Origin of the sequence: uncultured Bradyrhizobium sp., from assembly GCF_964252615.1 — a bacterium.
In the GTDB taxonomy this organism is placed as follows: domain Bacteria; phylum Pseudomonadota; class Alphaproteobacteria; order Rhizobiales; family Xanthobacteraceae; genus Bradyrhizobium.
On record NZ_CAXUNQ010000022.1, the window covers coordinates 1 to 57671 of the forward strand.

At 63.6% G+C, this 57671-nt stretch carries 50 protein-coding genes (1 of these 50 running past the window's edge); 12 read left to right on the plus strand and 38 right to left on the minus strand.

The window, feature by feature from the left end; genetic code table 11:
- Positions 1-265: 265 nt before the first annotated feature.
- A complete protein-coding gene (locus tag ACFE72_RS13245) occupies positions 266-1717 on the minus strand; it encodes an L-lactate permease (protein ID WP_375413558.1) in 1452 nt (483 codons plus the stop codon).
- A 239-nt stretch (positions 1718-1956) separates the two neighbouring features.
- Complete coding sequence (locus tag ACFE72_RS13250) at positions 1957-3318, minus strand: serine protease (RefSeq protein WP_375413559.1); 1362 nt, start codon at positions 3316-3318, stop codon at positions 1957-1959.
- 264 nt (positions 3319-3582) lie between these two features.
- Here ACFE72_RS13250 and ACFE72_RS13255 point away from each other — a divergent pair, with 264 nt between their 5' ends.
- The gene (locus tag ACFE72_RS13255) at positions 3583-4383 is read left to right on the plus strand and encodes a ThiF family adenylyltransferase (protein ID WP_375413560.1); all 801 of its coding nucleotides are present in this window, start codon (positions 3583-3585) and stop codon (positions 4381-4383) included.
- Positions 4384-4497: 114 nt separating this feature from the next.
- On the opposite strand, the gene ACFE72_RS13260 is transcribed toward ACFE72_RS13255, so the two are convergent.
- On the minus strand, positions 4498-5499 hold the full coding sequence (locus ACFE72_RS13260; protein ID WP_375413561.1) for a 2-hydroxyacid dehydrogenase: 1002 nt from the start codon (positions 5497-5499) through the stop codon (positions 4498-4500).
- 258 nt (positions 5500-5757) lie between these two features.
- On the opposite strand from ACFE72_RS13260, the gene ACFE72_RS13265 reads away from it, so the two are divergent.
- Positions 5758-6285 (plus strand): SH3 domain-containing protein, encoded by a 528-nt coding sequence (locus tag ACFE72_RS13265; protein ID WP_375413562.1) that lies wholly within the window; start codon positions 5758-5760, stop codon positions 6283-6285.
- Positions 6286-6573: 288 nt separating this feature from the next.
- Here the strand turns inward: ACFE72_RS13265 and irrA are convergent, their stop codons facing one another.
- On the minus strand, positions 6574-7065 hold the full coding sequence (gene irrA / locus ACFE72_RS13270) for an iron response transcriptional regulator IrrA (RefSeq protein WP_375413563.1): 492 nt from the start codon (positions 7063-7065) through the stop codon (positions 6574-6576).
- Positions 7066-7399: 334 nt separating this feature from the next.
- Between irrA and fabA the strand changes: the two genes are divergently transcribed.
- From fabA to fabI, 3 genes are all read left to right on the plus strand, one after another.
- Entirely contained in the window at positions 7400-7957 is a 558-nt protein-coding gene (gene fabA, locus ACFE72_RS13275) for a 3-hydroxyacyl-[acyl-carrier-protein] dehydratase FabA (protein ID WP_375413564.1), read from the plus strand.
- Positions 7958-8036: 79 nt separating this feature from the next.
- Positions 8037-9260 (plus strand): beta-ketoacyl-ACP synthase I, encoded by a 1224-nt coding sequence (fabB, locus tag ACFE72_RS13280; RefSeq protein ID WP_375413565.1) that lies wholly within the window; start codon positions 8037-8039, stop codon positions 9258-9260.
- Positions 9261-9374: 114 nt separating this feature from the next.
- Positions 9375-10175, plus strand: a complete 801-nt coding sequence (fabI, locus tag ACFE72_RS13285) for an enoyl-ACP reductase FabI (RefSeq protein ID WP_375413611.1) — start codon at positions 9375-9377, stop codon at positions 10173-10175.
- A gap of 97 nt (positions 10176-10272) precedes the next feature.
- Here the strand turns inward: fabI and ACFE72_RS13290 are convergent, their stop codons facing one another.
- From ACFE72_RS13290 to rimP, 11 genes are all read right to left on the minus strand, one after another.
- Positions 10273-10869 carry a glutathione S-transferase family protein gene (locus ACFE72_RS13290; protein ID WP_375413566.1) on the minus strand — a complete coding sequence of 199 codons (597 nt, stop codon included), beginning with the start codon at positions 10867-10869 and terminating at the stop codon, positions 10273-10275.
- A 107-nt stretch (positions 10870-10976) separates the two neighbouring features.
- Positions 10977-13142 (minus strand): catalase/peroxidase HPI, encoded by a 2166-nt coding sequence (gene katG / locus ACFE72_RS13295; protein ID WP_375413567.1) that lies wholly within the window; start codon positions 13140-13142, stop codon positions 10977-10979.
- A gap of 456 nt (positions 13143-13598) precedes the next feature.
- Entirely contained in the window at positions 13599-14336 is a 738-nt protein-coding gene (locus ACFE72_RS13300; RefSeq protein ID WP_375413568.1) for a superoxide dismutase, read from the minus strand.
- 542 nt (positions 14337-14878) lie between these two features.
- The gene (gene pnp, locus ACFE72_RS13305) at positions 14879-17032 is read right to left on the minus strand and encodes a polyribonucleotide nucleotidyltransferase (protein ID WP_375413569.1); all 2154 of its coding nucleotides are present in this window, start codon (positions 17030-17032) and stop codon (positions 14879-14881) included.
- A gap of 323 nt (positions 17033-17355) precedes the next feature.
- On the minus strand, positions 17356-17625 hold the full coding sequence (gene rpsO, locus ACFE72_RS13310) for a 30S ribosomal protein S15 (RefSeq protein WP_304744400.1): 270 nt from the start codon (positions 17623-17625) through the stop codon (positions 17356-17358).
- A 2-nt stretch (positions 17626-17627) separates the two neighbouring features.
- The gene (gene truB / locus ACFE72_RS13315; RefSeq protein ID WP_375413570.1) at positions 17628-18734 is read right to left on the minus strand and encodes a tRNA pseudouridine(55) synthase TruB; all 1107 of its coding nucleotides are present in this window, start codon (positions 18732-18734) and stop codon (positions 17628-17630) included.
- 5 nt (positions 18735-18739) lie between these two features.
- Positions 18740-19153: a 30S ribosome-binding factor RbfA gene (gene rbfA / locus ACFE72_RS13320; RefSeq protein WP_375413571.1), complete on the minus strand. Its 414-nt coding sequence runs from the start codon at positions 19151-19153 to the stop codon at positions 18740-18742.
- A 153-nt stretch (positions 19154-19306) separates the two neighbouring features.
- On the minus strand, positions 19307-21916 hold the full coding sequence (gene infB, locus ACFE72_RS13325; RefSeq protein WP_375413572.1) for a translation initiation factor IF-2: 2610 nt from the start codon (positions 21914-21916) through the stop codon (positions 19307-19309).
- Between the two features lie 54 nt (positions 21917-21970).
- On the minus strand, positions 21971-22669 hold the full coding sequence (locus tag ACFE72_RS13330) for an RNA-binding protein (RefSeq protein ID WP_375413573.1): 699 nt from the start codon (positions 22667-22669) through the stop codon (positions 21971-21973).
- Positions 22670-22834: 165 nt separating this feature from the next.
- Positions 22835-24451 (minus strand): transcription termination factor NusA, encoded by a 1617-nt coding sequence (gene nusA / locus ACFE72_RS13335; protein ID WP_375413574.1) that lies wholly within the window; start codon positions 24449-24451, stop codon positions 22835-22837.
- Between the two features lie 3 nt (positions 24452-24454).
- Positions 24455-25219 (minus strand): ribosome maturation factor RimP, encoded by a 765-nt coding sequence (gene rimP, locus ACFE72_RS13340; protein ID WP_375413575.1) that lies wholly within the window; start codon positions 25217-25219, stop codon positions 24455-24457.
- 536 nt (positions 25220-25755) lie between these two features.
- On the opposite strand from rimP, the gene ACFE72_RS13345 reads away from it, so the two are divergent.
- Both ACFE72_RS13345 and ACFE72_RS13350 read left to right on the plus strand, forming a co-directional pair.
- A complete protein-coding gene (locus ACFE72_RS13345) occupies positions 25756-26889 on the plus strand; it encodes a M20 family metallopeptidase (protein ID WP_375413576.1) in 1134 nt (377 codons plus the stop codon).
- Positions 26886-27626: a tRNA (guanine(46)-N(7))-methyltransferase TrmB gene (locus ACFE72_RS13350; protein ID WP_375413577.1), complete on the plus strand. Its 741-nt coding sequence runs from the start codon at positions 26886-26888 to the stop codon at positions 27624-27626. Before ACFE72_RS13345 ends, ACFE72_RS13350 begins: the two co-directional genes overlap by 4 nt.
- A gap of 109 nt (positions 27627-27735) precedes the next feature.
- Here the strand turns inward: ACFE72_RS13350 and ACFE72_RS13355 are convergent, their stop codons facing one another.
- The 14 genes from ACFE72_RS13355 to murJ form a co-directional block, all read right to left on the minus strand.
- Positions 27736-28146 carry a helix-turn-helix domain-containing protein gene (locus ACFE72_RS13355; protein ID WP_375413578.1) on the minus strand — a complete coding sequence of 137 codons (411 nt, stop codon included), beginning with the start codon at positions 28144-28146 and terminating at the stop codon, positions 27736-27738.
- Positions 28147-28549: 403 nt separating this feature from the next.
- A complete protein-coding gene (gene lnt, locus ACFE72_RS13360) occupies positions 28550-30163 on the minus strand; it encodes an apolipoprotein N-acyltransferase (RefSeq protein WP_375413579.1) in 1614 nt (537 codons plus the stop codon).
- Positions 30160-31272 carry a hemolysin family protein gene (locus ACFE72_RS13365; protein WP_375413580.1) on the minus strand — a complete coding sequence of 371 codons (1113 nt, stop codon included), beginning with the start codon at positions 31270-31272 and terminating at the stop codon, positions 30160-30162. The genes lnt and ACFE72_RS13365 overlap by 4 nt, the downstream gene beginning before the upstream one ends.
- Before the next feature lie 2 nt (positions 31273-31274).
- Entirely contained in the window at positions 31275-31784 is a 510-nt protein-coding gene (gene ybeY / locus ACFE72_RS13370) for an rRNA maturation RNase YbeY (RefSeq protein ID WP_375413581.1), read from the minus strand.
- 71 nt (positions 31785-31855) lie between these two features.
- Complete coding sequence (locus ACFE72_RS13375; protein ID WP_375413582.1) at positions 31856-32911, minus strand: PhoH family protein; 1056 nt, start codon at positions 32909-32911, stop codon at positions 31856-31858.
- A 4-nt stretch (positions 32912-32915) separates the two neighbouring features.
- Positions 32916-34331: a tRNA (N6-isopentenyl adenosine(37)-C2)-methylthiotransferase MiaB gene (miaB, locus tag ACFE72_RS13380; protein ID WP_375413583.1), complete on the minus strand. Its 1416-nt coding sequence runs from the start codon at positions 34329-34331 to the stop codon at positions 32916-32918.
- 191 nt (positions 34332-34522) lie between these two features.
- Positions 34523-35191 (minus strand): HAD family hydrolase, encoded by a 669-nt coding sequence (locus ACFE72_RS13385; RefSeq protein WP_375413584.1) that lies wholly within the window; start codon positions 35189-35191, stop codon positions 34523-34525.
- Positions 35188-35637 carry a Fur family transcriptional regulator gene (locus ACFE72_RS13390; RefSeq protein WP_375413585.1) on the minus strand — a complete coding sequence of 150 codons (450 nt, stop codon included), beginning with the start codon at positions 35635-35637 and terminating at the stop codon, positions 35188-35190. Before ACFE72_RS13390 ends, ACFE72_RS13385 begins: the two co-directional genes overlap by 4 nt.
- A gap of 42 nt (positions 35638-35679) precedes the next feature.
- A complete protein-coding gene (gene rimI, locus ACFE72_RS13395; protein WP_375413586.1) occupies positions 35680-36165 on the minus strand; it encodes a ribosomal protein S18-alanine N-acetyltransferase in 486 nt (161 codons plus the stop codon).
- Positions 36162-36857: a tRNA (adenosine(37)-N6)-threonylcarbamoyltransferase complex dimerization subunit type 1 TsaB gene (gene tsaB, locus ACFE72_RS13400; protein ID WP_375413587.1), complete on the minus strand. Its 696-nt coding sequence runs from the start codon at positions 36855-36857 to the stop codon at positions 36162-36164. The genes rimI and tsaB overlap by 4 nt, the downstream gene beginning before the upstream one ends.
- Positions 36858-36994: 137 nt before the next feature.
- On the minus strand, positions 36995-37564 hold the full coding sequence (locus ACFE72_RS13405) for a NifU family protein (protein WP_375413588.1): 570 nt from the start codon (positions 37562-37564) through the stop codon (positions 36995-36997).
- A 247-nt stretch (positions 37565-37811) separates the two neighbouring features.
- Positions 37812-38306 (minus strand): universal stress protein, encoded by a 495-nt coding sequence (locus tag ACFE72_RS13410; RefSeq protein ID WP_375413589.1) that lies wholly within the window; start codon positions 38304-38306, stop codon positions 37812-37814.
- Between the two features lie 79 nt (positions 38307-38385).
- A complete protein-coding gene (gene trpS, locus ACFE72_RS13415; RefSeq protein WP_375413590.1) occupies positions 38386-39438 on the minus strand; it encodes a tryptophan--tRNA ligase in 1053 nt (350 codons plus the stop codon).
- Between the two features lie 25 nt (positions 39439-39463).
- Positions 39464-41044, minus strand: coding sequence for a murein biosynthesis integral membrane protein MurJ (gene murJ / locus ACFE72_RS13420; protein WP_375413591.1), 1581 nt, complete (start codon positions 41042-41044; stop codon positions 39464-39466).
- A gap of 124 nt (positions 41045-41168) precedes the next feature.
- On the opposite strand from murJ, the gene ACFE72_RS13425 reads away from it, so the two are divergent.
- Positions 41169-42170: an adenosine kinase gene (locus tag ACFE72_RS13425; protein ID WP_375413592.1), complete on the plus strand. Its 1002-nt coding sequence runs from the start codon at positions 41169-41171 to the stop codon at positions 42168-42170.
- 262 nt (positions 42171-42432) lie between these two features.
- Positions 42433-43929, plus strand: coding sequence for an NAD-dependent succinate-semialdehyde dehydrogenase (locus ACFE72_RS13430; protein ID WP_375413593.1), 1497 nt, complete (start codon positions 42433-42435; stop codon positions 43927-43929).
- Between the two features lie 100 nt (positions 43930-44029).
- Here ACFE72_RS13430 and ACFE72_RS13435 read toward each other — a convergent pair whose 3' ends face one another.
- The 9 genes from ACFE72_RS13435 to gyrB form a co-directional block, all read right to left on the minus strand.
- The gene (locus ACFE72_RS13435; RefSeq protein WP_375413594.1) at positions 44030-44827 is read right to left on the minus strand and encodes a crotonase/enoyl-CoA hydratase family protein; all 798 of its coding nucleotides are present in this window, start codon (positions 44825-44827) and stop codon (positions 44030-44032) included.
- A 189-nt stretch (positions 44828-45016) separates the two neighbouring features.
- Positions 45017-45928, minus strand: coding sequence for a phosphoribosylaminoimidazolesuccinocarboxamide synthase (locus ACFE72_RS13440; protein WP_375413595.1), 912 nt, complete (start codon positions 45926-45928; stop codon positions 45017-45019).
- A 126-nt stretch (positions 45929-46054) separates the two neighbouring features.
- Positions 46055-46972 carry a pirin family protein gene (locus ACFE72_RS13445; RefSeq protein ID WP_375413596.1) on the minus strand — a complete coding sequence of 306 codons (918 nt, stop codon included), beginning with the start codon at positions 46970-46972 and terminating at the stop codon, positions 46055-46057.
- Between the two features lie 302 nt (positions 46973-47274).
- On the minus strand, positions 47275-47799 hold the full coding sequence (locus tag ACFE72_RS13450) for a hypothetical protein (RefSeq protein WP_375413597.1): 525 nt from the start codon (positions 47797-47799) through the stop codon (positions 47275-47277).
- A gap of 162 nt (positions 47800-47961) precedes the next feature.
- Positions 47962-49332, minus strand: coding sequence for an MmgE/PrpD family protein (locus tag ACFE72_RS13455; protein WP_375413598.1), 1371 nt, complete (start codon positions 49330-49332; stop codon positions 47962-47964).
- 150 nt (positions 49333-49482) lie between these two features.
- Positions 49483-49974 carry a hypothetical protein gene (locus ACFE72_RS13460; protein ID WP_375413612.1) on the minus strand — a complete coding sequence of 164 codons (492 nt, stop codon included), beginning with the start codon at positions 49972-49974 and terminating at the stop codon, positions 49483-49485.
- A 23-nt stretch (positions 49975-49997) separates the two neighbouring features.
- The gene (locus ACFE72_RS13465) at positions 49998-51464 is read right to left on the minus strand and encodes an MATE family efflux transporter (protein ID WP_375413599.1); all 1467 of its coding nucleotides are present in this window, start codon (positions 51462-51464) and stop codon (positions 49998-50000) included.
- A 40-nt stretch (positions 51465-51504) separates the two neighbouring features.
- The gene (locus ACFE72_RS13470) at positions 51505-52260 is read right to left on the minus strand and encodes a DUF429 domain-containing protein (RefSeq protein WP_375413600.1); all 756 of its coding nucleotides are present in this window, start codon (positions 52258-52260) and stop codon (positions 51505-51507) included.
- The gene (gene gyrB / locus ACFE72_RS13475; protein ID WP_375413601.1) at positions 52257-54695 is read right to left on the minus strand and encodes a DNA topoisomerase (ATP-hydrolyzing) subunit B; all 2439 of its coding nucleotides are present in this window, start codon (positions 54693-54695) and stop codon (positions 52257-52259) included. The genes ACFE72_RS13470 and gyrB overlap by 4 nt, the downstream gene beginning before the upstream one ends.
- A gap of 298 nt (positions 54696-54993) precedes the next feature.
- Here gyrB and ACFE72_RS13480 point away from each other — a divergent pair, with 298 nt between their 5' ends.
- The 3 genes in view from ACFE72_RS13480 to ACFE72_RS13490 are tightly spaced (at most 8 nt apart) and all read left to right on the plus strand, a layout consistent with a single transcriptional unit that may run on beyond the window.
- On the plus strand, positions 54994-56136 hold the full coding sequence (locus ACFE72_RS13480) for a hypothetical protein (protein WP_375413602.1): 1143 nt from the start codon (positions 54994-54996) through the stop codon (positions 56134-56136).
- Positions 56133-57056, plus strand: coding sequence for a hypothetical protein (locus ACFE72_RS13485; RefSeq protein WP_375413603.1), 924 nt, complete (start codon positions 56133-56135; stop codon positions 57054-57056). The genes ACFE72_RS13480 and ACFE72_RS13485 overlap by 4 nt, the downstream gene beginning before the upstream one ends.
- Positions 57057-57064: 8 nt before the next feature.
- Positions 57065-57671 carry the 5' end (the start) of a hypothetical protein gene (locus tag ACFE72_RS13490; RefSeq protein WP_375413604.1) on the plus strand. Its footprint extends 1928 nt past the window's final position, so only the first 607 of its 2535 coding nucleotides appear in the window; the start codon lies at positions 57065-57067; its stop codon lies beyond the right edge, outside the window.

Here is a 57671-nt window from a genome sequence, read left to right on the forward strand (position 1 = left end):
GGACTATACTTTCAATGAACCGGACAGCCGTGGCACAAGGCCGGGCATGACGGCGAGATGTGTGCATCCAGTAGGGACGAAGCCCGGCCATGACGAAAGTGAATCACTTTCAATCCGACAGCTAAAGCAGGGAAATATTGGGCTGCTTTTCGGCCAGGCTCCGAGGTCTCGCCGGTACCGGCGAGCCTCGAAGGATAGCCACCAGCGCGTATGCGGCCCTCTTTCGAGGCGCACAAGCGCGCGCACGTCAGGATGACGTAAACGCCTAATGCCGAACGAGGAGCAGCGCGGTTGCCGCGGTGAGAATGACAAGCGGCACCAGTCCGAGGGGCCAGGCGCGCAAATAGACGGTGCGATCGAGCTTCGGGTCTCCGACCAGTGCGCAACCGACCGCCACCCGAACCGGCGAAAGCATGGTCAAGGCCGCGGAGGTCGTGTTTTGAATCGCGCCCAACCACGGCAGGCTCAAAGCGGCTTCCTTGGCGAGGGCGATCTGGGCCGGCATCAGCAGGCCGTTGGAAGCGTTGCTGCTTCCGGTCAGAAAGCCGAACAATCCCGCAAACAAGGGTGTCGCCAATACCGCGAAAGGTCCGAGTATCGAGCGCAGGCCTCTGGCGAGGCCATCGGCCATGCCGGACATCGCCATCACCTGCGCCATTGCGAGGAAAAAACCGATGGTCAGGATCGGTTTGCGGCCCCGCGTCCACGCCCGCTGCAGGGAAGGTGCAGCCAGCGCCGGCCGTCCGGTCACCAGCGTCGTGGCAAGGCCGACGACCAGCAGCCAGGAACCGGGATGCAGGAGCGGAAACCATGTCGGACCTTCGGCAAAAGGACGTATGGCGACGGCATGGGCCAGAAACGCGTTGACCGGTGCTATCGCGCGCGTCGCGATCAGGCCTGCAATGAGCGCGCCATAAGGCAGCCCGACGCGAACAGCGGCGCGCCATTGATCGCCGTCCGGCTTGCCGTCGATCAGAAATCTCGCGACGATGAGCGGCCCGAGCGCGGCCAAGGCCGCGACTTCCGGGCCGAACATCGCGTTGCATGCGATCAGCAAGCCGGCCGCGGCGATCGTGCATGCGGTCTCGCCGGCGAAATCCATCAGCGTGCCCGGCACTCCCGCACGCGCCGCAATGCGCCAGAACAGGCCGAGCCAGGCCACCAGCAGCGGCGCCGTGAGCAGCGCGCTATGGAGGCCCAGATCGATCGGGCCAATCCCGGAGAGTTGCGACCCGACGATGGTGCCGTTCGCCATTGCTCCCCAGGACACCATTATTTGACTGAAAAGGCCGAGCAGCACGGCATCGACCGGCGCGAGCCCGATGCCTTGCAGGATCGGCGCGACGGTGACCTGACCGATCCCGAAACCGGTCGCTCCCTCGGCAAAGGGACCCACGAGAAAACACGTCGTATAAAGCTGCTTTCGTCGCCGTGCCGCAGCAATCTGCAGCGGCTTGCCTGCGGGCGCATCGCCCGAGATCACTTCGCGGAAGAACAGACCTCCGAGAATGACGGCCCCCACGAGGAACGCGAGCCATCCGCCCCGTGCAACCGCGGCAACCGCGTCCGATCCGTCAAAACGGTTCGGAGCCGCGACCAGCGACACCGCAACCGCCGTTGCCAAGCCAACGCAGCCCGCCGCGGTGGACGAGGCGCGTCCCGACGCGATCAGCATGGCCACCGCGACGAATGGCAGCGACCAGAGAAGATAGTCCAAGTCCGGCTCGCTTTCCCTTTTTCCGGCTGGATACCAGAAGCGCGCGGATTTACGCCACTGCTATTCCGGCTTTTCCCGGGGCCAGGAGTCGTTGCGCCGGCGCCGAATACCGGGTGTGCATATCGCGGACCACCACGATCCCGGAAAACGCCCGGTTCAATTAACGCGTATATCCGTGCCTATCTGCGCGGGCTCGGCTGGACGGCGCTCGCGAGTGCGCGCAGGCGTTTCGGAAAAACCTATTTCCGCACGCAGATCACCCGCACCACCGCAGCCTTGGCGTCCGCCGATCCGCCGGCCGCGCCGACGCCGTTGGCTTTCAGGAATCCGCGCACCGCGTCCGCCTGCACCAATGTCGCCTGCGGCGGCGGCGTGGCGGTTGCAGGCCCCGCGACCAGCACCGGCCTCAGCAGCGCCACTCCTGCGAACACGCCGTCGGCGTCAAGCGCCGCGGCACCGGAAAAGCCCAGGCCAGGGGCCGGCGTCAGCGCCTGCTCGCTGCTCCCTGTTTGCGCGATCTGCGCCTTGACGCTGCTTGCCGCCGCGCCGCCCGCCTGACTTTGCGGATCGGCGATGCCGGTCAGTTCGATGCTCGATTTCGCGGCGCCGGGATTTAGCGCCAGCGGTTTCAATCCGCGCACGCCGTAAATGCGCAGCAGCGCGAGGTCGCGGCCCTTGTCTTCGGCGGCGCGATCGGCGTTGCCGTATCGCGCGACCACGATCGACAGGCAGCCGTCGACCACCTGGCGGTCGGTCACGATCGCCCCGTCGTCGCTGACGACGATGCCGGTACCGTATTCGACGGTCTTGCGCGGCGGCGGTCCGGCCTGCGCGCCGCTGGGGAACGGATTGAACGCGCTCGACATCGCAACCACCACCGGCTCCATGGTGCCTTCGGTGGCTTGATCGTACAGGATGGTGAGGATGCGCACCTCATCGCCCTTGATCTGGCCGCGCAGGTAGAATTTCTTCAGGCCCTGCATGCCCGACAGCACGAAGAAATCCGGCTTGACCACGCTGTAGTCGATTTTACGCCCAGCGGGTTCCTTCTTCTCTTGCTCGGCGAGTTTCGCCGTGGTCGGGCTTGCTTCCTTGCGCCGCGCCATCTGAATCTGGATGGTGCCGGTGGTGGAAGTCCACTTTATGCCGTTGGCGTCGCCGGATTGCTGCGGCACCAGTTTTGCCGGCACGCCAAGCCGTACGCCGGTGCCGGGATCGAACACGATCTTCCAGCCGACAGCGTCCTGGCGTTTCTTCGCGGCCTCCGCCAGCGCGCCGCGCTCCTGCGGATTGAGCACGCCGGTCGGCTTGCCGCCGCGGTCCTTCTGAAATGCCTTGATGCCGGTCACCATGCGGTCGCCGACCTCGCCATTGATTGCGCCATTGTACTGTCCGACCCAGGCAAGGTCCGACTGGATCGCCTGACGCTCCGCCTGTGCCATGGCGCCCGCGGTGTCGGCGGGGGTCTGCACGGCCGGACGGACCGGAACAGTCGCGACCGGTTTCGGCCGGACGGCTGTTGCGGCCGGCGGCGTCATCTGGGCCTGGGCGGAAACCGCCGAGGCGACGATGACAATGGTTGCAGCGGTCACCGATCTCATGACAATTCCCGGGTTGACGCACACGCAATTAAGCACACCTGCTTGGTCGTCACCAACACGGCGGGGGTTCATGGACAGACGGTTGTGCCCCGCACGCAAGCGCGTGTGCCGCTCTTCGCGGCGTGACGCGCGGCAGAGCCGGGGCCGTGTCGAACCCTGCGCTTGGGTCTGGTCCGGGCGCTGCGGGGCGGCAGGAAGAAGGCCGCGCCGCGTCCGGGGACACCAAGCGTGGCGAATGTGGATCAATCAAGCTAGGACCTCTCCATGCTGAGCCCGGACGAACTTGAGCGTTACGCCCGCCACATCGTGCTGCGCGAGGTCGGCGGGCCCGGCCAGGCGGCGCTCAAGGCGGCGTCGGTGGTGGTGGTCGGCGCCGGCGGGCTCGGCGCGCCGGCGCTGATGTATCTCGCCGCCGCCGGGGTCGGCACGCTCGGCGTGGTTGATGATGATGTGGTGTCGCTGTCCAACCTGCAGCGCCAGATCATTCACTTTACGCCGGACATCGGCCGGCCCAAAGTCGACAGCGCCGCAGAGAAGATTCACGCGCTCAATCCCTACGTAAAATTCGTTGCACATGCCACCCGGCTCGCTGCGTCGAATACGATGGCGCTGCTATCGGGCTATGACCTGGTGCTCGACGGCTCGGATAATTTCGAGACGCGGTATCTCGTCTCGGACGCCTGCTTTCTTGCCAAGAAGCCGCTGATCACGGCGGCGCTCGGCATGTTCGACGGATCGCTCACCACGGTCCGGGCGCATGAGAAAAATGCTGCCGGAGAGTTCAATCCGACCTATCGATGTTTGTTTCCGGAAGCCCCGCCGCCCGGCACGGTGCCGGCCTGCGCCGAGGCCGGCGTCATGGGCGCGCTCGCCGGCGTGCTTGGATCGATGATGGCGCTGGAAGCGATCCGCGAAATCGTCGGCTTTGGCGACGGGCTGGTCGGGCGGCTGCTGATGGTGGACGCCCGCGCCATGCGGTTCGAGACATTGCGCTATCGCTGGGACAAGGACAATCCGCTCAACGGCGAAAGGCCGACGATTGTGGATTTGGTCGGGGCGAGGTGAGGATGGTGCGTTCCGCGGAGGCTGCGCAGCGCCGTAACGAAGCACCGCCTTTGTGATGGTTCCGCCCTGGCGAGCGGCATGAAGAATGCCGCGCCGCGTCCGGACACGGCGCCGCTACAACATGCTCGGCAGCACGCGGTCCGGCGGCTTGTGGTTGTCGAGGAAGGTCCGGATGTTGATGATCACCTTCTCGCCCATCTCGACGCGGCCCTCGATGGTGGCCGAGCCCATGTGCGGCAGCAGCGTTACCTTGCCGGCCTTGGCGAGCCGCACCAGCTTCGGGCTGACCGCGGGCTCGTTCTCGAATACGTCGAGGCCGGCGCCGCCGATGTCGCCGGCTTCGATCAGCTTGACCAGGGTGTCTTCGTCGATCACCTCGCCGCGCGCGGTATTGACGATGTAGGCGTCCTTTCGCACCAGCTTCAGCCGCCGCGCCGAGAGCAGATGGTAGGTGGCGGGCGTATGCGGACAGTTCACCGAGATGATGTCCATCCGCGCCAGCATCTGGTCGAGGCTTTCCCAATAGGTCGCGCCGAGTTCGTCGGCGATGCGCGGCGGCACCGGACGGCGGTTGTGATAGTGGATCTGCAGCCCGAAGGCGCGGGCGCGGCGCGCTACCGCCTGTCCGATACGGCCCATGCCGATGATGCCGAGCCGTTTGCCGCCGATCCTGTGGCCAAGCATCCAGGTCGGCGACCAGCCCGGCCAGTCCTTGCCCTCGGTGAGGATCGAGGCGCCTTCGATCATCCGGCGCGGCACGGCCAGGATCAGCGCCATGGTCATGTCGGCGGTGTCTTCGGTGAGTACCTTCGGCGTGTTGGTGACGGTGATGTGGAGCGCATGCGCCGCCGCCACGTCGATATTATCGACGCCATTGCCGAAATTGGCGATCAGCTTCAGCTTCACGTCGCCCTGTTTGAGAATGTCTTCGGTGATCTCGTCGGTGACGGTCGGCACCAGGATGTCGGCGGACCGGACAGCTTCCGCGAGCTGCTCCTGCGTCATCGGCGTATCGTCGAGATTAAGCCGCGCGTCGAACAGTTCGCGCATACGCGTCTCGATGGAGTCCGGCAGCTTGCGGGTGACCACGACCAAAGGCTTTTTCTTGACCGACATATCCTGCTCTCATGAGGCTTCAACTTAAACGTCAGGCTTTGGCTTAACCGTTCAGTCCTCATTAACTTAGGTGTTCGAAACTGCCGCTGCGGCGCGGTCCCGATGTTCCTTGGGGTTCCCTTGAGCTTTGGCGTTCAGTCTCTCTAGCAGAAGGCCGGGCCAAGACAACCCGGGAGGACAACCCGGGGGCGCGGAGGGACGGCGATTCCGGCTTTCCTTTAATGAATTTCAGATGGGTTCTCGGCGGGAGACGAGTGAATGGCATTCCGGCAAATCTTCAAGACCGCGGTGCTTGCGGGCGTGGCGCTGGGCGCGTCGGTCTCGACCGGATTTTCGGCAAAGGACGCGGCGGTTTCATCCAGCGGCCTACCGGTGCCGCGCTATGTCAGCCTGAAATCCGATCACGTCAACGTCCGCGCCGGTCCGACCAAGGACAACGACGTGGCCTGGGTCTACACCCGTTCCGGCCTGCCGGTCGAAATCACCGCCGAATTCGAGAACTGGCGCCGGGTGCGCGATTCCGAGGGCGCCGAGGGCTGGGTGTATCACTCGCTGCTGTCGGGCCGCCGCACCGCCGTCATCACCATGAAGACCAAGGAAGAGCTCGCCTCGCTCTATGAGCGTCCGGACACGACCGGCAAAATCGCGGCCCGCCTGCAAGCCGGCGTGGTGGCCCAGGTCAAAAAGTGCGCGACCGGCTGGTGCCGTGTCATCGGCAATGGGTTTGACGGCTGGATCGAGCAGCAGCGGCTGTGGGGCGTCTATGCCGACGAGAAGGTGGAGTGATCGCTATCGCTCGGCTGAGCACCCAATATCCGTCATGGCCGGGCTTGACCCTACTGGATTCACACATCTCGACCGTCATGCCCGGCCTTGTGCCGGGCATCCACGTCTTTCTTTCTGATGTGGGGCAAAGACGTGGATGGCCGGGACGAGCCCGGCCATGACGTAGACCGCGCTGCCCGGCCTTGTGCCGGGCATCCACGTCTTTCTTTCTGATGTGGAGCAAAAACATGGATGCCCGGGGCAGGCCCGGGCATGACGGCTTACAGCGATGGACGGCGGCAGAAAATCTCAGCGTTTCTTGCGCAGGCGCACGACCATGTCGATGCGGCTGATCTCGTAGCCTTCGGGGACGTCGGGCACCTTCTGCAGCATCAGATGCGGATCGGGAATGTCGACCAGCTCGTGGTTGCTCTCGAGATAGAAGTGATGATGCGCCGACACGTTGGTGTCGAAATAGGTCTTGGTGCCGTCGACGCTGACCTGGCGCAGCAGGCCTGCATCGGTCAACTGGTTGAGCGTGTTGTAGACGGTGGCGAGCGAAACCGGGACCTTGGCATGGGTGGCTTCCTCATAGAGCATTTCGGCGGTCAGATGGCGCGCGCCTTTTCCGAACAGCAGCCAGCCCAGCGCCATCCGCTGCCGGGTCGGGCGGAGGCCCGCCGCCTGCAGCATCTCGTTGACGTCATGCCACGGGCAGCCGGTCAGCGCCGGCTGGCGCCCCAGAGCCACCAGTGCAGCGCCGTCGGCATCGGCGTCTGAAATCGCAGCGTTTTTACTCATATCCACTTGGGCTACCCCGCGCTGTCACGCTGAATTATAGAAACTAAACCGGTTACATGCAAGTTTTTCGCAACTAGAACGCCTCCAGAGAGTGGTAAACCTGCTGGAAGCCGGTTCCAACTACATGTTTAGATAGTCAGGGGTGGATTGCCGCGGATGGAGGGACGCGCTTTGCCCGTTCGCGGGCATATGATAGAGACCGCGCGAAGCCGTTTGGGCGATGAGGCAAAGCGGGTGCCGATTTGCCGCAACCGGGTGCTATCAGGCGGTGTCAGCCTTCAATCAGGATCATGGCGTTTCTTCGCCGGAAACGGTCCATTCGCGCGAGGTCACAGTGACGGATGTAAAACAGGGCATCGCCACGCACGTCCGGCAGAGCAGCTACGACTATGAGGAACTGCTGGCAGCGGGGCGCGGCGAGATATTCGGCATGGGAAACGCCCAGTTGCCGCTGCCGCCGATGCTGATGTTCGACCGCATCAGCGAGATTACGGCTACCGGCGGCGAGTATGGCCGTGGCGTCATGCGCGCCGAATTGGACGTCAATCCGGACCTGTGGTTTTTCGGCTGCCATTTTAAGGGCGATCCGGTGATGCCAGGCTGCCTCGGCCTCGACGCACTGTGGCAGATGATCGGTTTTTTTCTGGTCTGGAGCGGCGCCGAGGGGCCGGGCCGCGCACTGGGCCTCGGCGAATTGAAGCTCGCCGGCCAGGTGCTGCCGAATGTCCGCAAGGTTGTGTACAATATCGATATCAAGCGCGTGATGCGGTCGAAGCTGGTGCTCGGCATTGCCGACGGGTGGCTTTCCGCCGACGGCGAGATTATCTATCGCGCGAAGGATTTGAAGGTCGGCCTGTTCAAGCCGAGTGCCGCAGTGCAGCCGGAAAACTGAAGTTACGTGGCGGATCGACAGCGCGGGTCCGGTTTGACGGCCGGTTCGAATACAACCAAATGACAAAGGCGAGGCGATCATGAGGCGGGTTGTCATCACGGGGATGGGGATCGTCTCATCCATCGGAAACAACACCCAGGAAGTGCTTGCGAGCCTCTATGAGGCGAAGTCCGGCATTACCCGCGCAGAGAAATATGCCGAGCTGGGTTTTCGCTCCCAGGTGCAGGGACGGCCGACGCTCGATCCGGTCAACATCATCGATCGCCGCGCCATGCGATTCCTCGCCGAAGGAACGGCGTGGAATCATGTCGCGATGGAACAGGCGATTCTCGATGCCGGGCTCGAGCCGTCGGATATTTCCAATGAGCGCACCGGCATCATCATGGGCTCCGGCGGGCCTTCCGCCAAGGTCATCGTCGAATCAGCCGACACCACCCGCACCAAAGGACCGAAACGCGTCGGCCCGTTCGCGGTGCCGAAGTCGATGTCGTCGATGGCCTCCGCGACGCTCGCCACCTGGTTCAAGATCAAGGGCGTCAATTATTCGATCTCCTCGGCGTGCGCGACCTCCAACCATTGCATCGGCAACGCCTACGAGACCATCCAGGTCGGCAAGCAGGACGTCATTTTCGCCGGCGGCTGCGAAGAGCTGCACTGGGCATTGTCGGTGCTGTTCGATGCCATGGGCGCCATGTCGTCGAAATATAACGATACTCCGGCCACCGCGTCGCGCGCCTATGATGTCAGCCGCGACGGCTTTGTGATCGCCGGCGGCGCCGGGGTGGTGGTGCTCGAAGAACTCGAACATGCCAAGGCGCGCGGCGCGCGCATCTACGGCGAAATCGTCGGCTACGGCGCCACCTCCGACGGCTACGACATGGTGGCGCCCTCCGGCGAGGGCGCCGAGCGCTGCATGCGGATGGCGCTGGCCAACGTCAAGACCAAGGTGGATTACATCAACCCGCATGCGACCTCGACGCCGGCGGGCGATCCGCCGGAAATCGAGGCGCTTCGCAAGGTGTTCGGCAACGAAGACAAGTGCCCGCCGATCTCGGCGACCAAATCGCTGACCGGACATTCGCTCGGCGCCACCGGCGTGCAGGAAGCGATCTATTCGCTGTTGATGATGAACAACGGCTTCATCTGCGAAAGCGCCAACATTACCGAACTCGATCCGGCATTCGCCGACATGCCGATCGTGCGCAAGCGGATCGACAATGCCAAGGTCGGTACCGTGCTGTCCAATTCGTTCGGCTTCGGCGGTACCAACGCCACGCTGGTGTTCAAGCGGATGGATGCGTGAGACTGCGCCACACCATTCACCATCCTTGCGAAGGTGGATGGATACGCGTGCCAAGCCCGCGCCGGACGCGATGTGCGGATCCAGCAGGCCATGACCAACAAGAGCGCCGCTGAGATGAACGAGCTGATGCAGGGCAAGCGCGGTCTGGTGATGGGAATCGCCAACGATCATTCGATTGCCTGGGGGATCGCCAGGGCGCTCGCCGCGCAGGGCGCCGAACTGGCCTTCACCTATCAGGGCGACGCGCTGGGAAAGCGGGTCAAGCCGCTGGCGGAATCGCTCGGCGTCGACACGGTGCTGCCATGCGACGTGGAAAGTCCCGCCAGCGTCGATGACGTTTTCGCGGCGCTGCGCGCCAAATGGGGCGAACTCGACTTTCTGGTGCACGCCATCGCCTTCTCCGACAGGAATGAGCTGAAAGGGCGCTACGCCGACACCACGCGCGAGAATTTCTTGCGCACCATGCTGATCTCGTGTTTTTCGTTCACCGAACTCGCCCGGCGCGCCGCGGAGCTGATGCCGGCGTCCGGCGGCGCGATGCTGACGCTGACCTATGGCGGCTCGACCCGGGTGATGCCGAATTATAACGTGATGGGCGTCGCGAAGGCGGCACTGGAGGCCTCGGTACGCTACCTCGCCGCGGATTTCGGCGCGCGCGCCATTCGCGTCAACGCGATTTCGGCGGGGCCGGTGCGCACCCTGGCCGGCTCCGGGGTTGCCGGCGCGCGGCAGATGTTCGCATTCCAGCAGCGCCACGCGCCGCTGAAGCGCACCGTCACCATCGAGGAAGTCGGAGGTGCGGCGTTGTACCTGCTGTCCAATCTTTCCACCGGCGTCACCGGCGACATTCACTTCGTCGATTCCGGCTACAACATCCTGTCGATGCCGCACCCGGATGAGTTGAAGGCGGAGTGATTGTCATTGCCGGGCTCGACCCTGCAATCCGTCCGCTTCCAACGACCCTTGCGAAGATGGATGGATGCGTGGGCCGAGCCCGCGCATGATGCTTGTTTCACCCGGCCGCAATGGCGCTGGCGCGCTGGAAGGCCGGGCGCGCCGAACACGCCCCGATGTAGCGGTCGAACGACGGCCGCGACGGCACCATCTTGAACAGCTTTACCGCGAAATTGAGCCCGGATCCGATCGCGACGTCCGCGGCGGAGAATGTCTCGCCGAGGATCCACGGGCCTTTTTCGAGCGCCCTGTCGAGCACGTCAAACACCCGCTGCGCCTCGCCCCAGCCGGCGGCTACCGAAGGCATCTCCACCTTGGTCGCGACCTGCACCATCGCCGGTTCGATGCAGCTTGGCGCGAAGAACAGCCAGTACAGATACTTTGCACGCCTGGCGTCGCCTAGCGGCGGCGCCAGATTTGCCTGCGGGTAGCGCTCGGCGACGTAAGCGCAGATCGCCGCGGCTTCGGCGAGCGTCGCATCGCCGTCCTTTAGCGCCGGCACCTTGTCCATCGGATTGATGGCGAGGTATTCCGGCGTCTTCTGCGCGCCGGCGGAAATGTCGGTCAGCACCCGTTCATAGGGCTGTCCGGTTTCTTCCATCAGCCAGAGCGCGGAGAACGAGCGCGTGCGCGGCGCCCAGTACAGTTTCATCATCGATCAGTCCTTGCTTCGACGCGGTGCTGCTCGATCAAAAGGGGCGATCTTCACGAGCGCCCCTTTCAATCCTGGTTCATATACCGAAGCCAATACGCCTGCGGGACTCAGGCGAGGTCGAAGCGATCGAGATTCATCACCTTGACCCAGGCCGCCACGAAGTCCTGCACGAACTTCTGTTGCGAGTCCGCGCAGGCGTAGACCTCCGCCAGCGCGCGAAGCTGCGAGTGCGAACCGAAGATCAGGTCCACCCGCGTGCCGGTCCACTTGACCGCTTTCGTCTTCCGGTCGCGCCCCTCGTACACGCCGTCGGAGCCGGCGGGCTGCCACTCCGTGCGCATGTCGAGCAGGTTGACGAAGAAGTCGTTGGTCAGCTTTCCAGGCCGGTCGGTGAAGGCGCCATGCTTGGCGCCGCCGGCATTGGCGCCGAGCACGCGCAGGCCGCCGATGAGCACGGTCATTTCCGGTCCCGTCAGCCGCAGCAGTTGCGCGCGATCCACCAGCGCCTCCTCCGGCGCCATGAACTGCGGCTTGCTGCTGGCGTAGTTGCGGAAGCCGTCGGCGCGAGGCTCGAGCGGCGCGAACGACGCCGCGTCGGTCTGTTCCTGCGATGCGTCCATGCGGCCCGGCGTGAACGGCACCTTCACGTCGATCCCGGCATCTTTTGCAGCCTTCTCGACTGCGGCACAACCGCCGAGCACGATCAGATCGGCAAGCGACACTTTCTTGCCGAACTCCTTCTGGATCGTTTCGAGGTTCGACAGCACGGCCGCGAGCCGTCTCGGATCGTTGACCTCCCAGTCCTTCTGAGGCGCAAGCCGGATGCGCGCGCCGTTGGCGCCGCCGCGCTTGTCGGAGCCGCGGAACGTCGACGCCGATGCCCAGGCCGTCGAGACCAGTTGCGACACCGACAGGCCCGACTCCAGGATCTTCGCCTTCAGCGCGGCGATGTCCTGCTCGCTGACGAGTTCATGGTCGATCGCGGGGATCGGATCCTGCCAGATCAGCGTTTCCTTCGGCACCAGCGGGCCGAGGTAACGCACGACCGGACCCATGTCGCGGTGGGTCAGCTTGAACCAGGCGCGTGCAAACGCGTCGGCGAACTGATCCGGATGCTCGTAGAAGCGCCGCGAAATCTTCTCATAGGCCGGGTCGAACCGCAGCGCGAGGTCGGTGGTCAGCATGGTCGGTACACGCTTCTTCGACGGATCATGCGCGTCGGGGATGTCGGCAACGGCGCCTTTCGCCCGCCACTGTTTCGCGCCGGCCGGGCTCTTGTCGAGCTCCCATTCGAATTTGAACAGGTTGTCGAAGAAGTGGTTGCTCCACTTCGTCGGCGTCTGCGACCAGATGACTTCCGGGCCGCCGGTGATGGCGTCGGCGCCGTAGCCGGTGCCGTGCCCGCTCTTCCAGCCAAGGCCCTGATCCTCGATCGCGCCGCCTTCCGGCTCCGGGCCGATCAGCGACGGATCTCCGGCGCCGTGGGTCTTGCCGAAGGTATGGCCGCCGGCGATCAGGGCTACGGTCTCCTCGTCGTTCATCGCCATCCGGAAAAAGGTTTCGCGGATGTCCTTGGCCGCCGCGACCGGGTCGGGATTGCCGTTCGGGCCTTCCGGGTTGACGTAAATCAGGCCCATCTGCACCGCGCCGAGCGATTCATGAAGCTGGCGCTCGCCGCTGTAGCGCTCGTCGCCCAGCCAGCTTCCCTCGGGACCCCAGTACAACTCTTCCGGCTCCCAGGTATCGGCGCGGCCGCCGGCGAAGCCGAAGGTCTTGAAGCCCATGTCTTCCAGCGCAACGTTGCCGACGAGAACGAACAGGTCGGCCCAGGAAATCTTTTTGCCGTATTTCTGCTTGATCGGCCACAGCAGGCGGCGCGCCTTGTCGAGGTTGGCGTTGTCAGGCCAGGAGTTGAGCGGCGCGAAGCGCTGCTGCCCGGCACCGGCGCCGCCGCGGCCGTCGGTGGTGCGATAGGTGCCCGCGCTGTGCCATGCGAGGCGGATGAACAGGCCGCCGTAATGCCCGAAGTCGGCCGGCCACCAGGCTTGCGAATCCCTCATCAACGCGTGCAGGTCCTTGATCACGGCGTTCAAATCGAGGCTCTTGAACTCCTTGGCGTAGTCGAAGGCTTTGCCCATCGGATCGGCGGAAGGATGGGCCGAATGCAGCACGCCGATGTCGAGACGCTCCGGCCACCAGTCGCGATTGCCGTGTCCGCGCGTACCGCCTGTGAACGGGCACTTGCCGGCGTTGTCGTCAGTCTTTGCGTCCATGTTACTCTCCGATCGTTCGCTGATTTATCGGGTGTTTCCCAACCGAGCTATTCAGATTTTTTGGAACGTGGTGGCATTGATGCTCAAATCGCGTTCTCCGGCGCGGACCGTCGAGGAGCGAATGATCATCAGGTTGTTTGGCGTCCCTCTAAGTTGAATGTTGGGCAGAGTGGGCCGACCCTGGAATAATATAACGGAGATCGAGTTGAATTGTCTCGCGTTGTTGAGCCTACTTGTTTGAGTAGGATCACAGGATTGCTGTCAGCAGCCGAGGCGGCGATCCCGAGGTCATGTGCCCCGGAAGCACCGCCATGAAGCGCGTTACCGCGCGCCTGCGATGCGCAGGTCGCGGCGGATGCGCTGCAGGGCCGGGCTCATAGCCGGCAATAATTCAGCGCGGTCCCGGCTTTGCGGAGCCGAATGAAGACACGATGCGCCGCGCTCGGAACACGGCGCCTATATGCCGAGCGTCCCGGATTTTGCGGCGGCATAGCGCTCGGCGATCTTGCTCCAGTTCACCGTGTTCCACCACGCCTTCAAGTAATCGGCGCGGCGGTTCTGGTAGTTCAGATAATAGGCGTGTTCCCAGACGTCATTGCCGAGCAGCGCACGCTTGCCGTCCATGATCGGACTGTCCTGGTTGGGGCGGGTTTCGATGGCGAGCTTGCCGTCCTTGGCGACGGTGACGAACACCCAGCCCGAGCCGAACTGGCGTCCGCCTGCGGCATTGAAATCGGTCTGGAATTTTTCCAGGCCGCCGAGATCGCGGTCGATCGCGGCCAGCACCTCGCCTTCCGGCTTACCGCCGTTCGGTCCCATGATTTCCCAGAACATGGTGTGGTTGGCATGGCCGCCGAGATTGTTGCGGACCGCGAATTTGATGTCGTCATTCAGCGCGTTGAGATTGCCGAGCACGTCCGGCACGGCGCTGGTTGCCAGCTGCGGGTTGGCCTTGGCTATGGCGTTGAGGTTGGCGACATAGGCGGCGTGATGCCGGTCATGGTGGATTTCCATGGTCTTGGCGTCGATGTGCGGCTCCAGCGCGCTGAAGGGATAGTTCAGGGGCGGAAGCCCGAATGGTCCCGCCGGCGCGGCGGCGGGCGCTGGAGCCTGGGCGAAAACGCGCGGCGCGGCCGCGGTGGCGATGATAGCTGCGGCCGCTCCGAACAGATGGCGGCGGGACAATGATGACATCGTGGTTCTCCGTTGGATGGAACAAGCGCGTCCTCGATGCGAACGCGTCGACAAACTACGCGCGCGCGGGAGTGCCGGTTTCCATTGTGGCCATAGTGCCGCTGCGGCGCAATCGCGCATCCTTCGAGCGCCGTCATCCCGAGAGCCTGACAGAAAAACAGTCTATATTTTCCTGTTCTCGCCGTCGGATTGAAATGGTTCACTTTCGTCATGGCCGGGCTCGTCCCGCCCATCCACGGCTTTCTTGCATCAGCGCCTATAAGACGTGGATGCCCGGCACAAGGCCGGGCATGACGACCCGATGGCGACACCTGACGTCATCGGATGCTTTTCGGTCAGGCTCTCAGGATGACGACGGGAGGTGGCGAAACGTCACTGCGAAGAGCCCTTGCGACGCAGCGATCCGGCCGTTCCGGCGCTCGCGAGGATTGCATCGCGGAGCTTCTTATCGAGCCGGCGGCGCCGCACGCGCGTTGGTCCGCAATGACGAAGGGCGGCTTTGCAGCCGCCCTTTTGCCAATTCGTCGAATCGTTTCGCGAAATTACTCCCCGGCCGCCTCGCGCGGCGGTGCTTCCGCCTTCTGCTTGGCCTCGAGGTCCTCGCCGGTGGTCTGATCCACCACCTTCATCGACAGCCGCGTCTTGCCGCGGTCGTCGAAGCCGAGCAGCTTGACCTTGACCTTGTCGCCTTCCTTGACGACGTCGGAGGTTTTCTGCACGCGGTTCGCAGCAAGCTGCGAAATGTGCACGAGGCCGTCCTTGGCGCCGAAGAAGTTCACGAAGGCGCCGAACTCCATCACCTTGACCACGGTGCCGTCATAGATCTGGCCGAGTTCCGGATCGGACGCGATCGACTTGATCCACTTGATCGCCGCCTTGATCGATTCGCCGTCGGCGGAAGCCACCTTGACGGTGCCGTCGTCGTCGATGTTGACCTTGGCGCCGGTCTTTTCCACGATCTCGCGGATCACCTTGCCGCCGGTGCCGATCACTTCGCGGATCTTGTCGGTCGCAATCTTGAAGGTCTCGATGCGCGGCGCGTATTCGCCGAGCTCGGCGCGCGCGTTGGTCAGCGCCTTCGCCATCTCGCCCAGGATATGGATGCGGCCTTCCTTGGCCTGCCCCAGCGCGACCTTCATGATCTCCTCGGTGATGCCGGCGATCTTGATGTCCATCTGCAGCGAGGTGATGCCCACATCGGTGCCGGCGACCTTGAAGTCCATGTCGCCGAGATGATCCTCATCGCCGAGGATGTCGGAGAGCACCGCGAAGCGTTTGTCCTCGAGGATGAGGCCCATGGCGATGCCCGCGGTCGGCCGCTTCAACGGAACGCCCGCATCCATCAGCGCCAGCGAAGCGCCGCACACCGAGGCCATCGACGAAGAGCCGTTGGATTCGGTGATCTCCGAGACCACGCGCACCGTGTAGGGGAATTCGTGATGCGGCGGCAGCACCGGGTGGATCGCGCGCCAGGCGAGCTTGCCATGGCCGATCTCGCGGCGCTTGGTGCCGCCCATGCGTCCGGTTTCACCGACCGAGTAGGGAGGGAAGTTGTAGTGCAGCAGGAACTGCTCCTTATAGGTCCCCGACAGCGAGTCGATGTATTGCTCGTCCTCGCCGGTGCCGAGCGTGGTCACCACCAGCGCCTGGGTTTCGCCGCGGGTGAACAGCGCCGAACCGTGGGCGCGGGGCAGCACGCCGACTTCGGCGATGATGTTACGAACGGTCTTGGAATCGCGGCCGTCGATACGCTTGCCGGTGTCGAGGATGTTCCAGCGGACGATCTTGGCTTCCACTTCCTTGAACACGCCGCCGATGCGCAGCTTGTCGTATTTCGGCTCCTGGCCTTCCGGGAAATAGTGCGCCATCACCTTTTCCTTGACTTTGCCGACCGCAGCGTAGCGATCCTGCTTGACCGGAATGGCGTAGGCCGAACGCAGCTCGGTCTCGATCAGGCCGAGGATTTCCTTTTCCAGCGCGCTCTCGTCGACGACCTTGACGTCACGCGGTTCCTTAGCAGCCTTCTCGGCAAGCTCAATGATCGCGTTGACGACCGGCTGAAAATGCCGGTGTCCGAACATCACCGCGCCGAGCATGATGTCTTCGTTGAGTTCCTTGGCTTCCGACTCGACCATCAGCACGGCGTCCGCGGTGCCGGCGACAACGAGGTCGAGCTGGGTGTCGGCCATCTCGTCCAGCGTCGGGTTGAGCACGTATTCGTCATTGATGAAGCCGACGCGGGCGGCGCCGATCGGTCCCTTGAACGGCGCGCCGGACAGTGTCAGCGCCGCGGATGCGGCGACCACGGCCAGAACGTCGGGATCGTTTTCCATGTCGTGCGACAGCACCGTGGCGACGATCTGGGTTTCATTGCGCCAGCCGTCGACGAACAGCGGACGCACCGGGCGGTCGATCAGGCGGGAGACCAGCGTCTCCTTTTCGGTGGGCCGGCCCTCGCGCTTGAAGTAGCCGCCGGGAATGCGGCCCGCGGCGTAGGTCTTTTCGATATAGTCCACGGTCAGCGGCAGGAAGTCGACGCCTTCACGCGGCGACTTGGCGGCGACCACGGTGGCGAGCACGACGGTCTCGCCGTAGGTGGCGACGACGGCGCCGTCGGACTGGCGCGCGATCTTGCCGGTTTCAAGCTTGAGGGGACGGCCACCCCAGTCGATTTCGACTGAATGAATATTGAACATTTCGGTTTTCTTTCATGGTTTCGCGAAAGTGCGGACGCCCGAAACGCAAAAACCATGCGCAAGATTGCGAGACGCTGAGCGCGACGATATCGCGATCTCAGCGTCCGGCGATCCTGCCATGGCTTTCAAGTCTGAAATGGCGTCCATCCTTCCGATGGTACGGGCGTTTTACCCGTTATCGCCCAGCCGCCGGATTGCTGCTGGACACGCCGCGCAGACTCATGAGTCCACGCGCTTATAAAAATGCATGATCTGATCGGAGAACCGGAAGACCACTTTTCCGGATCATGCAAAAACGCGCGCAACATGCGCGCAAATCGTACTCAGCGGCGAATGTTATGCTTTTCGAGCAAGGCCTTGTAGCGTCCCTCGTCCTTCCGCTTGATGTAATCGAGCAGCGACCGGCGCGTGGCGACCATCTTCAACAGGCCGCGGCGTGAATGATTGTCCTTCACGTGGCTCTTGAAATGGCCGGTGAGGTTGTTGATGCGTTCCGACAGGATCGCGACCTGAACCTCCGGCGAGCCGGTGTCGCCGGCCTTGTTGGCATTGGTCTTGATGACTTCCGCTTTGCGTTCTGCGGTAATCGACATCGTCAAACTTTCTCGTTGCGACCGTGACTTGCAACAAGTCTGGTCAGGTTGAACACGCGCTTGGGGATGAGTTCGCCATTGCCAATTTCAGCAAGCGCCAAGAGGCGGCCTGCGACCGTGACATAGACTGTGCCGCTACTATTGGGCGCATCCCGTCCGCGCAACAAGACGGCCTGGCCCCGGTGGAGCCTTGCCGCATCAGCCCGAGTGACGGCCAGCGCCGGGATGTCGTCCAGCGCGGTCTCAACGGGCAAAAGCGCGTCGGCGAGGCTGCCCTCGCCAGACGCGGCTCTATCGCACAAAGCCTGGAGCTGTTCCAGCGGAATCATGTCGTCCTCGCCGAACGGGCCGACCAGGGTCCGCCGCAGCGCGCAGATATGGCCGTAACAGCCCAGAAGCCGGCCGATATCGCGGGCCAGCGCTCGCACATAGGTTCCCTTGCCGCATTCGGCCTCGAACACCGAATGGCTGCTATCTGGTTGATCTACGAGAGATAATTGGTGAATTTCGACCGGGCGCGGCTGCAACGCGACGACCTCGCCATCGCGCGCCAGGTCATAGGCCCGCTCACCCGCAATCTTGATGGCGGAGTATTGCGGCGGGGTTTGTTCGATCATTCCGGTGAACCGCGGCAGCAGCGCTTGGATCGCCTCGGCGGAGGGGCGAATGTCGCTGGTTTGGGTGACTCGGCCCTCGGTGTCATCGGTGTCGCGCTCCTCGCCCCAGGCGACCGTGAAGCGGTAGCGCTTGCGGCCGTCCATCACGAAGGGGACCGTCTTGGTGGCTTCGCCGAGCGCGATCGGCAGGCCGCCGGAGGCCAGCGGATCGAGCGTGCCGGCATGGCCCGCGCGCCTGGCGGAAAACAGCCGTTTTATCACTGCAACTGCATGGGTCGAGGTCATGCCGATCGGCTTGTCGAGAATGACCCAGCCATGCACGTCGCGCTTGTCGCGGCGCGGCTGTTGGCTCTGCCGCTGCTGCTCGCCGCGGCTGCCGCCGCGCGGGTCGTTGTTTCCCCGCGCGGGGCGAGCGGAATTCGCAGAAATATTTTTTTCCGCATCGTTCAATTCACCATTTTGCGGATCGATGGCGCCGGCTGGTATCGTCACGGCCATCATGTGTCGTCCGATTCTGGCTTGAGGTCTCGTTGCACCGCAGGTGTTCGCAGTAATTTCTCGATCCGTTCCGCTTCGTCGAATCGGTCGTCGATGCGAAAGCGCAGATCAGGTGCGAATTTCAGGTTAACGCGATGCGCAACCTCGCCGCGCAGGAATTTTTTGTTGCGCGCAAGCGCTGTGAGCACGACGTCGGTATCCCGGCCGCCGAGCGGCATCACATAGACGGTGGCGAGTTTCAGGTCCGGCGACATCCGCACTTCCGGTACCGTGATGATGTGGCCTTCGAGTTCGGGATCGTGCACCGCGCCCTGCGCGAGCAAATCCGCGACCGCATGCCGCACGATCTCGCCGACGCGCAGCTGGCGCTGCGAGCCGCCGGGGGCGGAGGATTTCTGGTGGTGGCGGGGCAAAATCGTTTCTCAATTCATTTCTGCCGTTCATTCCGGGGCGCGAACTCTTGTGAGCGAGCCCGGAATCCATAACCACGACGGCGAGTATGGATTCCGGGCCTGCGCCAAATGGCGCATCCCGGAATGACGAGGATGGAGCTGTAAGGCTCGAACTTACAGACTGCGCTGGATCGTCTCCACGCGATAACACTCGATGATGTCGCCCTGGCGCATGTCGCCGTAATTCTCGAACGCCATGCCGCACTCCTGGCCCGAGGCCACTTCCTTCACTTCGTCCTTGAAGCGTTTCAGCGTCGACAGCTTGCCTTCATGCACGACGACGTTGTCGCGGATCAGGCGGACATTGGCGCCGCGTTCCACCGAGCCATCGGTGACGCGGCAGCCCGCGACCTTGCCGACCTTGGAGATGTTGAACACTTCCAGGATCAGCGCGTTGCCCAGCATGGTTTCGCGCAGCGTCGGCGCCAAGAGGCCGCTCATCGCCTTCTTCACATCGTCGACGAGATCGTAGATGATGTTGTAGTAGCGGATTTCGATGCCGTTGCGCTTGGCGGCGGCCGCGGCTTCCTTGTGGGCGCGGACATTGAAGCCGATGATGGCGGCATTGAAACCCTCCGCCAGGGTCACGTCGGATTCCGAGATGCCGCCGACGCCGGCATGCAGGATGCGGGCAGCGACCTCGTCGGTTCCGAGCTTTTCCAGCGAGCCGAGGATCGCTTCCAGCGAGCCCTGCACGTCGGCCTTGATGATCAGCGGGAAATCCTTGCGGCCCGTGGTCTTCAGTTGGGACATCATCTGCTCGAGCGAGCCGCGCATGCCGGAAACCGAAGCGGCGGCGTTTTCGCGCTTCTGATGCGCGCGATAGCTCGTGACCTGGCGCGCGCGGGCTTCGTTCTCGACCACGGCCATGCGGTCGCCGGCTTCCGGCGGACCGTTGAAGCCGAGCACTTCGACCGGGACCGAAGGTCCGGCTTCGTCGATGGTGTCGCCCTGATCGTTGATCAATGCCCGGACGCGGCCCATCTCGGCGCCGGCGACGATGATGTCGCCGACCCTCAGCGTGCCGCGCTGAACCAGCACGGTCGCCACCGGGCCGCGGCCGCGATCGAGCTTGGCTTCGATCACGGTGCCTTCGGCGGGTCGCTGTGCGTTGGTCTTGAGGTCGAGCAGCTCGGCCTGCAGCGCGATCATTTCCAGCAGCTTGTCGAGATTGGTCTTGTTCCGGGCGGAGACTTCGACGTCGACCACCTCGCCTCCCAATGATTCGACCTGGACCTCGTATTGCAGCAGCTCGGTGCGCACGCGCTCCGGCTTGGCGTCGGGCTTGTCGATCTTGTTGATCGCCACGATCATCGGCACCTTCGCCGCCTTGGCGTGGTTGATGGCCTCGACGGTCTGCGGCATGACGCCGTCATCGGCCGCGACCACCAGGATGACGATGTCGGTGACCTTGGCGCCGCGCGCGCGCATCGCGGTAAAGGCGGCGTGGCCGGGCGTGTCGATGAAGGTGATCTTCTTGCCGCTTTCCGGCGAAGTCACCTGATAGGCGCCGATATGCTGCGTGATGCCGCCGGCTTCGCCGGACACCACATTGGCGTGGCGCAACGCATCGAGCAGCGACGTCTTGCCGTGGTCGACGTGGCCCATCACGGTCACGACCGGCGAGCGCGGCTCGGTATCGGTCGAATCGTCGACGATGTCGAACAGGCCTTCCTCGACGTCAGCCGCCGCGACGCGCTTGACGGTGTGGCCCATTTCCTCGGCCACCAGCTGCGCGGTATCGGCGTCGATCACGTCGGTGATCTTCACCATCTGGCCCTGCTTCATCAAGAGCCGGATCACGTCGACGGCGCGCTCGGCCATGCGGTTGGCGAGTTCCTGGATAGTGATGGCTTCGGGGATCGTCACCTCGCGAATGAGCTTCTCTTTCGGCTCGTTCGAGACGTGTCCCTTCAGGCGCTGGGTGCGGCGGCGGAACGAGGCTATCGAACGCTCGCGCACGTCGTCGGCATTGAGCGCGGTGACCAGCGTCAGGCGGCCGCGCTGCTTCTGCGGCGCCGGTTTCGCCGTGGTCTTTGGAGGTGCGGCGGGGCGGGCGACGCCGCCGGGGCCGCGGCGGATCTGGCGCGGACCCTCGTCCTCGTCGCTGGCGTCGGCGGCAACGCCGGGAGCGCGCGCGGCAGGCAACGCGCGCGCGGTCGTGGTCGCGGCGGCGCGGGCTTCCTTGGCTTCGGCTTCGCCGAAACGCTTTTTGGCTTCGGCTTCGGCCTTGCGCTTGGCTTCCTCATCCTGCCGGTGGCGCTCTTCCTCGGCCTTGCGGCGCGCCTCGGCGGCTTCGCGTTCGGCCTGTTCGATGCCTTCCTTGCTGTTGCGGCGCCTGGCTTCCTCTTCCGCGAGGCGGCGCTCTTCGATGTCGCGCACCTTCGCATCCGCCAGCGCGCTGGCGCGCGCGGAGCGCTCGTCTTCGGTCAGCGTCCGCAACACCACGCCCGAATTGGAGCGCGGCGCGGGAGCCGCAGCCGGGCGGGTCAGGACGGATTTGGCGGGTACCTTGGCGACCGCCGGCTCCGGCGCATGCGACGCCTCAGCGCCCGGCGCGTCGCCGCCGACGCGACGCTTGCCGCGCTTCTCCACCACCACCTGCTTGGTACGGCCGTGGCTGAAGCTCTGGCGCACCGTGCCCGTCTCGACGCGCGGCTTGAGCGTCAAGGTCTTGGTCGGAACACTCAGCGTCTTGTCGCTAGGCGATTTCGTATCAACCATTCAGCAGTCCCAATCCTGTTGCGTCGTGCGTATCCGCATCATTTGTCAGCAAAGTCATCCGTTCTTCAGCAAAGTCCTGGCCGCATGGCCGGCAGTCCTGTCCTCGTCAGCCATCCGGTATCGGACCAGAAACAGGCTGCGCGACAGGAATGTCTTGCTCGCCGAACCCGCGAGCAGCGCTGCATGTATCACATTTGACCGCCCGAGTGCCAAATCCAATTGTTCGGATGTCAGCATTCCGAATACCGGAATTTGATGCGAGTCCCCGCTATTCCCGGCATTTTGCCGGACGATCGCGTCCAATTTGCGGATTCCGTCCGCGCCGCCATCCGCCGCATGGATCAGGGCCACCGCCTGACGCTGCTGCAGCGCGCCTTCGACCTTGGCAAATCCGGCCACCGCCTGGCCCGCTTTGGCGGCCATCGCGAGCGCTTCGGTCACGCCGCGGACCAGCAACCGCTCGGTATCCGCAGCCAGCGTCGGCGCCACCCGGACGTTTTGTTTAAAACCCTTGCCAAACTGGTTACGCCTGATCGATTCCGCAACCGCCGTGCGCGATGCTGAAATCCACAGGCCCCGGCCGGGAAGCTTGCGCTTCAGATCCGCGATCACCTCGCCCGAAGGCGCAACGACAAACCGGATCAGTTCGTCGATCGGCCGCACGGCCCGCGTGACCGCGCACATCCGCATCGTCCCGGACCTGTTGGTCCGCGGTCCGTTGTCGAGATCGGCGGGATCGGCGATGGCAAGCATGCAAGGGTCATGTCCTTTAACTGTTTGATACGCCGCCATTGCCGGGCCTGGCCCGGCAATCCATCCGCTTCGAAAGACTCGTGCGAAGCAGGATGGATGCGCGGGTCAAGCCCGCGCATGACGCTGAGTTCGTGGACGCTCCTGCAAAACGCACCGAGCTTGTCCTCAAACCGGCTGTTCTTCGGCGGCTTCTTCGGTCGATTCCTTGTTTTTCGCGAGATCCGCCTCGGTGATCCAGCCGGCGATGACGCGGGCCTGCATGATCATGCCTTCGGCATCTTCACGCGTGACTTCGTTGGCGTCGAGAATGCCGGGATGCTTGGTCGGCTCGCCGCCTTCCTTGCGCTCGGTCCAGCCGACCAGGTCGTCGGTGGCGCAGCCCGCCAGATCCTCGACGGTCTTGATGTCGTTCTCGCCGAATTTCACCAGCATCTTTGAGGTCACGCCGGGCACCGTTTTCAAAGCATCATCCACACCGAGTTCCCTTCGTTTGTTTTCAAGCTCTGTTTCGAGCGTTTCGAGATATTCGCGGGCACGGCTCTGCAATTCGTTGGCGGTTTCATCGTCGAACCCCTCGATCCCCGCCAGTTCCCGGACATCGACCAGCGCCAGTTCCTCCACCGACGTAAAACCTTCCGACGCCAGCAATTGCCCGACCACCTCGTCGACATTGAGCGCTTCCATGAACACCCGCGTCGAGTTTTCGAAATCGGCTTGGCGGCGTTCGGATTCTTCCTGCTCGGTCAGGATGTCGATATCCCAGCCGGTCAGCTGCGAGGCGAGGCGCACGTTCTGGCCGCGCCGTCCGATCGCCAGTGAAAGCTGGTTATTGGTATCGGGAACTACAACCTCGATGCGCTCGCGGTCTTCGTCGATCACCACCTTGGCGACTTCGGCCGGCGCCAGTGCATTGACTACGAAGGTCGCGATATCCGGCGACCACGGAATGATGTCGATCTTTTCGCCCTGCAGCTCGTTGACCACGGCCTGCACCCGCGAGCCGCGCATGCCGACGCAGGCGCCGACCGGATCGACCGAGGAATCCCGTGAAATCACGCCGATTTTCGCGCGCGACCCGGGATCGCGCGCCACCGCCTTGATCTCGACAATGCCGTCATAGATCTCCGGCACTTCCTGCGCGAACAACTTTGCCATGAATTGCGGATGGGTCCGCGACAGGAAGATTTGCGGCCCGCGGGTCTCGCGCCGCACGTCGAAAATATAGGCGCGGACGCGGTCGCCGTTGCGGAACACTTCGCGCGGCAGCATCTCGTCACGGCGCACGATGGCTTCACCGCGACCCAGATCCACAATGACGCTGCCGTATTCGACGCGCTTGACGATGCCGTTGACGATATCGCCGATGCGATCCTTGAATTCCTGATATTGCCGGTCGCGTTCGGCCTCGCGCACCTTCTGCACGATCACCTGCTTGGCGGATTGGGCGGCGATGCGGCCGTATTCCAGCGGCGGCAGCGTGTCGGCGATGGTGTCGCCGACCTGCGCGCCGGGATTGGCGCGCTGTGCGTCGATCAATGAAATCTGGTTGGACGCGTTCTCGACCAGATCGACCACCAGCATGTGGCGCGACAGCCGCAGTTCGCCCTTCTTCGGATCGATCTCGGCGTGGACGTCGGTCTCGGAGCCGTAGCGGGCGCGCGCGGCCTTGGCGATGGCGTCTTCCATCGCCGCGATCACAATGCCGCGGTCGATGGATTTTTCTCGCGCAACCGCGTCCGCGATCTGCAGAAGCTCGATCTTATTGGCGCTGACAGCTGCCATGACTCAGTCTCCTTCGATGGGATCGATCTCGTCCCGCCGCAATTGCTGTGCGGCAAGGCGGTGTTCCTTGGTGTTCCTGGGCGCGGGTTTTTTCTTCAGCTTCGGCTTCGGCGCATTGCTTCTGGCCGGATCGCTTTTCGTCGCATGCGGCGGCGGCGGCGGCAGAATACCCAGAGCTTGCTTCATTTCGCGCTCGGCGATCTTGCCGCGCCGCATCGATTCGGCGATCAATTCGTCGGTCAGCACCAGCCGCGCGTCCGCGATGTCCTCCATCACGAGCAGGACGGCGGGATTTTCGTCGTTGCGCACGTCTTCGCGAACCAGATGCACGGCATCGCCTTCGATGCCGCCCAAGATGCCGCGGAACCGCTTGCGGCCCCGATGCGCAACCGCCATCTCGATTTTCACCAGATAGCCGGCATAGCGCAGGAAATCCGAGCGGCGGACCAGCGGCCGGTCGATCCCCGGCGATGAAATCTCCAGCCGGTAGGCGCGTTGAATAGGATCGGCGACGTCCAGCACCGGCGACAGCGCCTTCGAGATCGCCTCACAGTCCTCGATCAGCATGGTTCCGTCCGCCCGTTCCGCCATGATCTGGACCGTGCAGCCCTGTTCGCCGGACACTTTTATTCGCACCAGGCGGTAGCCCATGCCCTGCAGCACCGGGCCTGCGATAGCGGAGACGCGCGCGCCTACGCCCGGCTCGGTGACGAGCCGCGGTTCGGCAAGCAGATCGAAACCTACAGGGTCGACGGTCGGATCGGTCATATCCAGGGTCAAAAGGCGGTTCTTGCTGGCGTTGGGTTGAAGCAGCCCGCGCGGAACCCGGCACCGCGGCGCGTCAGGTCCGTTCAGGTAATAAAAAAGAGCGGGTCCGGTGGGGCCCACTCTCAATACGTGATCGTAGTTGAGACGATTAAGTTGCGGCTGATATAGCGGTTTTCTCAGGGTCCGGCAAGGGCCGGACGGCCCAAAGCGATGATTTTCACGCCTAATCCTTGCTTCACAAAGCCCGCTCAAATTGCCCGAAAGTTGCATCGAATCGCCGCGCGGGCGGAACTGGCCGGAGGCTGTCGGCGCTCGGCAACGCCCCTCCCACGCTGGTGGACCTGCTGGCGCGCGAGGACGAGATATCGATCGCCGGTCTTTGCAGTGCCGTCCCGGCATCGGATACCGAGCGGGCGAGGCTGAACTTCCACCGTCATGCGCGGGGCTTGACCCGCACATCCATCTTTAACAAGAGTCGTCAAAGGCGATGGATTGCCGGGTCAAGCCGGCAATTGATTTCGATGCAGGCAACAACGATGCAGACGACGGTGTCCGATCCTTTCGATTCCGGAACGATGCTCGAAGGCATTCGGCGCTGGGTCGAAATCGAAACGCCGACCGACGCGCCCGGACGGGTCAATGAACTCGTGCAGATGGTCGCGGAGAGTTATCGCGGCCTGCCGGTCGCGCTCGAGCGCATTGCCGGAACCGGGGGATGCGGCGATCATCTGATCGCGCGCTCGGCCTGGGGCGCGGACGCGCCGGGCATCCTGGTGCTCAGCCATCTCGACACCGTGCATCCGCTTGGATTCATCGAACGGCTGCCGTTTCGGATCGAGGGCGACAGCGCGTTCGGTCCCGGCATCTATGACATGAAGGGCGGCGCCTATCTGGCCTTTCGCGCGTTCGCACGGCTTTGCGAGGAGAGCGAACGCCCGCCGCTCGGTATTACCCACCTGTATGTCTCGGACGAAGAGATCGGCAGCCCGACCTCGCGCGCGCTGATCGAGGCGGAGGGGCATAAGGCAAAGTACGTGCTGGTGACCGAGCCGGCGCGCGACGGCGGCAAGGTGGTCACCGGACGCAAGGGCGTCGCGCGCTTCGAGGTATTCGTGCATGGGGTGCCGGCGCATGCCGGCACCCGTCCGCAGGATGGCCGCAGCGCCATCCGCGAGCTTGCCAACGTGATTCAGGCGCTGGAGGCGATGACCGACGTCGGGCGCGGCGTCACCGTCAATGTCGGAGTGATCCGTGGCGGCACCAGGCCGAACGTCATTGCCGAGGAGGCCTATGCCCACGTCGACCTTCGCGTCACGACCATCGCGGATGCCGACGAATTCGTCGGCAGGATCCTCAATCTGCAATCGAACACCGACGGCGTCACGGTCAAGGTCGCCGGCGCATTGAGCCGGCCGCCCTACGAAAAGAGCAATGCCGGCGCCGCGCTCTACGAGCACGCCAGGACGCTCGCCGCCGACATCGGGTTCGATCTGACGGATACGTTCAGCGGGGGCGGCTCCGACGGCAATTTTACCGCGGCCTTTACCGCGACGCTCGACGGGCTCGGCGTCGACGGCCGCGGAGCCCACACGCATTATGAGCAGATGTACATCTCGTCGATCGAGCCGCGGGCGCGGCTGCTGCATCGGCTGTATCAGACGCTGCGATGAGCTTCCCCGCCGGCGATTGCGATCGTCATGACGTGCCGTCCGAGGGCGGCGCCGCCCGCGCGCGGGGCTCGTTCTTCGGGCGGCGCAAGGGTCACAAGCTCCGCGCCCATCAGGCCGACCTGATCGAGAACCTGCTGCCGCATCTGTCGCTCGACATCGAGAGCGCCGCTCCGCCCGGCCTCGCGGTGCTGTTCGATCCGCCGCTCGAGAGCGTGCGTCTCGAGATCGGGTTCGGCGGCGGCGAGCACATGATCGCCGAAGCGCTGGCGTTTCCGCAGACCGGCTTCATCGGCTGCGAGCCCTATGTCAACGGCATGGCGAAAATCCTGGCCCAGATCGAAGCCCGCAACATCGGCAACGTCAAGCTGTTCGCGGGCGACGCCGCCGCATTGCTGGCATGGGCGCCGCCGCGTTCGCTGCGCCGGATCGACCTGATCCATCCCGATCCGTGGCCGAAGCGGCGGCACTGGAAGCGGCGTTTCGTGCAGGACGCAACCATTGCCGCGATGGCGCGCGCGCTTGAGCCATCCGGCGAATTCCGTTTCGTGTGCGACATCGACGATTACGTCGCCTGGACGCTTCGCCACCTGACGCGTTCGCCGGAATTTTTCTGGACCGCGGAACGCGCCGAGCATTGGCGGCTGCCGTGGCCGGACTACACCATGACGCGCTACGGCCGCAAAGCCGCGCGGGAAGGTCGGCAGGCGGCGTATTTGCGGTTTCGGCGGACCACCTGAACCGTCATTCCGGGATACGCCTCTTGGCGCAGGCCCAGAATCCATAACCACCAGTGTGAGTATGGATTCCGGGCTCGCAACAGACGCGCCCCGGTACGGCGGCGCTGCTTCACTGGCTCTTGGCCTCTTCGTTGGTGCCGATCAGGTCCACCATGTCGACGATGATGCGGCGCAGCTTGATGTCGGGAATGCGCGTGAAGGCGCGGATCAGCGCCAGCCCCTCAGAGGTCGCGAGGAAATCGGCGACATAGGCCGGCGAGGGCGCTTCGCTATAACCTTCCGCGCTCGTGCCGGGAGAGCCCTCGAACAGGAACGACACCGGCACCTGAAGGATTTCTGAAATCTGGTGAATGCGGCTGGCGCCGATGCGGTTGGTGCCTTTCTCGTATTTCTGGATTTGCTGAAACGTCAGCCCGAGGCCTTCGCCGAGTTTTTCCTGGCTCATGCCCAGCATGATCCGTCGCATGCGCACACGGCTGCCGACGTGTCGGTCAACAGGATTGGGCGCTTTGGTGGGCATCTCCAACTCTCCCTTGGGCTTCGCAACGCGAGGGCTATTTGCAAAAGCAACGTCGCAATTGCACAAGCAGATATGGAGTATGCCGTTAACGCTGTAATCGTCAAATGTTGGAGGGCCAACCGGTAATTGCCGCGAGTTTTTCGCTCGGCAAACTAGCACATTAGACGTTGCTCTACTAACGCGCGCATAATTCCAAAATGTTTTGCGCGGAATCTGGTTGAGGTATGAACCGCGTTCCACTTTTGCGAAACTGATTTTATCGCGCGTCGCCGAATCACCGAACAAGCGGGACCGTATCGCCAGTGTATGTTCGAAGTCTCTTGCGGCGGTCCGGTGTTCGAAATTTTTTTTGTATAAAATTAAGGTGCGTGACGTTCGATCGGAGCGAGGCGGCATTCCATTTTCAGGAAACGCTTTTCGCCGCGCGGCGCCGGATCACGATGAGGATTGCGGCGGCAACCATCATCGCGGCGGGAATATCGCCGAGGCGCGCATAGACCGTCGGCGCAATCGCGGCCGGCAGGCCGGAATCCAGCACGCCCTCCGCACCGAGATCGAGCCGCGCGACGATGCGGCCCAAGGGATCGATCACCGCCGAGACTCCGGTATTGGCGGCGCGGACCAGCGGCAGCCCTTCCTCGATGCCGCGCAGCCGCGCCTGCTGCAGATGCTGGTAGGGGCCGGTGGAAATTCCGAACCAGCCGTCATTGGTCAGGTTGACGATCCAGCCCGGGCGGTCGCCGCGGGTTTCGATCTCGCCGGGAAACACCGCCTCGTAGCAGATCAACGGCAGCATGCGCGGCGCGTTCGGCACCTCCATGGTGCGGCGGCGCGTGCCGGGGATGAATCCGCCCTGCACTTTCGTCAACTGGACGAAGCCAAGCTTTTCCATCCAGTCCTGCAGCGGCAAAAATTCGCCGAACGGAACCAGATAGAGCTTGTCGTAGACCGACAGCACGCTGCCGTCGTGATCGATGACGTAGATCGAATTATAGGCGCGGGTGATCTTCGCGCCGGGCGGAACATCCGGCGCGCGCACCGCGCCGGTGACCAGCACCGTCCCCTTGGGCAGCAGATCCGCGATCTGCGCCATCGCATCGGCCTCCCGGGTCAGGAAAAATGGAAACGCGGATTCCGGCCAGATCAGGATGTTGGCGTCGCGCACGCCGGTGGATTGCGGCCCGGTGGCGCGATCCGACAGGTTAAGATATTTTTGCATCACGTCCGCTTTGGCGGAATAATTGAACCGCGCGTCCTGCGGCAGATTGGGCTGCATGATGCGCAGTTTTACATTCGCGACCAGCCGGGTGGGCTGCAGCGCGAGGCGAACCGCGCCATAAATACCCATGACGACAAGCAGCAGCACGGCGGCCGCCGGCGCGATCCAGGGCGTGCGTCCGCGGGAACGGCCATCGATCAGCACCGCCGGGCTCGCGAAGATCGCGACGCTGAGGAAGGTCAGGCCCCACAGGCCGATCAGCGACGCGGTCTGCGCCAGCGCCAGCGGCTCGGTCAGCGCGTAGCCGAATGCGTTCCATGGAAAGCCGGTGAGCGTATGACCGCGCAGCCATTCGCCGACGGTCAGGCCGGCGGCGAGCGCCAGGATGCGCGAGGCGTCGCTGCTCCAGATCAGCCGCGCCAGCGCGAAGCCCAGCGCCGTGAACAGCGCGAGATAGGCGGGCAGGCCCAGAATCGCGAACGGCAGCAGCCACGCGAAAGTCGGGGCATCGACCAGGAAGGCGTAGCCGATCCAGTACAGTCCGGGGACGAAATAGCCGAGGCCGAACCACCATCCCGCCATCGCGGCGGCGGGCAGGCCGCGCCAGCGTCCGGCGCCGGCGCCGTCGATCAGCCACACCATCACCGGAAATGTCAGCCACAGCACCGGCCAGGCATTGAACGGCGCCATTGCCAGCGCCGATACGGCGCCGGCCGCCAGCGCAATGACGGCGCGCTTCCAGCCCCATGACAGGATGATCGACGAGCCGATGCCGCGGAGAGTGCGTGCTGAAATCACGGAGTGCCGGCTCCGTCGCCGGGCGGCGAAGAACTGGGGGGCTCATTGTGCTGGGCGTTGGCCGCGTCCGGCGTAGTGTCGCGGCGGCGGGCCGGACGAGGCGCAGGGCGTTCCTTGCGCATGCCGATGCGCAGGCGCTTGACGCGGCGCGGATCGGCGTCGAGCACTTCGATCTCGTAATTGCCGGGGCCGGAGATGACTTCGCCGCGCACCGGCAGACGCCCCACATGAGTGACGAGATAGCCGCCGAGGGTCTGGACTTCCTCGCCGGCCTCGCCGGTCACAAAATCTCCGCCGATCACGGAGCGGACGTCGTCGAGGCTCGCGCGGGCGTCGGCGATGAAGGAATTATCCGACTGCTTCACGATCGCCGGCGGCTCGTCGCTGTCATGCTCGTCGTCGATCTCGCCGACAATCTGCTCGACGATGTCCTCGATCGACACCAACCCGTCGGTGCCGCCATATTCGTCGACCACCAGCGCCAGGTGAATTCGCGACGCCTGCATCTGCGCCAAAAGATCGATGGCGCGCATCGACGGCGGCACATAGAGCAGTTTCCGGATGATGTGAGCCTCGCCGAGCGGCAGCGCGAGATCCACCGAACGCAGGTCGAGCCCGGCGGCGGTAGGTTTCTTGCGCTTGGCCTTGCTCGGCGTCGTCAGGCGCGCCTTCGCGGTCATGAACGCCAGCAGATCGCGGATGTGAACGATGCCTTCCGGATCGTCCAGCGTTTCGTTGTACACCACCAGCCGCGAATGCGCCGCGCTCTCGAACAGGCTCATCAGTTCGCCGAGCGAAATATCGCGTTTCACCGCGACGATGTCGGCGCGATGCACCATTACATCGGCGATGCGCCGCTCGTGCAAGCCGAGAATGTTGCGCAGCATGTTGCGCTCGATGGCGGAAAATCCCACCTCGTCCGGCTGCGAGGCGTCGAGCACCACCTGGAGGTCGTCGCGGACCGATCCCGGCTTCCATCCGAACAGCGTGCGGATCGCCCGAGTGAGCCAGTTGTCGGCAGCAGGGCGCAGCAGTTCGCCTTCCTGCATTACGGCCGGCAGGTTGGCGGTGTTCTTCGGGTTGTCGTGGGTGGGGTCGGAATCCGGCATCGTCAGCTCACCCGGTCCTGATCCGCATAGGGGTCCGGAATTCCGAGCTCCGCCAGGATGTTGCGCTCGAGATTTTCCATCGTTTCGGCATCGCTGTCTTTTTCGTGGTCGTAACCGACCAGGTGAAGAAAGCCGTGGACCGCAAGATGGCTGAGATGATGGTCGAACGGCTTCTGTTCGTCGTCGGCCTCGCGGCGCGTCGTCTCATAGGCGATCGCGATGTCGCCGAGCATGCGCGGCGCATCGTCGAACTCGCGGCCGGCGGGCGGCTGCAGCGCCGGAAACGACAGCACGTTGGTCGGCTTGTCCTGGCCGCGCCAGTTCTTGTTCAGGGTGCGAATCCCGGCATCGTCGGTCAGCATCACCGCGAGTTCGGCGTCGCCGGTATCGGCCTCGACCAAGGCGGCGGCCGCTTCGATGGCGCGATGCACGATGGCGCCGGCGTCCGCCTCGGCGCCCCAGCACGCCGCGACAATGAGGACTTCGGTCTCCGGCAGGGCGGACAGCGCCATCGTTGCAGAACTTTTTCTAAAAGCAGCGGTCCCTCGATCGAGAAGGCTGCTCTCGCGCGAGAATTTTCGCATCAGGTATTCTTGGTTGCCGGCTTCCGCGGCAATCCCTCGTATGCCGCGACAATCCGCGCCACCAGTTCGTGGCGGATCACATCCTCGGCCGTGAATTTGACCAGCGCGATGCCATCAACCCCGTCGAGCAGCTTTGTGGCTTCCGCAAGCCCTGAGGTCTGGCCGTTCGGCAGGTCGACCTGGGAGGGATCGCCGGTAACGATCATGCGGCTGTTTTCGCCTAGGCGCGTCAGGAACATCTTCATCTGCATCGACGTGGTGTTTTGCGCCTCGTCCAGGATAATGGCCGCATTGGTGAGGGTGCGTCCACGCATGAAAGCGAGCGGCGCGATTTCGATTTCGCCGGTCTGCAGTGCCCGCTCGACAACGCGCGAATCCATCAGATCGTACAGCGCGTCGTAAATCGGGCGCAAATAAGGATCGACCTTTTCGCGCAGGTCGCCGGGCAGGAAGCCGAGACGTTCGCCGGCTTCGACCGCCGGCCGCGTCAGGATGATGCGGTCGACTTCCTTGCGCTCGAACAACTGCGCGGCCTGCGCCACCGCGAGCCAGGTCTTGCCGGTGCCGGCGGGGCCGATGCCGAATACCAGTTCGTGCTTCTTGAGCGCGCGGATGTAGGAGTCTTGCGCGGCGGTGCGCGCCCGCACCGGGCGTTTGCGCAGGTTGATGGCTTCGAACGAGGTCTTTGGCGCCTTGGGATCGAATTCGAACAGGGAGCCCTGCGCAACCACGGCGCGGATCGCGCCTTCGACCTCTCCCTGCGAAAGGTCATGGCCTTGCGTGGCCTGCGCATACAGTGTCTCCAGCACGCGGCGCGCCGCGTCGCAGCCGTCGCGCGTTCCCGCGATGGTGATATGATTGCCGCGGGAGTCGACCACAATGTTGAGGCGGCGTTCGATCAGCGCGAGGTTCTGTCCATAAGGGCCGACCAGCGCCGACACCGCACGGTTGTCGTCGAAATCGATGACGACTTGGGTTTCGGGCGGGACTTGCAGGTCGCGGTCGAGTTTGCGGCTGGGGGCGAGCGAAGGCGAATCCGATGCGCTTTTGGGCAAGGGTTCAGGCTCCCACGTCTGTCTGAAAGGGTGTCATTGGAAGGGGCGCCGAAAGCGCAGGCCGCAGGGGAGGGTCAGCGAGCGTGCCGAGCAGGCTGTAGCGCTCGAGGCTTTCGATTGCGACGGGCAACACCTGCCCGATGATCCCGGGCGGGGCGAATACGTGCGCCGGCTGCAAGTAAGCGGTGCGGCCGACGATCTGGCCGGGATTGCGCGCAGGCCGCTCGAACAGCACGTCGACGGTGGTGCCGATCGCCGCTTTGTTGAAGGCCGACTGCTGGCTGTCGATCAATTCCTGGAGCCGCACCAATCGCTCATCCATCTCAGTCGCTGACAGCGTCTCCCGCATGTCCGCCGCCGGCGTTCCCGGCCGGGGCGAATACGTGAACGAATAGGCCCCAGCGTAGCCGATTTGCGCGACCAGCGCGAGGGTCGCGGCGAAATCTTCCTCGGTCTCGCCGGGGAAGCCCACGATGAAATCCGATGAAAATGCAATATCTTGCCGGGCGTCGCGAAAACGGTCGATGACGCGGCGGTAATCCTGCGATGTGTGTTTGCGGTTCATGGCGCGGAGAATCCGGTCGGAACCGGATTGCACCGGCAGGTGCACAAACGGCATCAGGGCTTGGAGGTCGCGATGCGCCGCGATCAGCGTGTCATCGACGTCGCGGGGATGGCTGGTCGAGTAGCGCAGGCGAACGATGCCGGGAATTTCGGCGAGGCGGCCCAGCAAGGCGCCGAGCGGCCACGGCCGGCCGTCGGGGCCTTCGCCATGATAGGCATTGACGTTTTGTCCGATCAGGGTGATTTCGCGGACGCCATTGTCGGCGAGCCGGCGGACGTCGTCGACGATCTTGGCGACCGGCCGCGACACTTCCGCGCCGCGGGTATAAGGCACCACGCAGAAGGTGCAGAACTTGTCGCAGCCTTCCTGCACGGTGACGAAGGACGAAACCCCGCGCGCGCGGATCGCCTGCCGCGAAGGCGGGGCCAAAAATCCGAATTTGTCGTCGACCGGAAACTCGGTTTCCAGCGCGCGCCCATGGGTCGTTGCGCGGGCGAGCAGTTGCGGCAGGTGATGATAGCTCTGCGGACCGACCACGATATCGACCACCGGAGCGCGGCGGATGATCTCGTTGCCCTCGGCCTGCGCGACACAGCCGGCGACGACGAGTTTCATCCTGCGCCCTTGCCGCGCGGCTTCGTCCTTGGCGATGCGGAGCCTTCCCAATTCCGAATAGACCTTTTCGGAGGCCTTTTCACGGATGTGGCAGGTGTTGAGGATCACCAGGTCGGCGTCGTCCACGCATGCGGTCTCGACAAAGCCTTCGGGTGCCAGCGTATCCACCATGCGCTGCGCATCGTAGACATTCATCTGACAGCCATAGGACTTGATATGCAGCTTGCGCGGCTGGCTCATGGAACCTGGATGATGGTGCAAAACGGCGCGTTCAAGGCGCGGGGCTCAATTATAGGCTAAAGACAGGGAAATCCAGCATTACCTCCGTCATTCCGGGGCGACGCGAAGCGTCGAGCCCGGAATCCATATCCACCACGGAGAGTATGGATTCCGGGCCCGCGCCAAGAGGCGCGTTCCGGAATGACGATGGTTTAATCTGCGCCACCCCGCTCGATCAGCCCCGCCAGTTCCCGCATGTCGTCGAACGTCGCGGCCGCGCCCGCGGCACGGAGCTTGTCGGCATAGCCGGGCCGGCAATGACTGCCGCCATGGAAACCCAGCACGGTCATGCCTGCGGCGCGCGCGGCCGCGATGCCGGGAGCGCTGTCTTCGACGACCAGGCATTGCTTGGGCGGCATGGCCATTTGCGCGGCGGCAAACAAGAACAGATCCGGCGCGGGCTTGCCGTTGCGCACCTGGGTTGCGGAAAAAATGTGCGGCGCAAACCTGTCGTAGAGTCCGGTGCGGCCGAGGCTGACGCGCATTCGTTCATGCGTGCCGCTCGACGCGACGCAGACCGGCTGCGCGAGGGTATCGAGCGTCGCGTGAATATGCGGCATCGCTTCAAGCTCCGCTGAGAATGACCGGTACAGTTCCTCCAGCCGCTGCGGACCAAAATCGTCGGGCAGGCCGTGGCCCAGTTCGGCTTCGATTTCGAGGTTGATCTCGCGCATCGACCGGCCGAGGAAGCGATCGAACACCTGGTCGGCCGTGATCGGATAGCCGTGACGCGTCAAGGTGTTCGCATCCACGCGACAGGCGATCACCTCGCTGTCGACCAGCACGCCGTCGCAGTCGAAAATGACCAGATCGAAGCTCAAGAAGACTTGTCGTCGTCCAATGGGACGCAATACAATTCCAGCCGGTGATCGACCAGCTTGTAGCCGAGCTTGCGGGCGATTTCGGCCTGCAGCTTTTCGATTTCCTCCGAAGTGAATTCGATCACCTTGCCGTTGCGCAGATTGATCAGGTGATCGTGGTGACTGTCGCGCATCTGCTCGTAGCGGGCGCGGCCCTCGCGAAAATCGTGCCGCTCGATAATGCCGGCGTCTTCGAACAATTTCACGGTGCGATACACGGTCGAAATCGAAATCTTGTCGTCGACCGTGACGCAGCGGCGATACAACTCCTCGACGTCGGGGTGATCCAGGGCCTCGGCCAGCACGCGCGCGATCACGCGGCGCTGCTCGGTCATGCGCATGCCGGTGGCGGCGCAGCGCGCCTCGATGTCGGTGGCCTTGAGCGGCGTGGATTTCAGGGCGGTCATGGTTCAGCCTCGGCGAAGCCTTGTTCTGCCATCGCGTGCCGGCTACGACAAGTCGCGCCGCATTAGCACTGCGTTCAATTGTTCCCCGCTGGCCTGCTTGTAATAGCGCTCGCGGCGGCCGGCCACGGTGAATCCGGCACGGTCGTACAGCCGCCGCGCCGCCTGATTATTTTCCTCGACTTCGAGAAATACCGTGCGCACCCCGTGGCCCGCGAGATGTCCGAGATGCGTCAGCAGCAGGTTGCGCGACAGGCCGCGGCCGCGACATCTTGCCTCGAGCGCGATGGACAGCAATTCGGCTTCGTCCGCGGCCATGCGCGACATTGCAAAGCCGATGACCGCCCGGCCCTGCCGCAGGCGATGCGCCAGCGTATTGCGTTCGCTCAGCATCTGCTCGAATTCACCCTCGCTCCAACCGCGGTGAAACGATGCGCCGTGGAGCTGCGCCAGGCGATGGGCATCGCGCTGGCCGGCCGGCTCGACCACGACGGCGCCGCCGCTCCACAGCGCCGATAGCCACGCGCTCACGAGACGTGCGGCTGCGAGGCATTCTGCAGCATGTCCTTGGGCGGTTTTGCATCGGGCGCGCGCAGGTAATACGGCCGGGCCGGCGCGGTTTCGGGATCGACCGCGGCGCCGAGCCAGCCGACCCAGGCGATATCCGGCGCCGGCTGCGCATCGATCCGCAGCGGCGGTGCGTCGGCGGGCCAGCGCTGCCCAAGGATTTGTGCGGCGTTGCCGACCAGATGCGGCGGACCGAAACGCGCGGCGTCCAGCGCCTCTTCGATCGATGCCAGACGCGGCCAGACCAGCGAGGAGCCGGTGCCGGCGACGACCTGAAGATAGACGTGGCCGTGCCGCGCGTCGATCGCGGAGATGACCGGATGCTCGCCGCCTTTGTTGACGATGGGCGCGGCGTAGGCCGTCAACGTCGTCACGCCGACCACCGGCTTGGCGGCGGCAAGGGCTATTCCCCGCGCCGCCGACAGGCCGACCCGCAAGCCGGTAAAGCTGCCGGGGCCGGTGGTGACCGCGATGCGGTCGAGTGCTGCGAAAGCTGATCCCGAAGCCTCGATCACGCGCGCGATCAGCGGCATCAGCGCTTCGGCGTGCCCGCGCTTCATGGGCAAGGATTCCTGCGCGATCAGCCGGCCGCCCTCGGTGTCCAGCACGCCGGCGGCGCAGGCATCGAGCGCGGTATCGATGGCGAGGATCAGCATGGCTTACTTTCGTCTTGCCCGGCCTTGTGCCGGGCATCCACGTCTATCTTGCCACAAGACAAGACGTGGATGGCCGGGACAAGCCCGGCCATGACGAAAATCCTGAAATTCACACGCTAACCGGTCCGTTCAAACCATCAGATCGGCCTCACCTCGACCACATCGGGCACGAAATGCTTGAGCAGGTTCTGGATGCCGTGCTGCAGCGTCGCGGTCGAGGACGGGCAGCCGGCGCAGGAGCCCTTCATGTTGAGATAGACGATGCCGTCCTTGAAGCCGCGGAAGGTGATGTCGCCGCCGTCATTGGCCACCGCCGGGCGCACCCGGGTCTCGATCAGGTCCTTGATGGTTTCCACTGTTTCGGCGTCCGCTTGGTCGAAGAATTCGTCCTCCGCGTCGGAAGCCTCATCTCCGCCGGCGCTGCCGTCGGCCATCAGCGGCGCGCCGGACATGTAGTGCTCCATGATGGCGCCGAGGATGGCAGGCTTGAGATGCTGCCAGTCGCTATCCTCCTTGGTCACGGTAACAAAGTCCGAGCCGTAAAACACGCCGGTGACGCCGGGCACGCCGAACAGCTTTTCGGCCAGCGGCGAGCGCGCGGCGGAGGCGCGGTCGGTGAATTCCATGGTGCCGCTGTCCAGCACGGGTCGGCCGGGAATGAATTTCAAGGTGGCGGGATTGGGGGTGGCTTCGGTCTGAATGAACATGGCGCTCTCCGGCGTCGCCGGTTCAAGGCCGGCGCGTGGGTGTCCTTAGCAGATGGCGACGGCAAACGCACGGTCAAGGGCGCCGCTGTTCCCGTCATTGCCGGGTTGACCCTACCATATGCACACATCTCGGCCGTCATTTGCCGGGCTCGACCCGGCAATCCATCCCCTTTGCAAGACCCCCCGCGAAGATGGATGGATACGCGGGTCAGGCCCGCCTATGACAGGCTCTAACTCCCGCTCATCATTACGACAGCGCGTCGACGTCTTCGTCGCTCAGATTGCCGGGAACGATGGTCACCGGAATGGGAAACGCGCCGACCGTCTTGGCCATCATGGTGATGATCGGCCCCGGACCCTCCGGGCCGGGATTGGCCGCCAGCACCAGCATGGCGATGTCGACATCCTTGTCGATGACGTCGAGGATCTGCTCGGTGGAATCGCCCTCCCGGATCACGCGCTCCGGGGTGATGGCGGCAATGCCGTTGGCGCGCCCCGAAGCGCGGTCGAGCGCCGCATTGGCGTCCTCATGCGCTTCCGCGCGCATGATATCGGCGACCCCGAGCCACTGCTGGTTCTGGTCCTCGGTTTCGATGACGCGCAGCATCACCACGCCGCCGCCGACGCGGATCGCCCAGCGGCTGGCGTAGTAAACCGCGCGATCCCATTCCGCAGTGTCGTCAACGATAACAAGGCATTTCGGCTTGTGACCCGTCTCATAGCTTCGACGTTGCGTGCTCATGCATGTCCCGATGCTGCGTCAAACCGGCGCATGCTGCCACACTCCATCCGGCTTTGGGAGAGGGTCGGAATTCCAGGCCTTATTTCCTATGAATGAATCCGACGATGTCCTTCACCGCGCTCATGGTTTCTGAGGCGACGGCGCGGGCACGGGCGGCGCCGTCGGCCAGGACGGAATCGACGTAAGCGGCGTCGGCGGTCAGCCGCTTCATCTCGGCTGCAATCGGCGACAGTTTTGCGACCGCGAGATCGACCAGATTTGATTTGAAGCCGGAAAACTGCGCGCCGCCGAATTCGCTCAGGATTTCGGATTTGGGCTTGTCTGCGAGGGCCGCATAGATGCCGACCAGATTATCGGCCTCCGCGCGCGTCTCGAGCCCTTTTTCCTCCGACGGCAACGGCTCCGGGTCGGTCTTCGCCTTCCGGATCTTCTGCGCGATGGCGTCGGCGTCGTCGGTGAGGTTGATGCGCGAATAATCGGACGGGTCCGACTTCGACATTTTTTTGGTGCCGTCGCGCAGGCTCATCACCCGCGTCGCAGGTCCGGTGATGACCGGCTCCGGGAGCGGAAAAAAGCCTTCGCTGGATTTTGAATGGGCCGCGATTGATTCCGAGAAATCGTTGTTAAATTTCTGCGCGATGTCGCGCGCGAGCTCAAGATGCTGTTTCTGGTCTTCGCCGACCGGCACGTGGGTGGCGCGATAGACCAGAATGTCCGACGCCATCAGCACCGGATAATCGTACAGCCCTATCGAGGCGTTCTCGCGATCCTTGCCGGCCTTCTCCTTGAACTGCGTCATGCGGTTGAGCCAGCCGAGCCGCGCCACGCAGTTGAACACCCAGGCAAGCTCGGCGTGTTCGGCGACCTGGCTCTGGTTGAAGATGATCTGCTTTTTCGGATCGATGCCGCTGGCGATGAAGGCCGCAGTGACCTCGCGGGTGTTGCGGCGTAATTCATCCGGGCCGCCCCACACCGACACCGGCACGGTGATGGCGTGCAGATCGACCACGCAGTAAATGCAGTTATGGGTCGCCTGCAGCTTGACGAAATTGACGAGCGCACCGAGGTAATTGCCAAGATGCAGATTGCCCGTCGGCTGGACGCCTGAAAATACCCGCTCGATGATCGCCATATCGCTGTTCCTGCTCGATGCGCCGTCACTTGCCATGCGGACCCTGGATGCGCAAGTCGCGAGCCGGCGGCCCCCTGACGGCGGTGACGGCGTCGGCCCAGTTGATGGCGCCGAACAGCGTCAGCAGCATTCCGTAGACCGCAATGCCGCAAACGATCAAAACCCCGACAATCGCCATTAGCGCGAGCCCATGCATGCTTTCGGCCAGCGGCCCCACAAAGGCCGCGTTGAGCCACAGCAGACCGCACATTCCGAGCGCCGCCAGGGCGATACGCGGCAACCGCCGCCGTGCGGCGCTGTCGATCGAAAACCCGAACGTTGCCGCGCCGCGCCGGATCAATGTAAGCGCGTTGCTCCACGCTCCGAATGCGATCGCGGCCGCGATACCGCTGGCGCCGACCATTCGGCTGAGAACGATTGCCAGAACGAGCGCGACGGCAAATCCCTTCAGCGTTGCGAGTAACGGCGTGGTAGTATCGCCGCGTGCAAAAAACGCCGGCGCCAGCGCCTTGACCAGTACGTGGGCGGGCAGGCCCAGCGCAAGCACCGCCAGCGCCGATGCGGTGGCGGCAGTGTCGGCCGCGTTGAACGCGCCATGTTCGAACAGCGTCTCCACGATCGGACGGCTCAGCACGATCAAGCCCAGCGCCGCGGGCAGCGCGAGCCCGACCGCGAGTTCCAGGCCGCGCGACTCGGCGTGGACCAGCGCGGCGCGGTTATTGCCGCCGATGGCGCGCGCTACTTCCGGTACCAGCACGGTTCCCATGGCGGCGCCGACGATGCCCAGTGGCAGCTCGATCAGGCGGTTGGCGAAATACAGCCATGATACCGCCGACGGGGTCGAGGACGCGATGATCGCGGCGGCCACGATCAGCAATTGCGGCCCGGAATTTGCGAGCATGCCGGCCAACCCCTTGAGGAAGAAAACGCGCATTTCGGCATCGAATGACACCCGCAGCGGCGCCGCAAGTTTCTCGCCGCCCACGCGCATCCCCAGCATCAGCAGTTGCAACAGCCCGGTGATGCCGACGGCCACAGCCATCGCCTGCGCGGCATGGATTGCATCCTGCGGCCACGCCAGCAGTACGATCATCACGCAGATCAGTGCGATGTTGAACAGCACCGGCGAAAATGCCGCGAACGCAAACCGATGCCGCGCATTCAATAATCCCATCATCACTGCGACCGGGCCGGCGAAGGCGAGATAGGGCAGCATCAGCCTCGCGTTATCGACCGCAAGCTGCTGCGTCGGGTGTCCGATGAAGCCCGGCGCCATCAGCGCGATCACCAGCGGCATCGCGAGCCCGATAAGTGTCGCCGCCACGGCCATTGCGAGGCTCACGCTGCCGAGCACGCGCCCGGCAAAGACGGTTGCCGCGGCGGTGCCGTCGTCGTCTTGGATGCGCAGATAGGCGGGTACCAGCGCGGCATTCAATGCGCCTTCGGTCAACATCCGCCGGACCACGTTGACCCCCTGAAATGCCACCAGGAACGCATCCGCGACGGGACCCGCGCCGAACAGCGCCGCCACCAGGGCGTCGCGCGCGAATCCCAACAGCCGCGAGGCCAGCGTTCCGAAGGAGACGGTGAGAATCGGGCGGATCATGGCGACATTCTATAGCGGCAGGCGCTTGCTGGCGCGCGGGCGAACGTGATAGGTCGCAGCACTCCTAGGCCGAGTTGGATCGGATTTTCCGCATCCTCGCAATTGCCGCAACGGGATAATCTTGATGGTGCAGGCGAAATACGACGTTCTCGGGATCGGTAATGCGATTTTCGACGTGCTGGTGCGGACCGACGAAGACTTTCTGGTGCGCCACGGCATGACCAAGGGCGGCATGGCGCTGATCGACGAGGCCCGCGCGCTTGCGATCTATGGCGACATGGGCCCCGCGGTGGAGATGTCCGGAGGCTCGGCCGCCAATACCATCGTCGGCATCGCCGGCCTGGGGGCGCGCGCAGCCTTTATCGGCAAAGTCAAGGACGACCAGATCGGCCGGCTCTACAGCCACGACATCAAGGCAGCGCATGTTACCTTCGCGACCCCGCCCGCGGCGGATGGGCCGGCGACGGGCTGCTCGTATATTCTGGTGACGCCGGACGGCGAGCGTACCATGAACACCTATCTCGGTGCGGCGCAGGAGCTGACGCCCGGCGACATCGACCCGGCGGAGATCGCGGCCTCGTCCATCGTCTATCTCGAAGGCTATCTGTGGGATCCGAAGAACGCCAAGGACGCGTTTTTGAAAGCCTCGACCATCGCGCATGATGCGCGCCGCCAGGTGGCGCTGACCTTGTCGGATGCATTCTGCGTCGACCGCTATCGCGGCGAGTTTCTCGATTTGATGCGCAAGGGCGCAGTCGACCTGATTTTCGCAAACGAAGCCGAACTGTGCTCGCTGTACCAGATTTCCGATTTCGACGCCGCGTTGACGCAATTGCGCAACGACGTTGCGCTCGGCGTGGTGACGCGAAGCGAGAAAGGCTGCGTGGTGGCGGTGAAGGATGGCGTGGTGTCCGTACCGGCGTTTCCGATCGGGAAACTGGTGGACACCACCGGCGCCGGCGACCTGTTTGCGGCCGGATTCCTGTTCGGCCTGGTGCGCGGCGCCGGTCATGAAAATGCCGGCAGGCTGGGCGCGCTTGCCGCCGCCGAAGTGATCCAGCATATCGGCGCGCGGCCGCAAGTGTCGCTGAAGGAATTGGCGAAGCAGAACGGACTGCCGGTTTGACGCGGGTACAGGGCGTAAGGCGGATTAGCCGAAGGTAATCCGCCCTCTCGCCACGGTAACGGCGGATTACGCTATCGCTAATGCGCCCTACAAACCGTGCTCACGCCGCCCGCCCCGCGTCGAGCCCGCGGCAAATGCGCCAGACATTGCGGGTCGGCGCGAAGCCGGACGATGCCGAGTTTAGATCGGTCCGGCCGGTGCATCGCGGGTTGTTTGCGCCTATATTGATCCCAACCTGGTAATACCGCTTCAGGAGTAGCCTATGTCTCCCACAACCGCCGCTGCACGTTCGACCCCTTCCGCGCCGTCATTGCAGGATCGCCTGAAAGACCCTTCGCTGTTGCGCGAGCAATGCTACATCGACGGCGCCTGGGTAGGCACGCCGGAGCGCCCGGTGACCAATCCCGTGAACGGCATCGAGCTTGCCAAAGTGCCGAAGCTCGGCGCGGAAGAGACGACGCCGGCCGTAGAGGCTGCCGCGCGTGCGTTCCCGGCCTGGGCCAAGCTCACCGCCAAGCAACGCTCCAACATCTTGCGCAAATGGTTCGACCTCATCGTCGCCAACCGCGAAGACCTCGCCTTGATCCTGACGTCGGAGCAGGGCAAGCCGCTGGCCGAGGCGCTGGGCGAGGTCGACATCGGCGGCGCCTATGTCGAATTCTTCTCCGAGGAAGCGCGCCGCGTCTATGGTGAAACCATTCCAACCCAAAAGCCCGATGCGCGCCTGCTCGCCATCAAACAGCCGATCGGCGTTTGCGGAGCGATCACACCGTGGAATTTTCCATGCTCGATGATCACCCGCAAGGTATCGCCGGCGCTGGCCGCGGGCTGCACCGTGGTGCTGAAACCCGCCAACGAGACGCCGCTCACCGCGCTGGCGCTGGTCGTGCTGGCGGAGAAGGCCGGCGTGCCGAAAGGCGTGTTCAACATTCTCACCGGCCATTCGTCCGCCATCGGCAAGGTGCTATGCGAACATCCGGCGGTGCGCTTCGTCGGATTCACCGGCTCCACTGAAGTCGGCAAGATTCTGTATCAGCAGGCCGCCGTCGGCGTGAAGAAGCTGGGGCTCGAACTCGGCGGCAATGCGCCGTTCGTGGTATTCGACGATGCCGATATCGATGCCGCGGTGGAAGGCGCCATGATCTCGAAATACCGCAACATGGGTCAGACCTGCGTCTGCGCCAACCGCATCTATGCCCAGGACAAGATCTACGATTCCTTCGTGGAAAAGCTTTCGAAAAAAGTCGCGGCGATGAAGATCGGTGACGGCACCGAGCAAGGTGTGGTGCAGGGGCCGCTGATCAACATGGACGCGGTCGAGAAGGTCGAGAAGCATATCGCGGATGCGGTGAAGCATGGCGCCAAAATCATCACCGGCGGCAAGCGGCATGCGCTCGGCGGCACCTTCTTCGAGCCGACGGTGCTGTCCAACGTCGCGTCCGATGCGCTGGTGGCGCAGGAGGAAACGTTCGGGCCGCTGGCGCCGGTGTTCCGTTTCAAGGACGAAGCCGATGTGATCGCGATGTGCAACAATTCGCCTTTCGGACTGGCGTCGTATTTCTATTCGCGCGACCTGGGGCGGGTCTGGCGGGTCGCGGAGGCGCTGGAGTCGGGGATGGTCGGCGTCAACACCGGACTGATCACCACCGAAGTCGCGCCGTTCGGCGGGGTCAAGGAATCCGGCCTTGGCCGCGAGGGCTCGCATCACGGCATGGAAGAATATGTCGAGATCAAATATGTGATGATGGCGGGGATATAGGATCCGCCGTCATGGCCGGGCTTGTCCCGGCCATCCACGTCTTCGTTATGCGGATGCGGCAAGATGTGGATGCCCGGGACAAGCCCGGGCATGACGAACTTCAAATGTCGCCCCCGAACACCCCATGCCGGCCCACGCCCGACGCAAAGCGCGTGGCGCCGGACAGCGTTTCGCCGGAAGCGACGACCTTCAGTCCGCCGCGCATCTCGTTGGCGATGGCGTCTTCCTCTTCGAGGTCCCACTGCCGCAGCGCCGACAGCCGGTCCGCGCGCATGCACATTTGCGGAAACCGCGCGATGTCCTTGGCGAGGGCGATGGCATGCGCGCGGGTTTCGCCCTTCGGCACGACCCGGTTGGCAATGCCCATCTGCAGCGCTTCCTCCGCCCTAACCGGCCGCCCGGTGAGGATGAGATCCATCGCCCGCGAATGTCCGATCAATCGGGGCAATCGTATGGTGCCGAGATCGAGCAGCGGCACCCCGAAGCGGCGGCAGTAGACGCCGAAGACGGCGTCGTGGGCGACGACGCGCAGGTCGGCCCACAGCGCAAGCTCCATGCCGCCGGCGACCGCGTGGCCTTCAACCGCGGCGATCACCGGTTTCGACAGCCGCAGCCGGCTAGGCCCCATCGGCGCGATACTGTCATGGCCGCCGATCTCGCGTTTCTTGTGAGGGTCGCCAACTGCAATCGCCTTGAGGTCCGCGCCCGCACAGAACGCGCCGTCGACACCGGTGAACACGGCGACCGAAGCGCTGTCATCGGAATCGAAGGCGCGGAACGCATCGAACAGCTTTCGCGCCGTCCAGCCGTCGACGGCGTTGCGGCAATGCGGGCGATTGATGGAGACGATGGTGACGGGTCCGTCGTGTTCCACAAGAATGGTATCGGTATCGGTCATGCTGGTTCCTTTCCTTGTACGAGCCAACGGGTCCGGCTTCCCCGACCCCATTGACAGCCAAGCGAAGCAATCTAGCGTTGTGTTGGCAAGACTGGATTGCTGCGTCGCTGCGTTCCCGCAAGGCGGACGCCGCAAGCGGTCAGCGCCGCGGCACCCGCCGTATAATGGGTCGACGTCATCGCCCCGCTGCTATCCCAGATCAGCCCCCGTGATGCGGCGGTATGCTTCAAGATAACGGCTGCTGGTGGCATCCACCACGCTTGCCGGCAAGGGGGGCGGCGGGGCATCGCCGCTCCAGCGGCCGGCGCTGCGCTCGGCGTCGAGATAATCGCGCAGCGGCTGCTTGTCGAAGCTCGGTTGCGGCCGGCCGGGGGTGTACGCATCCGCCGCCCAGAACCGCGAACTGTCGGGCGTCATCACCTCGTCGATGAGAATGATACGGCTGTCGCCATCCCTGCCGAATTCGAACTTGGTGTCGGCGATGATGATGCCGCGGTCGCGGCTGACGGTTTCGCCGAGCATATAGACGGCGCGGGTCATGCTCTCCAGCGTATGGGTCACCTCAGGCCCCAGAATTTTGCGCATGTGCGCGACGGCGATGTTCTCGTCGTGGCCGGTTTCGGCCTTGGTGGCCGGGCTGAAGATCGCGGGCTCCAGCTTCGCGCTTTCGGCAAGACCCGGCGGCAGTTGCTCGCCCGCCAGCGTGCCGCGCGCCGCATATTCCTTCCATGCCGAACCCGACAGGTAGCCGCGGATCACGCATTCGATCGGAAATACATGCGTGCGCCGGCACAGCATCGCCCGCCCTGCGATTTCCGCGCGATGGTGCCGCAGCGCAGGTACTTGCCGGATGATGTCATCGGCATCGGCGCTGATCATGTGATGCGGTACCACGCCCTCGAGTTGGCGGAACCACCACGCGCTGATTTGCGTCAGCACCATGCCTTTCATCGGGATGGTTTCGGCCATCACGACGTCGAATGCGCTGATGCGATCGGTGGTCAGGAGCAGCACGCGGTCGTCGCCGACGGCATAGATGTCGCGTACCTTGCCGCGGCCGATGGTTGGAAGCGGCAGGTCGCTGGCGAGCATCGTGGTCATGAAGAATTTCTCCGTGTCATGCGCGGGCTCGACCCGCGCATCCATCTTCTTTGAGGAGATGGATCGCCGGATCAAGGGCGATGACAGCAAATGTCGACTTCCGGAAACTTCCGGGGGTGCATCGCCTTATTCCGGCAGCGGAATGAATTCGTGTTCGTCGGGCACGCATGCGAAGCGGCCGGACTTCCAGTCCTGCTTGGCCTGTTCAATACGCTCTTTCGAGGACGAGACGAAGTTCCACCAGATGTGGCGCGGGCCTTCCAGAGCGTCGCCGCCAAGAAACATCATCCGCGCCTGGGTGATCGCCTTTACCGTGATGCGGTCGCCGGGCCGGAAAATCAGCAGGCGCGGACCTTCATGGCGCTGATGGGCGATCTCGATTTCGCCGTCGATCACATAGATCGCGCGCTCTTCGTGATCGGGATCGAGCGGCACGGTCATGCCTTGTTCCAGCGACACTTCGGCATAGAACCATGGCGACACCATATCGACCGGTGACGTGGCGCCGAACGAACTCCCCGCAATGATGCGCGCCGTGAAACCTTTTTCCTTCACCATCGGCAAGCTCACGGCGCCGTAATGCTGGAACGATGGCGCGATCTCCTCGGAGCCTTTGGGCAACGCAATCCAGCTTTGCAGCCCGAGCATTTTCTGCCCGGTCTGCCGCTGCACATCCGGCGTGCGCTCGGAATGGGCGATGCCGCACCCGGCGGTCATCAGGTTCATCGCACCCGGCTGGATTTCCTGGATGTTGCCCTCGCTGTCTCGGTGCATGATCGAGCCGTCGAATAGATAGGTGACGGTGGCAAGGCCGATATGCGGATGCGGCCGCACGTCCATGCCTTTGCCGGAGACGAATTGCACCGGTCCGAAATGGTCGAAGAAGATGAAGGGTCCGACCATCTGCCGCCTGCCATGCGGCAGCGCGCGGCGCACCTCGAATCCGTCGCCGAGGTCGCGGGTGCGCGGCACGATCAGCAGCTCCAGCGCGTCGCAGGAAGTGGGATCGCCGAGCGCTGGATCGTTGGAGGGAAGCCAGCTCATCGATGTCTCCGCCAAATTTTTGGCCATCGTACCAGCATTCATCGTCGGTGTCGTCGATGCGAAAGCGGGAGCAAGCATGTCTCCGCTCGGATGGACGCGTCTTCAATTCGACGCGCGCCGCAATTTTGGTTGAAGGGTCAATCACCGCCGGTACCAACCGGTCGAAGACGGCATGACCGGCTGGCGGCATACGGTAGCCCAGCAGGGGAAGACGCCGACGCTGCGGGTTTAATTATCCAGGACATCACCGGTGCGGCGAGGGCTACCCGAGGTCAACCGGAATAATCCCGGCCCCGGTCATGCTAGAACATGCGGAAACCGAAAAAACCGCCGGACGACCGGTCAAACTGTGCCTGGCGGTAGCCGCCGAACTGCGCTGCAGGCGCAGGCGGATAGGCCGCAGCATAATTCGGCCGATCCCGGCGTTCAGCTCTGGCCACGTTTTTCGTGCGCGACGATGGTTTTGCGGCCGATTTAGCGGGCATGGCCGGAGGGGCAGCGGCTTCAACCGCAGCAGGCAGTTCGGCTCTTGCCTCCAACGCCGCGCTGTCCGGCGTGCGGAATGTCATCTGGCGTTCAAATTGCAAGCGATCGGCAGTCGGCGCCATCGGCGCGATATCCGGATAAACCACCGCCGCAGATTGAGATTTGCTCAAGTTCTGCTGTGACTTTCGCCACGAAGCCAGAGAACCGCCGCTCTCGCTCTGCGCGGCCGCGGGTTCAGGTTTGGGAGGGAAACTCTCGCCTTGCGGCATGAGATAAGCGGCGGTGAAGAGCAGCGCCAGCAGGCAGCAGCCCATCGTCAGAAAATATCGCAAAACCGGCACAGCGCACGCCCCTTGTTGGCGTTGATAATTCGGCCCCTGAGCATTAGTTCCTGCGGTCGCGATTAGGTTCGAACTTTTGCGAAAATGCGGCGCGCGAAAATGCCGAAATTTGCGGCATGTCCTGCAAAAGATCGATCAGACCGGAGTTGGCCTGTCGCCCCGTTATTGGCGCCCGAGACGGGTCGCGGCCGCAACATGGTCGAAACGCTCGAGCGACAGGATCGCATCCGCCAGTTGTTCGGCGCGGCCGTTCAGCACCGGGCGCGCCAGCGTCAGGAATTTCTGCTGCATCGCTTGCGCATCGGGAAACGACGACGGCTCGCCAGACGGATCGGCATTGAGCCGTTCATGCACCCCGGCTTCGGTGGTGATGGAAACCCGCGCGCCGAACGGATGGCTGCGGCCGGTCTCGAGGCGGTCATCCTGCACCACGTCGAAGCGGTCCGCCAGCGCGTCCACTGCGGCGTCGCCGAGCCGGGCGTAGTCGTCCCAGCCGAAACGGCCCTGGTCCAGCGCGACGGCACCGGTGAAAAACATCGAGAACTGCCCGCCGACGATCGAGGTCGGATGGCGCTTGGTGGCGGCGTCGCCGGTCAATGTAATGCCGTTGCGGTGCAAGCCGATCTCGACCCGCCTGACCTGGTCCGGGGTCAAATTGTGCTCCCTGCGCATCGCGATCAGCGCATCCAGCGCGGCGTGGGTATAGCGGCAGCTCGGATAGGGCTTTACGCCGATTTTCATGGTTTCGTAAATCTCGCCGAGGCCGGCGACGACCTTGTCGGGATGAGCGCCATCGCTGTAGCCGACCAAAAGGCCATGCTTGCCCTCGATCGATTCGTCGGCACCGACGAAATCGTTGCGCGCCAGCGTGGCGGCAATGACGCCGTTCATCGCCGCGGCGCCGACCTGGTAGCGCTTGTTCCAGGCGCCGTTGACCAGGAATTGCAGCGAGCCCGCGGCCTGACTGCCGGAAACGCCGAACGCCGCGATGATCTGCTGTTGCGACAGCCCGAACAGTCTGGCCGCCGCCGCCGCGGCGCCATAGGTGCCTGCGGTAGCCGTCGGGTGAAAGCCGCGCTTGTAATGCGAGGTCGGATCGAGCGCGTTGCCGAGCCGGCAGCACACTTCATAGCCGGCGACGATGGCAGTCAGCACGTCGCGGCCCGACGCGCCGACGAGTTCGCCGACCGCGAACGCCGCCGGTACCACCGGCGCGCTCGGATGCAGCGAGGAATCCGCATGGGTGTCGTCGAAATCCAGCGAATGGCCCAGCGCCCCGTTGAGCAGCGCCGCCACCGCCGGGGTCCAGGTCCTGGCATCGCCGAATACCGTGGACTGGCCGCTGCCGTCGAGCGCCAGTGCTTCCAGCATCTTGAGCAGGGACGGCGTGGATTCGGCATCGCGCCGGGCGCGTACGGCGCTGCCGAGAAAATCCAGCGTCAGGACTTTCGCGCGCTCCAGCACTTCGGGCGGGATGTCCGCGAAGTTCAGGTCGGCGACATAGGCGGCGAGCGTTGCGGTTTCATGGGCCATCGGAAGTTTCCTCGCATCTGGCGGCACAACCTAAAGCATGATCGGTCACCTGCAAACCGCTTCCGGAGCGCAGCTGAGATGAACGGGGCGCGCAGCGGCCATCGCGCGGATTGGAAGAGCGGTAACGTCCCGTCAGGCTGCCGACCGATGCTAGTGACGCGCCTTGAGGGCGTCGAGCGCATGACGGCGCAGCCGTTCCGGGTCGCGCTCTCCGCGGGAGGCGTCGTCGAGGATGCTGGCCGATAGAAATCTCAATGCATCCGATGGAATTCGCAGCGGCAGGGTATCCAGGCACAGCTCGAGCGCGGTCGACATCGCGGCGACGGTTTCCGGGGTATAGGCATGGGCGCCGGCGCTGTCGGCAGGGCCGGCGTTTCCCGGGGCTGCTCCGCTTCGGTTGTGTGCCCCGAGCCGGGCGGCTTCCGCAAGGACGCGAATATGGATAAATCCGGCTTCGCTCAGGGCGTTTTCGTCCGCTTCCCCCGATTTTGCCAACGCCACGATTCTGGCCGCGAGGCGTTTGCGATTGTCGTCGGTCGCCGCCGCAATTCCTTCGGCGCTGATGAAGCGGTCCCAGGCGGCATCAAAGGCGCGCGCCAGGGCCGCTTTTGCACTGTCAGTCCAGATTTCGGTGAATGCCACATAAGACAATCATCCGCCCTCCTTCAGGTTCCAGCGGCGATCGTCCTATCTAATGTGCGCGGGCGATCGGCCATCTGCAAGATTTGCAAGCGGCGCGCCAGGAGCTGAAAGCGTACCATCAGGAGCACGGCATACATGGCGGTGCCGCAGGATAGCCCGATCCATACGCCGGCGGCTCCGAAGCCGGCCCAGAAGGCCAAGGCGTAGGCGGCGGGGAAGCCGATCAGCCAGTAACTGATTGCGGCAAACACCAGCGGCACCCTGGTGTCGTTGAGGCCGCGCAGCGCGCCGGCGGCGACGGTCTGGATGCCGTCGGCGGCGAACAATGTCGCGCCGACCATCAGCAGGGTCGCCGTGAGCTCGATGACGATGCCCGCGCTCTCTGCGGCTTCGCCGAAGAATAACCGCGCGATCGCAAACCGGCCGAGGATCACGGCCAGCGTCATGATGGACATGAATATCATGCCGAGCAGCGTTGCGACAAAGCCTGCGCGCCGGACCGCCGGCGCGTCGCCGCGGCCGATGGCATGGCCAACCCGCACCGTCGCAGCCATGCCGATGCCGAACGGCACCATGAACAGGATCGCCGCGATCTGCAGCGCGATCTGGTGAGCCGCCAGCGCCGTGGTTCCGATCAGCCCCATCAGCAGCCCTGCGGCCCCGAACAGGCCATATTCCAGCAGGAAAGCGATGGAGATCGGGCCGCCGATGACGATCAGTTGCCGCATCAATCCCCAATCGATGCGCCAGATGCCGCCGAGCACGCGGTATTTTTTGAAGGGTCGGCGATAGGCAGCGAACCAGAGCCCCGCCAGAAGCATGCCGAAATTGACGATGGCGGTAGCGAGGCCGGCGCCGAACAGCTCCAGCCGCGGCAGCCCCCAGGCGCCATGGATCAGCAGCCAGACCAGCAGCGCATTGGCCGGAATCGCGGCCAGCGTGATCCACAGTCCAGGCTCCGGGCGGTTGACCGCGCCCATGAAGCCCCGGATCGCCAGGAACCAAAGGCCAGGCGTAATCCCCCATCCAAGACCCAGCAGATAGGTCTGTGCAAGATGTGCGGTGGCGGGCGCCTGACCGAGCTTCAACAGGATCGGCTCGCCGAACAGCGGCAGCAGCATGATCGGCATTGAAACCACGAGCGCGGCCCATAGCGCGGTGCGAAGCGCGCGCCGCACCATCCGCGGATCGCGCCTGCCGAACGCCTGCGCGGCGAGCGGCGCCACTGCCGACACCAGCCCCATCACGAAGGTGAAGCCGACAAAGAAAACCGTGTGCGCCAGCGCCGCCGCGGCGACCGCGCCGTCGCCGAGCCGGCCGATCAACGCAAGATCGGTCGTCATCATCGCGATCTGCCCAAGCTGGGTAGCTGCGATGGGCACGGCGAGCTTGAGCGTCTCGGTCAGCTCGAGAGCGAGCCAGCCGCGGGTCGCGCCCGCGGAGCTTGTCGCTGCGATCGGCCCTCGCTCGATCTTATCAAGGGATGTCATGGACTAGCATTACCGCGGCCGAAAGGTGGGGGCGTGTATATCAGCAGATGGCCGTCTTCGCCCAGCCGGCCCAGAGAGATGGCGGCGGCAGGCAAATGCTGCCGCTGGCCTCGTCGCCGATGTATACCGCTTGACCGGACAAAGCGCAGGCAGCGGTAAGCACGCAGACAAGCGCTGCACGATGTTCGTGTGATACGCGCGTGGTTTCACGAGCGGCCGTCTGAACCTGCTCCCGCAAAATCGCATCGTTCCATCCGAGACACTCGAAAAGCCGATCGAATGCGCGGCCACGGGATGCCTGCGCGAAAAAGATATCGGATTTTTTGCCGCGCGGAATTCGTTCAAACGCGGAATATGTTTCTTCGTCAAGCATGACGCCGAGAAATGCGTTCGGAAATGCTTCGACCAACGGAGCGCCGTCGTGGCGCCGGTAGCTTGGCATTTCGCCGACAATCATTGTCGTTGCCTTCCGCAACTGGAGCCCTGTGCCGAAATGGCTAAATCCGGGCTTACACCGCTTGCCAAACAGCCCCCTGCTCAGAACGCGTTCGCAGTGACGGATGATCTGGTCGGGATTCGCCGTAGCGGGTATGATCGGTCCGTCGATCGCGACGGCGTCATAAGGCGGCTGGTGCGAAAGGGCTTCAGCGCGGTTTTGAGGCAGGGAGCCTACGCAACTGAGAATGGCAGACTGGCCGAACCTGTAGGAGGCTATGCCGGTGGTTTTTCTGCGTTCGGAGTAGCCGACATCGATGCCGAGCAGACCGACATTTCGCCAGTCGACCACGCTGATCACACGTCCACATTCGCACTCAGCGAATTGTCCTGGATGAATTCGCGGCGCGGTTCGACGACGTCGCCCATCAGCTTGGTGAAGATGTCGTCGGCCTCGTCGACCTCCTTGATCTTGACCTGCAGCAGCGAGCGTTCGTTGGTGTCGAGCGTGGTTTCCCAGAGCTGGCTCGGGTTCATCTCGCCGAGGCCTTTGTAGCGTTGCAGCGCCACGCCCTTGCGCCCCGCATCGGTCACCGCCTCGAACAGGCTGACCGGACCGTGGATGGCGGTCTCGGTATCCTTGCGGCGCAGCAGGCCCGGCTTCGGATAGGCCTCCTGCAGCCTGCCGGCATAATCGTCGAGCTTGCGCGCGTCCGCCGAACCGAGCAGTGCGTCGTCGATGATGGCGGCGTCCTTCACGCCGCGCACCGTGCGCTCGAACAGAAATCCTTCGCCCTCGGTGAAACGCCCGGTCCAGCCGCGCTCGACCTCGTCGGTCAGCGCGTCGAGCCGGCGGGCGATATAGCCGGCGGCGGCATTGGCGGTGCCGGTATCGCCGGTGATCCTCGGATTGAGCACGCCGGCAATCGCCGCCTGCTCGATCACGCCGCGGTTATAGCGGCTGTGCAGATTGTGCAGCGTGCCGCGGATGACGCGGGCATCCTCGACCAGCGCCTGCAAATCCCTGCCGCTGCGGTCTTCGCCGGAGGCGAGCTTGAACACGCAATCGTCGAGCCCGGTGGCGATCAGGTAGTCCTCCAGCGCCCGCTCGTCCTTGAGGTATTGCTCGGACTTGCCGCGCGTCACCTTGTAGAGCGGCGGCTGGGCGATATAGAGATGGCCGGCCTCGATCATCTGCGGCATTTGCCGGAAGAAGAACGTCAGCAGCAGCGTGCGGATGTGCGCGCCGTCGACGTCGGCGTCGGTCATGACAATGATCTTGTGATAGCGCAGTTTTGACAGGTCGAAATCCTCGCGGCCGATGCCGGTGCCCAGCGCCGTAATCAGGGTGCCGATCTGCTCGGAGCCCAGCATCTTGTCGAAGCGCGCGCGTTCGACATTGAGGATTTTCCCGCGCAACGGCAACACGGCCTGGAATTCGCGGTTGCGTCCCTGTTTTGCCGAGCCGCCGGCGCTGTCGCCCTCGACGATGAACAGTTCGGATTTCGCCGGGTCGCGCTCCTGGCAATCGGCGAGCTTGCCGGGCAATGAGGCGATATCCAGCGCGCCCTTGCGCCGCGTCAGTTCGCGCGCCTTGCGCGCCGCCTCACGCGCGGCGGCGGCTTCCACCACCTTGCCGACGATGATTTTGGCTTCGGCTGGATGTTCTTCGAACCATGCCGCCAAAGCTTCGTTGAGCACGTTCTCCACCACCGGGCGGACTTCGGAAGAAACCAGCTTGTCCTTGGTCTGCGAGGAAAACTTCGGATCCGGCACCTTTACCGACAGCACCGCGGTGAGGCCTTCGCGGCAGTCGTCGCCGGTCAGCGCGATCTTCTCGCGCTTGGCAATGGCGTCGGCATAGCCGTTGACCTGCCGCGTCAGCGCGCCGCGAAACCCGGCGAGATGGGTGCCGCCGTCGCGCTGCGGGATGTTGTTGGTGAAGCACAGCACGTTCTCATGATAGCTGTCGTTCCACCACAACGCGGCCTCGACGCCGATGCCGTTGAGGTCGGCATCGATCATGATCGGCGCCGGCACCATCGCCTTCTTGTTGCGGTCGAGGTATTTGACGAACTCCTCGACGCCGCCCTTGTACATCATCTCCTCGCGCTTCTCGACCGCGTGGCGCATGTCCGAAAGCACGATGTTGACGCCGGAATTCAAGAATGCGAGTTCGCGCAGGCGATGCTCCAGCGTCGCGAAATCGTATTCGACATTGGTGAAGGTCTCGCCGGAGGCGAGGAACGTCACCTCGGTGCCGCGCTTGCCGGCTGCGTCGCCCACCACCACCAGCGGCGCCACCGCGTCGCCATGGGCGAATTCGATAAAATGCTCCTTGCCGTCGCGCCAGACCCGCAGCTTCAGCTTGCTCGACAGCGCGTTGACCACGGAGACGCCGACGCCGTGCAGGCCGCCGGAAACCTTGTAGGAATTCTGGTCGAATTTTCCGCCCGCATGCAGCTGGGTCATGATGACCTCGGCCGCCGAGATGCCTTCGCCCTTGTGGATGTCGACCGGAATGCCGCGGCCGTCGTCGCGCACGGTGACGGAGCCGTCGGCATTGAGCACGACTTCCACCGCGGTGGCGTGGCCCGCCAGGGCTTCGTCGATAGCGTTGTCGACGACTTCGTAGACCATGTGATGCAGGCCGGAGCCGTCATCAGTGTCGCCGATATACATGCCGGGCCGCTTGCGCACGGCGTCCAGTCCCTTCAGAACCCGGATCGATTCCGCGCCGTATTCGATCGGCGAATGCTCGGTGTCGGCGATCTTTTGCCGGGCGGGTTCTGTCATGCCAGGAGCCTTTGAGGATGTCCGAATCAGCGCGAAAATCGGGCGCTGACTCATTCTATTTGTGCCATGAAAGCCGCATTGCGCCTAGCGCAAAGTCGCCGGCAACAAGCTGTTGAATAGATAGGATTTTTAAGTGGTTTTACAAGGCGGCTGGAATGCTGATTCCGGGCCAAAGCAAAGCTTGATCAGGAGTTGGCGATGGCCGAATCGGGCAGGGTTTGGAAAGCAATGCCGTCGGTCTCGGTTCGGTCGAACTGCCGTCAGTTGGCTTTGACTTATGCATCCCCCGCGCGCCTACGTGAACTTGAAATTCCGCAAGGTTGTGTGTCTATTGAGCGCGGCGGAATACCAGCCCAATATCGGGTCGGCAGGGACGCAGTGCCGGGTGGGAGCAGGCGGCGTGGGTCGCAGGGCGAAAGCAAAAGGATGGAGAGCCGGTCCGGAAATCAAAAAGAGCGATCTTTTCAGGATTTTCGCTGCCAATGTGCGAGATGGCGAGAAGATAAACCTTCACACTCGCGCATTTTCGCAGCAAATAACCAAGCTGGTGCGTGACCGCGCCGCGGCCAAGGTCGATTTGGGCGTGGCCGGGGCCATGACGAATATCCACGATTACTTCGCCTGCCTTGAGGATGCCTGCTTTGGTGATCCCGTCTCCCCGCCGGGTGAATACCCTGTTCGAACAGGCACACCGCTGCTGTTGCAATCAGCGGCCGGACCTTGTCCCGATGAAGACGAGTGGTATTCAAGCGTTGTCACGCTTGATCACTGGATGATGATGCTGAGGGACAAGAAATATTACGAATTGTTCGCTCTTGCACACAGGAGCAAAAGCGGTTCGCGGGATTCCCTTATCCAAGCGAAACTGTCGACGCTTACCAGCGGTTTCTTTCAAATCAGGGAGGATTTCCGTTTCGGCAATCCGATGGTGTGGTTTACCCCAAGGCGGCGGCTGGAAGCCCGCTTGCGAGCCTACACCAAAGCCAGGAAGGGAGATGCTGCGAGGGACTTTCTTGGTCTGGTTCATAGATGCGAGAATGAGTATCTGGTCGCTGTTCATGTGCCTGCGGAGCTTTTGGTCAAGATTAAAAGCGCCCGGCCCACGATAGCCGACGCTGGAAGGCATCGGCGCTTTATGGCAGCCTCCGCATCGTCCCCGGCGTCATTTGGACCGGCTTGGGGACAGACACTTGATCTGGAAGCCTTCGAAACTGGAAGAGCGCCTAAAGATGGCGGCGCTGAACGTGTAAGCGAGTGTTTGACGCATGCCGCCGCGGCAGACACCGAACTGGGATTTACCTATCTTGGTAAGCTGACGAGCAGCCGAGGTCTGGCTTTAGATACCGCAGGCCGCGCCTGCTCTGACAGCGATGCGGAATTTGCCAAGTCTCTGATCGCCCGAGACAAGGCGGCATTCGACAAGGTTATGAGGCGGTTGTGAACATGAACAGCGGTCGGCGGGCCGATTATGACGAAGAGTTGGCTGCGCTCCCGGTCCGGGAGTTGGCACGGTGGCTTCGGTGCGGGATCAAGGACTTTTTCAGATTGACGCCACGACCCGAAGCGCTGGGCCCGTCCGACGCGTTTCCGATGGCAAAGTCCTACATCGGCCGGAATGAATTCGACCTCGCCGCAGATCTCAAGGATCTGTACGACGACTTGCCTGCGCATGCGCAAGGTCGCTTCGAGAACGCGATAGAGAAAATATGGTCCGAGTCCGATTTCGATCGCCGGGACCAGTTCGTCGTTGGAGATACCATTCTGACGCTGGCGTGCAGGATCCGCGCCAAGGGCTTGATCGATGTATTGCCGGGCGCCGTCTTCAAGCTCGGGGTGCAACTCGACCTGGATTTCGCGCCGGAAGTTATCCGGCTGCAACGGGCGATGTTTGAAACGGCGATGGAGCTTTGCTCTGAAACGCTGGAGTCCGCCCGCTGCTTGCAAACATTGTTGAGAGCGCAACGGGCCGATCCGAGGTCCGGCTACCTACCCCCGGGGAGGAGCGAGGATGACTTCCTTTATCTGGCCAGGCTCGTCCCAACTAGTCTCGATGTCTGGTTTATTATCTTTGCCCATCCGCTGAGACTCGACATCGAAGACAAAAAGATAGATCCGGAAATATGCTCGAATCGCTTTTACGATACGCTTGGAAGGCACGAGGTCGATGAAGTTACGCAACGAATTAGGCAAGGATGGCCGGCTCTGTCGACGTTTGCACTGAAGGCGGTAGCATCAGCCAGCCTGAGAGAGACCAGCGAGTTTCTTGGCGTACTGTTCCAGGGCGCACAGTTCGTAGATGAGCTTTCCGACGTTGAGGCCGTGTCGTTGCAAGAGGCTTGGTCAGCCGCAATGGTAGTATAGGAAATGCGATGACGATCGCAGAAGCGTCTCCCAGCCTGCTTGAGCAGATTGAGGATATTGCGTTGCTGCGACCCCATCTTGTCGCGCGAAGGGCTGACCTCGATGCGGAACGGCTGCTAAATCGTGAGCATATTTATGCCGTAGACACCAATGTCGTTTATTTCTGTGCCCAGCCCCTCGCGTATATACGCCAGGATTTCAGGGCATCGCCTGCTGAGGGAAAAGGCCAAAGAGCCAGAGGTCGCAGCCAGCATTCCGACAGGGCTGAGCACGTCGGAAATTTTGTACGGTATGGCTCGATTTTCCGGTCAGATCCGATCGCAACGCATGCCTTCATTTGCGAACTGCTTGCCCGCTATATCGGCTTTTCGGTCAGCAAGCTCTCGCCGCTGTACGTACCTCAGTCGCTCGAGCCTGAGCTTGCAGGTGTGGTCGAGCATTTTGCATCATTCGTTTCTGACGACCTGTCGGACTTCTACAAGAAGCTGACGGAACAGCTTGAGGGACACCTCGTAAAGCTGATGATGGAACAGTTTCCGCAACTTGACACCGTCAGTGAGAAGAAACCGGATTTCGGTGAAACACTCAGGCGGTTGATAAGAAATCAGATCGGCA

Excerpts from the sequence above, each read along its gene's own strand:
- ACFE72_RS13355 (WP_375413578.1), bottom strand. The coding sequence starts at position 28,146 with ATGCCCACCAAAGCGCCCAATCCTGTTGACCGACACGTCGGCAGCCGT.
- ACFE72_RS13255 (WP_375413560.1), top strand. The coding sequence starts at position 3,583 with ATGCTGAGCCCGGACGAACTTGAGCGTTACGCCCGCCACATCGTGCTG.
- fabI (WP_375413611.1), top strand. The coding sequence starts at position 9,375 with ATGAACGAGCTGATGCAGGGCAAGCGCGGTCTGGTGATGGGAATCGCC.
- irrA (WP_375413563.1), bottom strand. The coding sequence starts at position 7,065 with ATGAGTAAAAACGCTGCGATTTCAGACGCCGATGCCGACGGCGCTGCA.
- pnp (WP_375413569.1), bottom strand. The coding sequence starts at position 17,032 with ATGTTCAATATTCATTCAGTCGAAATCGACTGGGGTGGCCGTCCCCTC.
- ACFE72_RS13440 (WP_375413595.1), bottom strand. The coding sequence starts at position 45,928 with ATGACCACGATGCTCGCCAGCGACCTGCCGCTTCCAACCATCGGCCGC.
- ACFE72_RS13330 (WP_375413573.1), bottom strand. The coding sequence starts at position 22,669 with ATGCTTGCCATCGCCGATCCCGCCGATCTCGACAACGGACCGCGGACC.
- nusA (WP_375413574.1), bottom strand. The coding sequence starts at position 24,451 with ATGGCAGCTGTCAGCGCCAATAAGATCGAGCTTCTGCAGATCGCGGAC.
- ACFE72_RS13465 (WP_375413599.1), bottom strand. The coding sequence starts at position 51,464 with ATGACATCCCTTGATAAGATCGAGCGAGGGCCGATCGCAGCGACAAGC.
- ybeY (WP_375413581.1), bottom strand. The coding sequence starts at position 31,784 with ATGGCGCTGTCCGCCCTGCCGGAGACCGAAGTCCTCATTGTCGCGGCG.
- ACFE72_RS13435 (WP_375413594.1), bottom strand. The coding sequence starts at position 44,827 with ATGACCGATACCGATACCATTCTTGTGGAACACGACGGACCCGTCACC.
- tsaB (WP_375413587.1), bottom strand. The coding sequence starts at position 36,857 with ATGCTGATCCTCGCCATCGATACCGCGCTCGATGCCTGCGCCGCCGGC.
- ACFE72_RS13455 (WP_375413598.1), bottom strand. The coding sequence starts at position 49,332 with ATGGCCCATGAAACCGCAACGCTCGCCGCCTATGTCGCCGACCTGAAC.
- ACFE72_RS13405 (WP_375413588.1), bottom strand. The coding sequence starts at position 37,564 with ATGTTCATTCAGACCGAAGCCACCCCCAATCCCGCCACCTTGAAATTC.
- trpS (WP_375413590.1), bottom strand. The coding sequence starts at position 39,438 with ATGGCGATCATCGAGCGGGTATTTTCAGGCGTCCAGCCGACGGGCAAT.
- ACFE72_RS13430 (WP_375413593.1), top strand. The coding sequence starts at position 42,433 with ATGTCTCCCACAACCGCCGCTGCACGTTCGACCCCTTCCGCGCCGTCA.
- ACFE72_RS13300 (WP_375413568.1), bottom strand. The coding sequence starts at position 14,336 with ATGTCATCATTGTCCCGCCGCCATCTGTTCGGAGCGGCCGCAGCTATC.
- miaB (WP_375413583.1), bottom strand. The coding sequence starts at position 34,331 with ATGAGCCAGCCGCGCAAGCTGCATATCAAGTCCTATGGCTGTCAGATG.
- ACFE72_RS13365 (WP_375413580.1), bottom strand. The coding sequence starts at position 31,272 with ATGCCGGATTCCGACCCCACCCACGACAACCCGAAGAACACCGCCAAC.
- ACFE72_RS13250 (WP_375413559.1), bottom strand. The coding sequence starts at position 3,318 with ATGAGATCGGTGACCGCTGCAACCATTGTCATCGTCGCCTCGGCGGTT.
- ACFE72_RS13425 (WP_375413592.1), top strand. The coding sequence starts at position 41,169 with ATGGTGCAGGCGAAATACGACGTTCTCGGGATCGGTAATGCGATTTTC.
- ACFE72_RS13350 (WP_375413577.1), top strand. The coding sequence starts at position 26,886 with ATGAGCTTCCCCGCCGGCGATTGCGATCGTCATGACGTGCCGTCCGAG.
- murJ (WP_375413591.1), bottom strand. The coding sequence starts at position 41,044 with ATGATCCGCCCGATTCTCACCGTCTCCTTCGGAACGCTGGCCTCGCGG.
- ACFE72_RS13445 (WP_375413596.1), bottom strand. The coding sequence starts at position 46,972 with ATGAGCTGGCTTCCCTCCAACGATCCAGCGCTCGGCGATCCCACTTCC.
- gyrB (WP_375413601.1), bottom strand. The coding sequence starts at position 54,695 with ATGACAGAACCCGCCCGGCAAAAGATCGCCGACACCGAGCATTCGCCG.
- infB (WP_375413572.1), bottom strand. The coding sequence starts at position 21,916 with ATGGTTGATACGAAATCGCCTAGCGACAAGACGCTGAGTGTTCCGACC.
- rpsO (WP_304744400.1), bottom strand. The coding sequence starts at position 17,625 with ATGTCGATTACCGCAGAACGCAAAGCGGAAGTCATCAAGACCAATGCC.
- katG (WP_375413567.1), bottom strand. The coding sequence starts at position 13,142 with ATGGACGCAAAGACTGACGACAACGCCGGCAAGTGCCCGTTCACAGGC.
- fabB (WP_375413565.1), top strand. The coding sequence starts at position 8,037 with ATGAGGCGGGTTGTCATCACGGGGATGGGGATCGTCTCATCCATCGGA.
- ACFE72_RS13410 (WP_375413589.1), bottom strand. The coding sequence starts at position 38,306 with ATGAGCACGCAACGTCGAAGCTATGAGACGGGTCACAAGCCGAAATGC.
- ACFE72_RS13290 (WP_375413566.1), bottom strand. The coding sequence starts at position 10,869 with ATGATGAAACTGTACTGGGCGCCGCGCACGCGCTCGTTCTCCGCGCTC.
- ACFE72_RS13265 (WP_375413562.1), top strand. The coding sequence starts at position 5,758 with ATGGCATTCCGGCAAATCTTCAAGACCGCGGTGCTTGCGGGCGTGGCG.
- rimP (WP_375413575.1), bottom strand. The coding sequence starts at position 25,219 with ATGACCGATCCGACCGTCGACCCTGTAGGTTTCGATCTGCTTGCCGAA.
- ACFE72_RS13390 (WP_375413585.1), bottom strand. The coding sequence starts at position 35,637 with ATGACCGCCCTGAAATCCACGCCGCTCAAGGCCACCGACATCGAGGCG.
- ACFE72_RS13260 (WP_375413561.1), bottom strand. The coding sequence starts at position 5,499 with ATGTCGGTCAAGAAAAAGCCTTTGGTCGTGGTCACCCGCAAGCTGCCG.
- ACFE72_RS13345 (WP_375413576.1), top strand. The coding sequence starts at position 25,756 with ATGCAGACGACGGTGTCCGATCCTTTCGATTCCGGAACGATGCTCGAA.